Origin of the sequence: Bradyrhizobium sp. 191, assembly GCF_023100985.1 — a bacterium.
GTDB lineage: Bacteria > Pseudomonadota > Alphaproteobacteria > Rhizobiales > Xanthobacteraceae > Bradyrhizobium > Bradyrhizobium diversitatis.
Genome location: NZ_CP064692.1, coordinates 5,964,856 through 6,021,126, shown reverse-complemented (window position 1 = coordinate 6,021,126; position 56,271 = coordinate 5,964,856). Strand labels below are relative to the sequence as shown.

At 61.6% G+C, this 56,271-nt stretch carries 56 protein-coding genes and 1 pseudogene (2 of these 57 cut by a window edge); 24 read left to right on the top strand and 33 right to left on the bottom strand.

The window, feature by feature from the left end; genetic code table 11:
- Positions 1–579: the 3' portion of a TetR/AcrR family transcriptional regulator gene (locus IVB23_RS28100; RefSeq protein ID WP_247800796.1), read on the top strand. It extends 156 nt beyond the left edge of the window; 579 of the gene's 735 nt are visible here — the last part of the coding sequence; its start codon lies beyond the left edge, outside the window; its stop codon occupies positions 577–579.
- Between the two features lie 574 nt (positions 580–1,153).
- On the opposite strand, the gene IVB23_RS28095 is transcribed toward IVB23_RS28100, so the two are convergent.
- The 10 genes from IVB23_RS28095 to IVB23_RS28050 all read right to left on the bottom strand — a co-directional run bounded on the left by IVB23_RS28095 (position 1,154) and on the right by IVB23_RS28050 (position 10,494).
- A complete protein-coding gene (locus IVB23_RS28095; RefSeq protein ID WP_247800795.1) occupies positions 1,154–2,707 on the bottom strand; it encodes a tripartite tricarboxylate transporter permease in 1,554 nt (517 codons plus the stop codon).
- Complete coding sequence (locus tag IVB23_RS28090) at positions 2,708–3,175, bottom strand: tripartite tricarboxylate transporter TctB family protein (RefSeq protein WP_247800794.1); 468 nt, start codon at positions 3,173–3,175, stop codon at positions 2,708–2,710.
- Positions 3,176–3,185: 10 nt separating this feature from the next.
- Positions 3,186–3,719, bottom strand: a complete 534-nt coding sequence (locus IVB23_RS28085; RefSeq protein ID WP_247800793.1) for an XRE family transcriptional regulator — start codon at positions 3,717–3,719, stop codon at positions 3,186–3,188.
- An 89-nt stretch (positions 3,720–3,808) separates the two neighbouring features.
- The gene (locus IVB23_RS28080) at positions 3,809–4,759 is read right to left on the bottom strand and encodes a PDR/VanB family oxidoreductase (RefSeq protein ID WP_247800792.1); all 951 of its coding nucleotides are present in this window, start codon (positions 4,757–4,759) and stop codon (positions 3,809–3,811) included.
- Positions 4,760–5,269: an MOSC domain-containing protein gene (locus tag IVB23_RS28075; protein WP_247800791.1), complete on the bottom strand. Its 510-nt coding sequence runs from the start codon at positions 5,267–5,269 to the stop codon at positions 4,760–4,762.
- Positions 5,270–5,305: 36 nt separating this feature from the next.
- On the bottom strand, positions 5,306–6,949 hold the full coding sequence (locus IVB23_RS28070) for a thiamine pyrophosphate-dependent enzyme (protein ID WP_247800790.1): 1,644 nt from the start codon (positions 6,947–6,949) through the stop codon (positions 5,306–5,308).
- Positions 6,946–7,623: a 3-oxoacid CoA-transferase subunit B gene (locus IVB23_RS28065; protein WP_247800789.1), complete on the bottom strand. Its 678-nt coding sequence runs from the start codon at positions 7,621–7,623 to the stop codon at positions 6,946–6,948. Before IVB23_RS28065 ends, IVB23_RS28070 begins: the two co-directional genes overlap by 4 nt.
- The gene (locus tag IVB23_RS28060) at positions 7,620–8,282 is read right to left on the bottom strand and encodes a 3-oxoacid CoA-transferase subunit A (protein WP_247800788.1); all 663 of its coding nucleotides are present in this window, start codon (positions 8,280–8,282) and stop codon (positions 7,620–7,622) included. The genes IVB23_RS28065 and IVB23_RS28060 overlap by 4 nt, the downstream gene beginning before the upstream one ends.
- A 20-nt stretch (positions 8,283–8,302) precedes the next feature.
- Positions 8,303–9,481, bottom strand: coding sequence for an acyl-CoA dehydrogenase family protein (locus tag IVB23_RS28055; protein WP_247800787.1), 1,179 nt, complete (start codon positions 9,479–9,481; stop codon positions 8,303–8,305).
- Between the two features lie 17 nt (positions 9,482–9,498).
- On the bottom strand, positions 9,499–10,494 hold the full coding sequence (locus IVB23_RS28050; protein ID WP_247800786.1) for a tripartite tricarboxylate transporter substrate binding protein: 996 nt from the start codon (positions 10,492–10,494) through the stop codon (positions 9,499–9,501).
- A gap of 245 nt (positions 10,495–10,739) precedes the next feature.
- On the opposite strand from IVB23_RS28050, the gene IVB23_RS28045 reads away from it, so the two are divergent.
- From IVB23_RS28045 to IVB23_RS28020, 6 genes are all read left to right on the top strand, one after another.
- A complete protein-coding gene (locus IVB23_RS28045) occupies positions 10,740–11,408 on the top strand; it encodes a TetR/AcrR family transcriptional regulator (protein ID WP_247800785.1) in 669 nt (222 codons plus the stop codon).
- Positions 11,409–11,421: 13 nt separating this feature from the next.
- On the top strand, positions 11,422–12,405 hold the full coding sequence (locus IVB23_RS28040; RefSeq protein WP_247800784.1) for an MDR family oxidoreductase: 984 nt from the start codon (positions 11,422–11,424) through the stop codon (positions 12,403–12,405).
- Positions 12,406–12,504: 99 nt separating this feature from the next.
- A complete protein-coding gene (locus tag IVB23_RS28035) occupies positions 12,505–13,713 on the top strand; it encodes a PLP-dependent aspartate aminotransferase family protein (RefSeq protein ID WP_247800783.1) in 1,209 nt (402 codons plus the stop codon).
- 38 nt (positions 13,714–13,751) lie between these two features.
- Positions 13,752–14,243 (top strand): ester cyclase, encoded by a 492-nt coding sequence (locus tag IVB23_RS28030; protein WP_247800782.1) that lies wholly within the window; start codon positions 13,752–13,754, stop codon positions 14,241–14,243.
- 61 nt (positions 14,244–14,304) lie between these two features.
- Entirely contained in the window at positions 14,305–14,934 is a 630-nt protein-coding gene (locus IVB23_RS28025) for an FMN-binding negative transcriptional regulator (RefSeq protein WP_247800781.1), read from the top strand.
- Positions 14,935–14,948: 14 nt separating this feature from the next.
- Positions 14,949–15,575, top strand: a complete 627-nt coding sequence (locus IVB23_RS28020) for a LysE family translocator (protein ID WP_247800780.1) — start codon at positions 14,949–14,951, stop codon at positions 15,573–15,575.
- A 142-nt stretch (positions 15,576–15,717) separates the two neighbouring features.
- On the opposite strand, the gene IVB23_RS28015 is transcribed toward IVB23_RS28020, so the two are convergent.
- The 3 genes and pseudogenes from IVB23_RS28015 to madL all read right to left on the bottom strand — a co-directional run bounded on the left by IVB23_RS28015 (position 15,718) and on the right by madL (position 17,610).
- Positions 15,718–16,413: a GntR family transcriptional regulator gene (locus IVB23_RS28015; RefSeq protein WP_247800779.1), complete on the bottom strand. Its 696-nt coding sequence runs from the start codon at positions 16,411–16,413 to the stop codon at positions 15,718–15,720.
- Positions 16,414–17,178 carry a malonate transporter subunit MadM gene (madM, locus tag IVB23_RS28010; RefSeq protein WP_247800778.1) on the bottom strand — a complete coding sequence of 255 codons (765 nt, stop codon included), beginning with the start codon at positions 17,176–17,178 and terminating at the stop codon, positions 16,414–16,416. It abuts the gene before it with no gap.
- Positions 17,175–17,610: pseudogene (gene madL, locus IVB23_RS28005) on the bottom strand (malonate transporter subunit MadL). The gene madM and the pseudogene madL overlap by 4 nt, the downstream one beginning before the upstream one ends.
- A 193-nt stretch (positions 17,611–17,803) precedes the next feature.
- Here madL and mdcA point away from each other — a divergent pair.
- From mdcA to IVB23_RS27970, 7 genes are read left to right on the top strand one after another with little or no spacing between them, the layout of a single operon-like run.
- Positions 17,804–19,450, top strand: coding sequence for a malonate decarboxylase subunit alpha (gene mdcA / locus IVB23_RS28000; RefSeq protein WP_247800777.1), 1,647 nt, complete (start codon positions 17,804–17,806; stop codon positions 19,448–19,450).
- Positions 19,451–19,460: 10 nt separating this feature from the next.
- Positions 19,461–19,778 carry a malonate decarboxylase acyl carrier protein gene (gene mdcC / locus IVB23_RS27995; protein WP_247800776.1) on the top strand — a complete coding sequence of 106 codons (318 nt, stop codon included), beginning with the start codon at positions 19,461–19,463 and terminating at the stop codon, positions 19,776–19,778.
- Complete coding sequence (locus IVB23_RS27990; protein WP_247800775.1) at positions 19,775–20,689, top strand: biotin-independent malonate decarboxylase subunit beta; 915 nt, start codon at positions 19,775–19,777, stop codon at positions 20,687–20,689. The genes mdcC and IVB23_RS27990 overlap by 4 nt, the downstream gene beginning before the upstream one ends.
- Complete coding sequence (mdcE, locus tag IVB23_RS27985; protein WP_247800774.1) at positions 20,676–21,413, top strand: biotin-independent malonate decarboxylase subunit gamma; 738 nt, start codon at positions 20,676–20,678, stop codon at positions 21,411–21,413. The genes IVB23_RS27990 and mdcE overlap by 14 nt, the downstream gene beginning before the upstream one ends.
- Complete coding sequence (gene mdcG / locus IVB23_RS27980) at positions 21,406–22,053, top strand: malonate decarboxylase holo-[acyl-carrier-protein] synthase (RefSeq protein ID WP_247800773.1); 648 nt, start codon at positions 21,406–21,408, stop codon at positions 22,051–22,053. The genes mdcE and mdcG overlap by 8 nt, the downstream gene beginning before the upstream one ends.
- Complete coding sequence (mdcB, locus tag IVB23_RS27975; protein WP_247800772.1) at positions 22,050–22,904, top strand: triphosphoribosyl-dephospho-CoA synthase MdcB; 855 nt, start codon at positions 22,050–22,052, stop codon at positions 22,902–22,904. The genes mdcG and mdcB overlap by 4 nt, the downstream gene beginning before the upstream one ends.
- Positions 22,898–23,815: an acyltransferase domain-containing protein gene (locus IVB23_RS27970; RefSeq protein WP_247800771.1), complete on the top strand. Its 918-nt coding sequence runs from the start codon at positions 22,898–22,900 to the stop codon at positions 23,813–23,815. The genes mdcB and IVB23_RS27970 overlap by 7 nt, the downstream gene beginning before the upstream one ends.
- 138 nt (positions 23,816–23,953) lie before the next feature.
- On the opposite strand, the gene IVB23_RS27965 is transcribed toward IVB23_RS27970, so the two are convergent.
- The 4 genes from IVB23_RS27965 to IVB23_RS27950 all read right to left on the bottom strand — a co-directional run bounded on the left by IVB23_RS27965 (position 23,954) and on the right by IVB23_RS27950 (position 29,036).
- Positions 23,954–24,244: a nucleoside monophosphate kinase gene (locus IVB23_RS27965; RefSeq protein WP_247800770.1), complete on the bottom strand. Its 291-nt coding sequence runs from the start codon at positions 24,242–24,244 to the stop codon at positions 23,954–23,956.
- Between the two features lie 79 nt (positions 24,245–24,323).
- A complete protein-coding gene (acs, locus tag IVB23_RS27960) occupies positions 24,324–26,300 on the bottom strand; it encodes an acetate--CoA ligase (protein ID WP_247800769.1) in 1,977 nt (658 codons plus the stop codon).
- A gap of 247 nt (positions 26,301–26,547) precedes the next feature.
- Positions 26,548–28,179 carry an MFS transporter gene (locus IVB23_RS27955; RefSeq protein WP_247800768.1) on the bottom strand — a complete coding sequence of 544 codons (1,632 nt, stop codon included), beginning with the start codon at positions 28,177–28,179 and terminating at the stop codon, positions 26,548–26,550.
- A 14-nt stretch (positions 28,180–28,193) separates the two neighbouring features.
- A complete protein-coding gene (locus IVB23_RS27950; RefSeq protein ID WP_247800767.1) occupies positions 28,194–29,036 on the bottom strand; it encodes an alpha/beta fold hydrolase in 843 nt (280 codons plus the stop codon).
- A gap of 220 nt (positions 29,037–29,256) precedes the next feature.
- Here IVB23_RS27950 and IVB23_RS27945 point away from each other — a divergent pair, with 220 nt between their 5' ends.
- Positions 29,257–30,606, top strand: a complete 1,350-nt coding sequence (locus IVB23_RS27945; RefSeq protein ID WP_247800766.1) for a sigma 54-interacting transcriptional regulator — start codon at positions 29,257–29,259, stop codon at positions 30,604–30,606.
- A 296-nt stretch (positions 30,607–30,902) separates the two neighbouring features.
- Here IVB23_RS27945 and IVB23_RS27940 read toward each other — a convergent pair whose 3' ends face one another.
- Both IVB23_RS27940 and IVB23_RS27935 read right to left on the bottom strand, forming a co-directional pair.
- Complete coding sequence (locus IVB23_RS27940; RefSeq protein ID WP_247800765.1) at positions 30,903–31,217, bottom strand: hypothetical protein; 315 nt, start codon at positions 31,215–31,217, stop codon at positions 30,903–30,905.
- A 121-nt stretch (positions 31,218–31,338) separates the two neighbouring features.
- Positions 31,339–33,021: a cache domain-containing protein gene (locus IVB23_RS27935; protein ID WP_247800764.1), complete on the bottom strand. Its 1,683-nt coding sequence runs from the start codon at positions 33,019–33,021 to the stop codon at positions 31,339–31,341.
- 201 nt (positions 33,022–33,222) lie between these two features.
- Here IVB23_RS27935 and IVB23_RS27930 point away from each other — a divergent pair, with 201 nt between their 5' ends.
- The 6 genes from IVB23_RS27930 (at position 33,223) to IVB23_RS27905 (ending at position 38,663) form a co-directional block, all read left to right on the top strand.
- Complete coding sequence (locus IVB23_RS27930; RefSeq protein ID WP_247800763.1) at positions 33,223–34,221, top strand: GTP-binding protein; 999 nt, start codon at positions 33,223–33,225, stop codon at positions 34,219–34,221.
- A 138-nt stretch (positions 34,222–34,359) separates the two neighbouring features.
- A complete protein-coding gene (gene nthB / locus IVB23_RS27925; protein WP_247800762.1) occupies positions 34,360–35,082 on the top strand; it encodes a nitrile hydratase subunit beta in 723 nt (240 codons plus the stop codon).
- A gap of 10 nt (positions 35,083–35,092) precedes the next feature.
- Entirely contained in the window at positions 35,093–35,713 is a 621-nt protein-coding gene (nthA, locus tag IVB23_RS27920) for a nitrile hydratase subunit alpha (protein ID WP_247800761.1), read from the top strand.
- A gap of 7 nt (positions 35,714–35,720) precedes the next feature.
- Positions 35,721–36,017 (top strand): nitrile hydratase accessory protein, encoded by a 297-nt coding sequence (locus tag IVB23_RS27915; protein WP_247800760.1) that lies wholly within the window; start codon positions 35,721–35,723, stop codon positions 36,015–36,017.
- 272 nt (positions 36,018–36,289) lie between these two features.
- Complete coding sequence (locus tag IVB23_RS27910; RefSeq protein WP_247800759.1) at positions 36,290–37,291, top strand: GlxA family transcriptional regulator; 1,002 nt, start codon at positions 36,290–36,292, stop codon at positions 37,289–37,291.
- Between the two features lie 247 nt (positions 37,292–37,538).
- Positions 37,539–38,663: a GlxA family transcriptional regulator gene (locus tag IVB23_RS27905; RefSeq protein ID WP_247800758.1), complete on the top strand. Its 1,125-nt coding sequence runs from the start codon at positions 37,539–37,541 to the stop codon at positions 38,661–38,663.
- Between the two features lie 281 nt (positions 38,664–38,944).
- Here IVB23_RS27905 and IVB23_RS27900 read toward each other — a convergent pair whose 3' ends face one another.
- Positions 38,945–39,241 (bottom strand): hypothetical protein, encoded by a 297-nt coding sequence (locus IVB23_RS27900; protein WP_247800757.1) that lies wholly within the window; start codon positions 39,239–39,241, stop codon positions 38,945–38,947.
- 366 nt (positions 39,242–39,607) lie between these two features.
- On the opposite strand from IVB23_RS27900, the gene IVB23_RS27895 reads away from it, so the two are divergent.
- Complete coding sequence (locus IVB23_RS27895; protein WP_247800756.1) at positions 39,608–40,471, top strand: LysR family transcriptional regulator; 864 nt, start codon at positions 39,608–39,610, stop codon at positions 40,469–40,471.
- Between the two features lie 15 nt (positions 40,472–40,486).
- Here the strand turns inward: IVB23_RS27895 and IVB23_RS27890 are convergent, their stop codons facing one another.
- The 7 genes from IVB23_RS27890 to IVB23_RS27860 all read right to left on the bottom strand — a co-directional run bounded on the left by IVB23_RS27890 (position 40,487) and on the right by IVB23_RS27860 (position 47,900).
- Positions 40,487–41,539 carry a phenylacetaldoxime dehydratase family protein gene (locus IVB23_RS27890; RefSeq protein WP_247800755.1) on the bottom strand — a complete coding sequence of 351 codons (1,053 nt, stop codon included), beginning with the start codon at positions 41,537–41,539 and terminating at the stop codon, positions 40,487–40,489.
- Positions 41,540–41,554: 15 nt separating this feature from the next.
- On the bottom strand, positions 41,555–42,259 hold the full coding sequence (locus IVB23_RS27885) for an ABC transporter ATP-binding protein (RefSeq protein WP_247800754.1): 705 nt from the start codon (positions 42,257–42,259) through the stop codon (positions 41,555–41,557).
- Between the two features lie 29 nt (positions 42,260–42,288).
- On the bottom strand, positions 42,289–43,068 hold the full coding sequence (locus IVB23_RS27880; protein WP_247800753.1) for an ABC transporter ATP-binding protein: 780 nt from the start codon (positions 43,066–43,068) through the stop codon (positions 42,289–42,291).
- On the bottom strand, positions 43,065–44,264 hold the full coding sequence (locus IVB23_RS27875; protein WP_247800752.1) for a branched-chain amino acid ABC transporter permease: 1,200 nt from the start codon (positions 44,262–44,264) through the stop codon (positions 43,065–43,067). The genes IVB23_RS27880 and IVB23_RS27875 overlap by 4 nt, the downstream gene beginning before the upstream one ends.
- Before the next feature lies 1 nt (position 44,265).
- Positions 44,266–45,186, bottom strand: a complete 921-nt coding sequence (locus IVB23_RS27870; RefSeq protein WP_247800751.1) for a branched-chain amino acid ABC transporter permease — start codon at positions 45,184–45,186, stop codon at positions 44,266–44,268.
- 39 nt (positions 45,187–45,225) lie between these two features.
- On the bottom strand, positions 45,226–46,392 hold the full coding sequence (locus IVB23_RS27865; protein ID WP_247800750.1) for a branched-chain amino acid ABC transporter substrate-binding protein: 1,167 nt from the start codon (positions 46,390–46,392) through the stop codon (positions 45,226–45,228).
- A gap of 398 nt (positions 46,393–46,790) precedes the next feature.
- Positions 46,791–47,900, bottom strand: a complete 1,110-nt coding sequence (locus IVB23_RS27860; RefSeq protein ID WP_247800749.1) for an MFS transporter — start codon at positions 47,898–47,900, stop codon at positions 46,791–46,793.
- Here IVB23_RS27860 and IVB23_RS27855 point away from each other — a divergent pair.
- Positions 47,890–48,855, top strand: a complete 966-nt coding sequence (locus IVB23_RS27855; protein WP_247800748.1) for a LysR family transcriptional regulator — start codon at positions 47,890–47,892, stop codon at positions 48,853–48,855. The two genes, IVB23_RS27860 and IVB23_RS27855, sit on opposite strands and share 11 nt — an antisense overlap.
- Here IVB23_RS27855 and IVB23_RS27850 read toward each other — a convergent pair.
- The gene (locus IVB23_RS27850) at positions 48,821–49,708 is read right to left on the bottom strand and encodes a LysR family transcriptional regulator (RefSeq protein WP_247800747.1); all 888 of its coding nucleotides are present in this window, start codon (positions 49,706–49,708) and stop codon (positions 48,821–48,823) included. The two genes, IVB23_RS27855 and IVB23_RS27850, sit on opposite strands and share 35 nt — an antisense overlap.
- Positions 49,709–49,814: 106 nt before the next feature.
- Between IVB23_RS27850 and IVB23_RS27845 the strand changes: the two genes are divergently transcribed.
- The gene (locus tag IVB23_RS27845; RefSeq protein WP_247800746.1) at positions 49,815–51,314 is read left to right on the top strand and encodes a CoA-acylating methylmalonate-semialdehyde dehydrogenase; all 1,500 of its coding nucleotides are present in this window, start codon (positions 49,815–49,817) and stop codon (positions 51,312–51,314) included.
- A 220-nt stretch (positions 51,315–51,534) separates the two neighbouring features.
- Here IVB23_RS27845 and IVB23_RS27840 read toward each other — a convergent pair whose 3' ends face one another.
- From IVB23_RS27840 to IVB23_RS27820, 5 genes are all read right to left on the bottom strand, one after another.
- Complete coding sequence (locus IVB23_RS27840; RefSeq protein WP_247800745.1) at positions 51,535–52,521, bottom strand: pyridoxamine 5'-phosphate oxidase family protein; 987 nt, start codon at positions 52,519–52,521, stop codon at positions 51,535–51,537.
- A 27-nt stretch (positions 52,522–52,548) separates the two neighbouring features.
- A complete protein-coding gene (locus IVB23_RS27835) occupies positions 52,549–53,160 on the bottom strand; it encodes a glutathione S-transferase (protein ID WP_247804978.1) in 612 nt (203 codons plus the stop codon).
- Positions 53,161–53,774: 614 nt separating this feature from the next.
- Positions 53,775–54,851 (bottom strand): carbon-nitrogen hydrolase family protein, encoded by a 1,077-nt coding sequence (locus IVB23_RS27830; protein WP_247800744.1) that lies wholly within the window; start codon positions 54,849–54,851, stop codon positions 53,775–53,777.
- 92 nt (positions 54,852–54,943) lie between these two features.
- On the bottom strand, positions 54,944–55,927 hold the full coding sequence (locus IVB23_RS27825) for a molybdopterin-dependent oxidoreductase (RefSeq protein WP_247800743.1): 984 nt from the start codon (positions 55,925–55,927) through the stop codon (positions 54,944–54,946).
- A gap of 88 nt (positions 55,928–56,015) precedes the next feature.
- Positions 56,016–56,271, bottom strand: the final stretch of a protein-coding gene (locus tag IVB23_RS27820; RefSeq protein ID WP_247804977.1) for a LysR family transcriptional regulator. Its footprint extends 638 nt past the window's final position; the window shows 256 of its 894 coding nt (coding positions 639–894); its start codon lies beyond the right edge, outside the window; the stop codon is at positions 56,016–56,018.

The following is a 56,271-nucleotide window of genomic DNA, read 5'->3' as shown; positions in this document are numbered from 1 at the left end:
CAGCGGATCGCCGACGCGATCGGCTATTCCAAAGGCACCGTCCTGAAATATTTTCCGACTAAGTTGCTGCTTTTGCTCGCCGTGAAGCAGCAAAACCTTGAGGACGTCGCCGAGCGACTCGAGCGCGTGCGCGCGCGTAATTCCGACAGCGAAGCGCGGTTGCGGCGGGTGTTGGAGACATATATCGACTATTGGGTGGACAACCCCGATCACTTCCGCTCACTCTATTCAATGGCGGGAACGGTAGAGGACCGGCGCTTTCCCGACGGAGTCTATTTCGGCCAAACCGCGATCGCTCGGCGTTCATTCGAGATATTTGTGACCTCGGTTGCGGAATTTCTGGCCAGCCACGGTGCTAGGTCGACCCCGGCTCTGGCGCAGCGATTGGCCACAGCACTGCTGTCAGCTGCGCACGGCGTCATCTCGCTGCCACTTGGTACACCGACGATGCAACTACCCGACGTTCGCGCTACCGGCCGGTTGGTGATCGAAAACCTAATCGATTCATTTGCGACAAAACTAGGGGCCGCCCGCAACACTGCGGAATGGCCGAGAGTGTCAATCAACACGTTCCAGTAGGTGGCCCACTCCTCCAGGAGCTCGCGCCGCCTATCAATCGTCTGGATCGCTGGAAGTGGATGAGCTCCGTCAGCTCATTCAGCAATCGCCTGTTGCCTGCAAGGTTGTTCGCCCTGCGCATCTCGTCCATGACTTCGGCAAGTCGCTTTTCGATGAGACCGACAGGGATCGCGAGCCGGCGAGCTTCAGGCAAGCCGGGACCGGCCCGAGCGTCCCGGCCAGAATATCGCTTTGAACGACGTAGACTGGCTGGATCAGGATGGCCGCGAGCGCGGCTCCGAGGATGACTTGGCGATCATTGCTGTCGAGCGTGGGTGTGGCCTTCAATAGCACTTCGGCCGCTGCGATCGGCGGCAAGCTCGCCGGCTAGGCCCGCCTCCTCATCGGCCATCGCCAATATCCGCGCAGCCTAGGCGAGGCAACACTGCAGCGTGCGTTTCTGGCGCGCTGACGCTGCGCCATCGCGCGGGTGGCGCGTTTGTCGAGATACGTCTTATCTTGGAGCTCTTGTTGCCTGGAGCGTCTGTCCTTTTTGCTGGCCCGCGAAGCGACCGGAATTTGAACGAATAAAAGCTCACTCGGCGGGCCGGGCGGTCGCAACGGCGCTCCCCTCCGCGACGTCGAGCGCCGCAAGGACCTTCGGCTTGCGCAAGCGCACGTAGACCTGCGCCGCCAGAAGCGTCAGGCACAGGAACAGAAAGAACGCGCTGATCGGCCGCTCGACGAAAATCATAACGTCACCGCGCGAGACCAGCAGCGAACGACGGAAGTTCTCTTCTAGGCGTGGCCCGAGGACGAAGCCGAGCAGGATCGAGGCCGGGTGGAAATCGAGCAGCAGGAGTAGATAGCCGATCAACCCGACGACGACGGTCTCGCCGACCTGGAACATGTCGTTGTTGGTCGAGTAGACGCCGATCGCGACGAAGAACAGCGCGCTTGGATAGAGATATTTGTAGGGAATCATCAGGAGCTTCACCCAGAGCCCGATCAGCGGGACGTTGAGCAAGACCAGCATGACGTTGCCGATCCAGAAGCTCGCGATCAGGCCCCAGAAGATGTCGGGATGCTCCTTGATCAACTGGGGACCGGGAACGATGCCCTGGATCATCAGGGCGCCCAGGATCAGCGCCATGACAGCGTCGCCGGGAATGCCGAGGCTCATGGTCGGGATGAAGTCGCCCTGTACCGACGAGTGCGTGGACGCCTCCGGACATGCGACGCCTTCGATCATCCCGGTCCCGAACTTCTCAGGTGTCTTCGAAACCTTCTTTTCGGCTGCGTAGGAGATGAAGGAAGCGATCGTCGGTCCCGTTCCTGGAATGAGCGAGCAAAGGCTTCCGATGATGGTGCCGCGCAACATCGCCGGGATCGAGCGGCGAAGTTCGTCACGCGATGGACGTAGATCGCGCAGGCCGACGTTCGAATAGCGCGTGTTCACCTCGGAATATTGATTCACGCTCTTCATGAACTCGGCGATACCAAATAGACCGAGAGCGAGTCCAACGAGTTCGATGCCGTCAAGGAGATTTGGGATGCCGAACGTGAAGCGCTCCGAGCCGGTCTCGACATCCGTTCCCACGATTCCTAGAAACAGGCCGAGCAACGTCATGGCGATGCCCTTGAGAGGCGAGCCTTTTGCCAGTGTCGAACCGGCGAGCAGACCTAGAAGCATCAGCGAGCAAATTTCGGTCGGACCGAACTCCAGCGCGACCTTCACCAGGACCGGAGCCAGGAAGATCATTTCCAGGATGCCCCAAGAAGCGCCGACGAACGACGATAGGACCGTGATGCCGAGCGCCGCGCCGCCGCGGCCCTGCTTCGTCAGCGGAAATCCGTCGAGACACGTCACCGCGTGCGGCGGATGGCACGGTAAGTTGAGCAGGATTGAACAAATCGCGCCGCCGTATTGCGCCCCATAGAACACGCCTGACAGCATCAGGATGGCGCCGACCGGCTTGATGCCGAACGTCAGCGGCAGCAGCACCGAGATCGTGGCGAGCGGACCCATTCCCGGCAGGACGCCCACCATGTTACCGACAAGGACGCCGACGAAACACCACATGAAATTCTGCGGCTCGAAAGCGACGCCGAAGCCGTACCAGAGATCGGAAAGCGCGCTCGCGAACATCTAAAACCCCCAACGGTACAGCGGGAAAGGAACCTTCAGCACGTAGGAAAAGAGGAGGCAGCCTACGACCGCGACGATCGCGGCCAGGACGGCCGAGCCTTTCAGGGTGGCGGTCCTGTCGCCGAGCGCGGAGACGAAGACGCACATGAAGGTGGCCGCGGCCATTCCGAAATAGACGCCGAAGAGAACGAACATCAGAGGACCCGCGAGGATGCAGGCCCAGCCGCGCCATTCCATCGGCGCGGGCAATATTCGCTCTCCCTCTTCGAGTGGCGTCGCCAACCCGGTGATGAAGATCAAAGCTCCGACGAGAACCATCATGACGCCGAGCATCAACGGAAACATGCCCGGTCCCACGTGCGCGAAGGTCCCGAGCGAATATGTTGTCGAGTTGACGCCGATCCCGGCGCCCAGCAGCACCATGAGCAGCCCGGCGTAAAAATCCTTCTTTCGCAGCATGATCGGCATATCGGCACCTCTAATTGGTTTTGGTCGCTATCACGACGAGCGCCGACGCCGGTTCGGAAGACACCTGCGTCACCTTGTGCGGAATCGTGGAGTCGAACTGGACGCAATCGCCCGGATTCAATGTCTCCTTGCGCTTTCCGATGACGAGCTCGATCCGGCCGGTCAGGATGAATAGGATTTCCTCACCTTCGTGATGGCTCATGATGCGACCGCGTTTCGCCGTCTTGGTTGGTCGCACGATAAAGGCGCGCATCGTGCGTTCGGGAGCCAGTCCGGCGACCAGCGACAGGTGCGTGTCAACGTCGCCCGCCTTCCCGTTCTTCGCGCGGACAATCGTGATCTGGTCGTGGTCGTCTGGCTGGCCGTAGAAGCGGTCTAAGGTCGTTCCGAGAGCCTCGGCGATCTTGAGCGCGGAGCCTATCGACGGAGAAGAGAGCCCGCGTTCCAGCTTGGAAAGATAGCTGCGGGTCAGACCGGAATCGGCGGCAAGCTGCTCCAGCGTCATGCCGCTCTGCACGCGGAGGAATTTGAGGTTGAGTGTCATTGCGCTCGGCTCTTTCCGAAGTTATTGCCTGAATCAATCTCGCACCAAACCACCGACAATTCCAACCGTGAAACGGGCCCCCCGCTTGATCACAGATCCAGCACCAGTCTTTGTCCCGCGCAATCGCCCACGCAGACGATGAGCTCATTCTGCCGCTCAGCAGGCGAAAGCACGCGATCGCGATGGATGGGCGGACCCTCGGTCCAGCGCGTGCGGCAGGCGCCACAGATGCCGCCGCCGCAGGACACGGGTACGTCGACGCCGAGCGCGTCCAGAGTTCCGAGGAGACCAACATCTGGCGTGACAGTCGCCAGCTTGTTGCTCGCCGAAAGATAGAGTTCGTAGGGAGGCACGTCGCTTCGGGCGATGACCTTCGGCGGGGTGAACATCTCAATGTGTTTGCGCTTTTCCGGCCAGGCCGATACGGCTTCTTCGAAGGCCTCCAACATCGCTGCGGGTCCGCAGCAGGCCGCCAGACCAGATCCGGAGAATTCCCCGACAATCGCGGCGATGACGGGCTTGGCCTGGGCGGTCGTGTCATAGAGGCGGACACGACCTGCTTCGATCGCCGGCGCGATCATGTCGGTCAGGACCGGTCGTCCGCGGCTGGTCCAGTGCAGCACGTAGTTCGAGCGCCCTCGGCGCTCGAGATGCCGAATTGCGGAGATGAACGGGGTTACGCCGATGCCTCCCGCGAGGAATACGTTCGTTCCCTCCTGGTCCAGTGCGATCCCGCCACGCGGCAGCGAGACCGAAATCGGCTGTCCCACCTCCACGCGGTCGTGCAGGAAGTGCGAGCCGCCGCGGCCTTCGCGTTCGCGCTTCACTGCGATCACGTACGGCCGAGCATCGTCCGGCTCATTGCAGAGCGAATAGGTCCGGACGAGACCCTGGCCCAGGTGAACGTCGATGTGCGCCCCGGGCCTAAACGGTGGCAGTTCCCAATCGTCCTGGTCGACGAGCGTAAAGCGCTTGGTGTCGTTGCCGAGATCCTCGACCTTGGAGACAACGGTGGAGACCGTCTTGATCGCCTTCGCCATCTAGATCGGCCTCACGGCGTCGCCGACGCGCAGCGTGCCCCCCGCGATGATCTTGCAGTTCAGCCCCGAGCGGTTGATCAACGAATCGAAGACGGACTTGCCGAGTATCTCCTCGATGTGCCGGCACGGCGTTGAAAGGCGGGTCGCCTCGACAATCGCTTCTCCGAGCCGGAAGCGACGGCCGACGAGATGATTCAGCGGGACGCCTTCGACGGTCACGTTGCGGCGATGTTCCTCGGGCAGCAACTCGATCTTGTGGTCGCGTCGCAGGGCCTCAAGCGTCTCCATCTCGAACAGGGTGACCTGCCGTCCCTCCTCCGGCTTGTGAGAGTAGAATCCTGTTTCGTGGCCGACGAAATATCGATCGCCCTCGATACCGCGTCCAGCGACGAGCTCGAGCGAGGGAAACGAGCGCATCGGCAAAAAGGCGCGCGGAGTCTTGTGCAAGAAGCGAACGACGCCCTGCCAAGACATCGTGACCTCGGGCTCCTCGATTGCGATCGCGTCCATCGTGTTTTCTCCATGGGCCTTAGTCCCGACCTGGTTTCAGCGTAAGGCGGCGAGCGATTTGTCGAGCGTCTGGCGCACGTCCGATCGCACCTCGATGACGACCGGTCCTTTGGTCGTCATCGCCTCCGCGACCGTCCCCGGGGCACGTTCCGCGTCCTCGATGACGAAGCCCGTCGCGCCGAAGGCGCGCGCCAAAGCGGCAAAGTCGGGATTCGAAAGATCGGTGCCGTACGGACGATCGGGAAAGGCCCGCTCCTGGTGCGACCGGATGGTCCCGTAGGACCGGTTATTGGATACGACGATCGTGAGGTTCGCGCCTCTGGCAACGGCCGTCGCAAGCTCATTGCCCGTCATCAGGAAGCCGCCGTCTCCGCAGAAGGCGACCACTTGCCGCCCCGGAAAGCGAAGGCTGGCAGCGAGCCCGGACGGGACCCCACTGCCCATCGCCCCGCAAGCCGAGCCGAGCAGCCGCGCGGTCGGCTCGAGGCTGAAGATGCGATGGACCCATCCGGCGAAATTGCCGGAGTCCGTCGTGACGATGCCATCGGCCCTGAAGTGCGCGGCGATGGCCGCCACCGCGTGACCGAAGACGTCCGCCGATGGTACGCCAATTTGAGGCCAACCATGCGTGGCTGTCCGTGCCGCGGCAGCCTCGTGAAGCCACTCGGTGCGGCCCCGCGCCGTCGCGGGCGCGGCGAGCATGGCCGATACGAACGCGTGCGATCCGGATACGACGGCTACGTCGGTCCGGACGCGTTTTCCGATCGCGTCGGGATCCGGATAGACGTGGACCAGCGGCTGGCGCGGCTCGGCCTGTCTCGGAAATGCGAAGCCAAGCGAGGACAGATCGCCCAGACGTGTTCCGACGGCAACGACGAGGTCGGCGCGTTCGAGCAGTTTCACATGAGGCTGAGACGTGAAGAACCCGAACTGACCGGCCCACAGCGGGTGAGAGTTCGGGAATTGGTCCTGCATCTTGTTCATGGTGACGACCGGCACGTTCCGTTTCTCGGAAAACGCGACCAGATCTTTGCGGAACGATGCCGTCCGGCATTCGCCGCCGACCAGCAGGATCGGCCGCTCCGCCGCCGTCAATGCCGCCCTCGCCTGTTCGATCGCCGCAGCGCCCGGCTCCGGACGCACAGCTCCGTTGGCTGTGGCCGCAAATCCCTCGGCGGTGTCCTCAAGGAGATCTTCCGGCAGTTCGATGGCGACGGGACCGGGCGTTCCCGCATGGGCCACCGCGAACGCACGGGCCATCATCTCTGAAACGAGATCCGCCGAGTTCAGTCGCACCGACCACTTCAGCACGCCATCGAAAGATCGGCCACAGTCGATCTCCTGCACCGCGTCCCTTGCGAGGTTCGGACGATCGACCTGACCGACTAGCATTACCAGCGGTATCGCCTCCTGCGCGGCCACGTGCAGTCCGAGCGCTGCGTTGAAGGCGCCCGGACCACGGCTCGTCATCACGACGCCCGCGCGGCCGGTGAGCTTGGCGTCGGCTACAGCCGCGAGGCTCGCGCTTCCTTCGTGGCGGCAGGTCACCAGGTCGAAATCGTTTCGATCGCGCAGTGCGTCCAGCAGGGCCAGGAAGCTTTCTCCCGGTACGCCGAAGGCCCTGTCCACCCCGTGCGCGACGAGACACTCCGCGACGAGCTCGGCGACGCGATAGATCATGCGACGCTCCCATCCTGCCTGATGGTCAGGATCTCGCCGGCGAGGCGCAGCGGCGCCTCCGTCCAATCGCGCAGCGCCTCGATCGTGAAGCCGTCGAGCAGTGCTCGGACCGCCAGACCATCCTCGGTCACGTCGATGATGCAGAGGTTGGTGAAGATGCGGGTTACCACTCTGCGCGCCGTGAGCGGATATCCACATCGCTCCACGATGCGGGAGCGGCCATCCTTCGTGGTATGGTCCATCATCACCCAGATCGACTTGGCGCCGACCGCCAGATCGATGGCTCCGCCGATCCCGGGGGGAGACCCGTTGTCGCCGGTCGTCCAGTTGGCGAGGTCGCCGTCCTTGGAGACCTGAAAGGCTCCGAGCACGGCGACGTCGAGATGACCGCCTCGCATCATCGCGAACGAGAGGCTGGAATCGAAGTAAGAACCGCCGGTCCGCAAGGAAATCGGCATCTTTCCGGCGTTGATGAGGTCCCAGTCCTCCTCGCCGGCTGCGGGCTTTGGGCCCACGTTGAGGATGCCGTTTTCGCTGTGAAGGATCACGCCCGAACCGGCCGGCAAGTAATCGGCCACGTGCGTCGGAGCACCGATGCCGAGATTCACAAATCCTTCCTCGGGAAGATGCAAAGCGACCATGCGCGCCAGCGCATCGCGTGAAAGCGGTATCATCGGGAGCTCCTTGCGAAAACGCGATCGACGAAGATGCATGGAGTGACGATGGCTTCCGGATCCAAATCGCCGACGTTGACCACGCAGTCGACTTCCACAGCGACCGTCCGGCCGGCGGTCGCCATGACCGCGCAGTGGTTGCGCGCCGTCTTGTTGTAGGTGACGTTGCCGAGCGTATCGGCGAGATGACCTTTGACGAAAGCGAAATCTGCCCGAAGCGGTAGCTCAAGAATGAATTCGCGGCCGTCGACGACGATCTTCTCCTTGCCGTCCGCGAACACCGTTCCAACGCCCACGGGAGAAAGGAAGCCGCCGAGACCGGCGCCGCCCGCCCGGATGCGCTCCACCAGCGTGCCCTGCGGAACGAGTTCGAGCTCGACCGTGCCGGCACGATATTGTTCGGCGAACTGCTTAGCGCTGCGCGGATAGGAGCAGACGATCTTGCGAACGATCCTGGCTTCGAACCACAGCGACAGATCGTCCTCCGTGGAGCCGGCGTTGTTCGATATCAGCGTCAGGTCGCGGACGCCTCGGTCGAGCACCGCCTTGACCACTCCGAGCGGAAGACCCGCTCCGCCGAACCCGCCCATCATGACGGTGTCGCCGTCCTTGATGCCTTCCACGGCCGCCGCCGCGTCTTCAACCACTACGTTGCGCATCGTTTCGTCCGCCGTGTTTGCTACGGGATTGATTTGGGATAGGTCGCGGACAGGCCGCGGCCGACCCGGTCGAGCAGCATCTCGCTAGTACCGTCGGCGTAGGCCGCCATCCGGACCTCGGCGAAATGCATGTTCAGGCGGTGGGCCGCGCCGGCGCCCGTCGCGCCCAAGATCCGGACGCACTGATCGATGCCCCAAAGCGCGGTGTCGACAGCGAACTTCTTGGCTTGCGCAGCCAGCGCGATCGGGTTTTCCCCGGCCTGTATCTGCTCGGCGGCGCGGAAGACGAGCGCATTGGCGGCCTCGAGCCGGACCGAGACCTCCGCCAGCTCCCAGCGCAGGCCTTGATGTCCGGTCAGCGGCTTTCCAAAGGCCTGCCGGCGTTCGCAGTAGTCCACCGCCTCGCACAGCGCCGCATGCAGCGTCGCGACGCACATGGCGGCCACGTGAACGCGGGCCGCGTTAACCGATGCCATAGACGCCTTGAGCGCGGCGCCCTGCGCTGCGATCAAACACCAATCGGGAATGAAGTGAGCGTTGAAGGCCACTTCGGCCAGACGGAAGGAACGCGCTCCGGGGACGACGATCTCGGTCCGCTTCACCGTCTCGGCCTGGCCGAAAGGCACGTAAAAGCTGGCGATGTCACCCGCCCCCGCAGCGTCTCCGACGCGGGCCAGGACGATGAGACCACCCACCAGCAGGCCGTCGGTCATCCACGCCTTGGTGCCGGTCAGAGCCCAGCCGCCGTCGATTGGAACGGCCGTCGTGGCCAGGGCGGAAACATCGCTGCCTCCTGCCGGCTCGGTCATGGCGGTGGTCAGAAGCAGCTCGCCGCGCAGCGCGGGCTGCAGCAGACGCTCGATCTGGATCGACGTACCGGTCTGTGATAGGCGCGTCGCTCCGCCTTGATGATGGTTCAGGCAGAACGCGGCCGCAAACCCGTGGTGCGCCATTTCCTGCGCGACGCGGACTTTGCACAGGTACGACGCTTCCAGGCCACCGTGAGCACGCTTGGTCTGAAGTCCCAGCATGCCGAGAGCGGCCCACTCGGCGATCCATTTTTCGGGAAACGCCTCGCCCGCCATGTGCGCTGCGAAGACACTCTCCGAAAAGGGGCCGGCGCAGAATGCCCGCACCTTCGCGACATGCTCGCGCTCTTCCGCAGAAAGTTGAGCGTCGTACTGATGATAGAAGTCCATCGAATATCCTCGGCGAGCTACTTCTGAAGCGGCGCTCCGATGTCCTTGGCCCACTGATTCCAGTAGGCCTCTTCTTTTCCGACGTCGGCCGTGAAGGTCTCGACCGTCGAACCGGCTATCGGAGTTGCGCCGATCGTCTCCAACTGCTTCAGGAACTCCGGATCGCTCGAAGCCTTGTCGAGGGCGGCGCCAATCTTGGCGACGACTTCGGCCGGAAGGCCCGGCGGACCCGCGATCCCGAACCATGGGGAGATATCGATAGGCTTGCCGCCCGCCTGTTCGATTGTCGGCAGATCCGGGAAGGCCGGTGACCGCTCGGCCGACGTCACCGCGAGCGCCTTGAGGGTGCCGGCCTTGACCTGCTGGCCGATCGTGGCTTCGGTGAAGAAGCCCACCTGCAGGATGCCCGACATGCAATCGACGATCGGTTGATTGCCGCCCGAATAATTGATGAACGTCATCTTCGTATCATAGGCCATGTCGAACAGCGTGCCGCCGACATGGGACGTCGCCCCGAACGTACCGCCGAAGTTCACCTCTCCCGGGTGTGCCTTCAGATAGGCGACGAGTTCCGGAACGCTGGCCACGGGGAATTTCGGGTTCACGACGAGCAGATTCCGCTGCTTCGCGACCTTGCGAATGTAGGTGAAGCCATTCTGCTGATCGTAGCGCACGGACGCATAGAGTGCCCTGGCGCGAGTATTCGAGGACTCCACCGCGACGAGAAGCGTGTACCCGTCGGGCTTCGCGCGGGAGACGTTTGACGCCGCGATCATTCCGCCGGCACCACCATTGTTCTCGACGATGACGGTCTGATTCAACTCCTTCGAGAGCAGACGGCCGATGACGCGCCCAATGATGTCAGTCGGGCCTCCCGCCGGGAAGCCGACGACCAGCTTGATCGTGGTCGAGGGATAGGCATCGGCCGCATCGACCGGCTCAGCAATGGGGCCAAGGAAAAGAACGGCCGCACCGGCGGCAATCGAAGCGACTTTTCGGAAAGATCGAAACATGCAGCACCTCTCTCGAAGAATGGCCGACCTTCGATCTAAGGACACTTTGTGTCAAGTACGAAACTAACGTGACGTGACGCCGAGCCGCACAATGACTCGGCAAAACTGCGGAAAAAAGCTTCAACATGCAAAGTTTATCGGCAACATGGCGGAAAATGGCGTCCCGGCACACGCCGTCGCTTCGTTTCCACGCTTGCCAAGATTCGGCATTTGTGTTCTAGACGATCGGTCTACTGAGGACACAAATGGCCAGATCTCCAGATGATCGCCGCCACCCGGGCGAAACGGTCCGGCACGACGTCGGGTACGCACCGACGCGCGACGTTCTGATCCGTTGCGGAATGGAAGTGATGACTCAGCAGGGATTTGCCGCCACGGGCCTGGACGCACTGCTGCGCCGCGCCACTGTGCCGAAGGGCTCGTTTTACCATTACTTCGATAGCAAGGCGGAGTATGGCCGCGAAATCATGAAGGCCTACGATTCCTTCTTCCGGCACAAGCTGGACCGCGCCCTGAATGACGAAAGGCTTGCGCCGTTGGCACGCACGCGAGCCTTCGTCGAAGCCGCCAAGGCCGGTATGGCGAAGTACAGCTACACGCGCGGCTGCCTAGTCGGAAACCTCAGCCAAGAGGTCGAAGCGCTGCCCGAGGACTACAGGTCCGCGTTGGACGAGATCGTCAAGGGATGGCAGCGGAAGGTGGCGCATTGCCTGGAACGCGCATACGAGGCCGGCGAGATCGGCAGCGCAGACTGCGATGCCTTGGCTGAGTTTTTCTGGATCGGCTGGGAGGGAGCGGTGATGCGGGCGCGCCTCGTCAAGAATGGCCTCCCGCTCGATACCTTCATCGCCGGCTTCGTCGCCGGCCTGCCGCGTCCGGACGAGCCGAAGGCCAGGTCCAGAAGAACATCGTGAAGAGGAGTTCGAGTTGTTCAAAGCCGTGTTGATCGAGAAGGACGAGCGGGGATATCGCGCCGACGTCGCCGAATTGCCGGACAGCCGCCTCCCCGACGGTAACGTGACCGTCGATGTCGAGTTCAGCACGCTGAACTACAAGGACGGCCTCGCGATAACCGGCAAGGGCCCGATCGTGAGATCCTTCCCGCTGGTGCCCGGGATCGACTTCGCTGGCGTGGTCTCGTCCAGCTCCGACCCGACCTTCGCGCCGGGGGACCGGGTAGTTCTCAACGGCTGGGGTGTCGGCGAACAACATTGGGGCGGCCTGGCGCAGCGAGCAAAGGTCAAGGCCGATTGGTTGATCAAGCTGCCGCCTTCGATGCCTTCCCGCCGCGCGATGATCATCGGTACCGCTGGGTATACCGCGATGCTGTCGGTCGTAGCTCTCGAGAAGTATGGCATCCGTCCCGGCGCGGGCGACGTGCTGGTGACCGGTGCCGGCGGAGGCGTCGGCAGCATCGCGATCATGCTTCTCCACAAGCTCGGTTTCCGCGTCGTGGCTTCGACCGGCCGACCGGACGAGAAGCCCTATCTCAAGAGCCTGGGCGCTGCCGAGATCATCGACCGGTCACAATTGTCGCAGCCCGGCAAGCCGCTGCAGAAGGAACGATGGATCGCCGCGATCGACTCGGTAGGCAGCCATACGCTCGCCAATGTGTGCGCCGGAATCAAAGCGGACGGAGCGGTTGCCGCGTGCGGCATGGCGCAAGGATTGGATTTTCCCGCAAGCGTCGCCCCCTTCATCCTGCGAGGAGTGGCGCTGTTCGGCATCAACAGCGTGACCCGCCCGAAGGCAGAACGCGTCGAAGCCTGGGATCGTCTCGCTTCCTTGCTAACCGAAGCCGATCTGGAGAAGACGGCGGTCGAGATCGGTCTGAACGACGTCGTCGCCGCGGCTGGCGGCCTGATGAGTGGCCAAGTGCGCGGGCGCAAGGTCGTCAACGTCAATAGATGACATCGACCGAAAAGTAGAGCGATGCGACCGTGGCGGTCGCGCCTCGAAGCAAACCCGCAGGCAATGACCGCTCGCGCAAAGATGGGAGATCTCCAAACGATGTCCGCTTCGGAACGAATTGCAACGGATGGACCTGGGTTCGGATTCTCGACGCGAGCGATCCACCATGGGTATGACCCTGCCCATCACTCTCGCGCGGTATCCCATCCCATTCATATGACGTCGACCTTCGCCTTCGACAGCGTCGCCGAATTGGATGCGGTGGCCGCATTGGGGGGCAAACTGTATGGGCGGGAGTTCAATCCGACGACCGCATTGCTGGAAACCCGCTTGGCAAACTTGGAGGGTGCCGAAGACGCCGTCGTACTGGCCTCGGGAATGGCCGCGTTCGGCGCCTTGGTTCTTTCGCTCCTATCCCAAGATGACGAACTCATCGTCCATCGGACCTTGTATTCGAATACGACGACCATGACGGAACAGGGCTTGCCTCGCTTCGGCATAAAGACCATCCCTGTCGATCTCAGTGACCCCGCCAATCTGGATGCTGTTCTCACATCTCGCAGTAGAGCCGTCTACTTTGAGACGCCGGTCAATCCCACAGGGGACGTCCTCGACATCGAAGCCATTGCGAACCGTGCTCGGCGAGCCGGCCTCTTGGTCATCGTCGACGGCACGTTCGCGTCTCCCGCGCTGCAGAGGCCTCTCCAATGGGCGGACATCGTGCTCCACTCCCTTACCAAGTATATCAGCGGGCATGGAGACGTTCTCGGAGGGGCTCTCCTGGGACGGACCGAGCTGATCGAAAAAATACGTGATCGCGGCTTGCGCTACATCACCGGTGCCGTCATGTCGCCGATGGCCTCTTCCCTGATTTTGCGCGGGATCAAGACGCTTCCTCTCCGGATGGAACGCCACGGCTCCAACGCACTTGCGATCGCGCGCATGCTCGACGCCCACTCGGCGGTAGAGTGGGTGAATTATCCATTTCTGCCGTCCCATCCGCGGCATGCTCTCGCAAAGAGACAAATGTCAGCGGGATCTGGAATGCTGTCCTTTGGTCTTCGCGGTGGTTTTGATGCTGCCCGCTGTTTTCTCGACCATCTCAAGCTCATTACGCTTGCCGTCAGTCTCGGAGACGCTGAAACGCTCATCATGCATCCCGCGAGCTTGGTTCATGCCCGGCGCGCTGTTCGTCCCGAAGCACGCCTTCAAAGGGGCGTCGGAGATGACTTGATTCGCCTGTCGGTTGGTTTGGAAGACGAGGCAGATTTGCTCGGCGACCTCGGGCAGTCCCTAAACCGTCTTTAGTTCACCCGCAACGAGTGTTCGTCAAGGAGAGGCCAAACATGATTGCCCCGCCGCCAGGACTCGAGCCCGCCATGGACTTTGCTCGGGTTGCTCTGAGCCCGCAGAAAGAAGTCGTTCGAAAGTTCTACAAGGACATGTGGGACAATGCGGACGTCGCTCTAATCCCCGAAATATTTCAGCCGGGCTTCACCTTCCGGGGCTCCCTCGGTCCTGTCCTCGTCGGTTTCGATCAGTTCGCGGACTACGTCAGATGGGTGACAGACTCCCTGGAAAACTACACATCTGACATCCTCGATCTCCTCGAGGAGGGCAACGCGGTCTCGGGAAAGCTGCGCTTCCACGGCATCCATCGGAAGCCGATGTTCGGCCATGCGCCCACCGGACGCCACGTGTGGTGGTACGGTGCGCCGATCTTCACGTTTCGAGGCGACAAGGTGAGCGATCTGTGGGTCTTGGGCGACATCCACGGACTGATCGGTCGTCTCGCGCCGGATGCGACTAGCAAACCGGAATTCACAACGGACAAGTAGCCCTGCTCCATGAGCGCTCGCGCCGAGCGGACCACCTTTGACCCATTAACGGAGACAAGCCATGTATACGCCTCCCGCATTCAAGGACGAAGACGTCGAGAGTATCCGCGCGACCATCCGCGACGCCCGCCTGGCCAATCTGGTGACGGCGACTGCCGAGGGCCCGCTTGCGACGCCGCTTCCATTGTTTCTCGACGAAAGCGAGGGCGAGCGCGGCGTGATCTACGGGCATCTGGCGAAGGCCAATCCGCAGTGGCAGGTTTCTCCGATCGGAAACGCGGTCACGATCTTCATGGGTCCAGAGGCCTATGTAACGCCTTCCTGGTACGCGACCAAGCAGGAGACCGGCAAGGTCGTGCCGACCTGGAACTACGTCGCCGTGCACGCGTACGGGCCCGTCGAGTTCTTCCAGGATCCAGAGCGCCTGCTCGACGTTGTGACGCGCCTGACGCGGAAGCACGAAGCAGCGCGTGCGAAGCCATGGGCCGTCTCCGACGCTCCCGCGGATTTCATTGCCGCCCAGTTGCGCGGCATCGTCGGGATCCGCATCCCGGTGGTGCGCTTCGAAGGCAAGCGCAAGATGAGCCAGAATCGTCCAATGGCCGATCGCGTCGGCGTCGCGGCGGGCCTAGCCGCCAGCGAGCATCCTGCGGACCGCGCCGCGGCCCCTCTAATTCCCGTGCGTGTCTAGCTTTCAGAGATACGATGTTCGAGCTTCAGACGTTCGCGCTGTTCTTGGCCGCAGCTACGGTCGTGGCGGTCACGCCGGGGCCGGGCATTTTCTACATCGTCGCCCGCACGCTGGCCGGCGGCCGGACGGAGGGATTAGCATCCAGCGTCGGGTTGGGTCTCGGTGGTTTCGTACACGTGCTCGCCGGCGCGATCGGCATCTCGGCCCTGGTGATGGCGAGCGCGGAAGCGTTCACTGCGCTGAAGATCGCCGGCGCCTTCTATCTCATCTGGCTCGGCATCAAGACGTGGAGGGAAGCGCGGGTCCCCGCGCCGACCGAAGTCCAGACGACCGGCGCTGGCCGTGCGCTGCGCGAAGGCATCGTCGTGGAGGCACTGAATCCAAAGACGGCCGCGTTCTTCCTTGCCTTTATTCCGCAGTTCGTCGACACGAGCGTGAACGTGGCTCTGCAGTTCGTTGTGCTCGGCACGATTTCCGTCGCCTTGAACACTTGCGTAGACCTGATCGTGACCCGTTGGGCGGCCAAAGCGAGGGATGGACTCGCCGGGCGACCCACGTTCATCGCGCGGACGAGACAGACCTCTGGAGCCGTGATGTGCGGACTCGGAGCCGCGCTTCTTATCGCGCGTCGCGCAAGCTAGGCTAACGCTTTGTCGCGGTGTCGATCTGACAGTCGTCATCCCATCAGAACAAGAAGAACATCAGGTGCCCGACCCAATCAACCATGGGCCAATGTGGGTAAACTACAGCCAGTGCGCAAGTAGGCTTATCCTGCTGTCACACTCAAGCTTGTCCGCCGGCGCGGTCGTCGATGTAGCGCCGAAGCGCCGCGGCGGCGTTCAACATGTGCGCGCGCATTCTGCGCGAGGCCGTATCGCCATCCCCCTCCGCGATGGCTTGCATAATGGCGTCATGCTCGTCGCGGGACTTGCGGATGCGATCGCCCTGCCGCAATTGCGTGCGGCGGAAGGCGCTGAGACGCGCACGGACCTCCTGCGCCTGCTCGGCCATGAACGCGTTGTGCGTTGCGCTGTAGATGCCTTCGTGGAACAGCCGGTTGAACGCGTCGTACGCATCGACGTCGTTGGCGTCGACCATTGCCAGCGAGCTGTCGTGGAGCTCGATGAGATCGCTGCGCTCCAGCGGCGTCATGCGATAGGTTGCGAGCCTGACACACATCGCCTCCACCTCTGCGCTGGTCTCGAACATGTCCATGATGCGTTCGGGTGTCATCCGTGCCACGACCAGCCCGCGACGGCCCCGCACCTCGACGAGCCCGCTGACGACGAGCTGCCGGAGCGCTTCCCGCACCGGCGTGCGGGAAGCCCCAAAGCGATCGGCAAGCTGCTGCTCTTCCAGCGCAGAACCCGCAACCAGCGCACCGGAAGCAATCTCGTCCGTGAGCGCATTGCGGATGCGATCGGAGAGAAGGCGGCCATCGTCTTCTGCCTCAGTCGCAACTTTGAACAGACCTGCCATTCAGCTCCCTATGATTGCACGCACCGTGAAGTAGAGAATGGACGGTGCGACGAGGCATCCCAACCCGGTATGAAACGTCGCGGTCAATGCGCCGTAAGGCACCAGACGCCGATCGGTTGCCGCAAGCCCTCCTGACACGCCGCTGACCGTCCCCATCAAGCCGCCAAACACCATTGCGCTGCGCGGATTGTTGAGGCCGATCATCTTCGCGACAAAGGGCGTACCGATCATCACGATCACCGCCTTGAATACACCGGTCGCGATCGAGAGCGCAATAACCGGCGATGACGCGCCAATCGCTGCTCCCGTGACCGGACCAACGATGTAGGTGACCGCGCCGGCGCCGATCGTCGTCAGCGATTCGGCATCAGTGTAGCCAAACGCTGCGGCGACGAGAACGCCCAGAATGAACGGAACGACCGTCCCCAATCCGAGCGCGACCGCACCGATCAGTCCGGCCTTGCGCGCATGGACGACGTCGACCTCGAAGGCGGTGGCGACGATGGCAAAATCCCGCAGCATCGCGCCTCCCATCAGTCCGATCCCAGTCAGGGCCGGCAGGTCGGCGAGGCCCTTTTCACCACCGGTGGCGACACCTCCGAAAAACGCGAGCAAGAGCCCCAGCATGATCGCGATGGCCGAGGCGTGGATGCGCCCGAAGGTGAGATATTTCGAGATCGCTCCGGAGATCCACATCAGGATGCCCACGGCGGCGAACGCAGTGATCAGCGAACTGGCGGCGAGAACGTGAGATATCATGGTCATCCGATCCTCCCGGACTTGAAGTGGGGCACATTCGCCTCGATCGCCTCTCGCGCCTCGATCTCGTCCATAGTCTCGACACGGCCGCTGAGTCTACCGATCAAAGCCACCTGGGCGAAACACACCGTGACCGAGCCGATCCCCGCAATGACGACGATCGGACCGCCTTTTGCCGCAGCGACGACGTTCTGCTGCGCGGCCATGGCGACCACGATGGGAATGTAGAAGCTGCCCCAGAACTCGACGCCAATCTTGAGCCCGTGGCTGAGTAAACCGTACCGCACCAGCCAGAGCCGGGCCGCGATCAAGAACATCATCGCAATGCCGACGCCGCCGACATTGGCCTTCACACCGAGGACGACGCCGAGCAGGTCCCCGAGCAGGCCCCCCCAACAACGTGCAGATCGCGAGCAGCGCTACGCCGGAAATGGTCACGGGCGCCTCCCCGCTGCGAGCGGGGCGCGGGCCCCGGAACCAGGACATGTTGTATGCACTAGCATCTTAAAATTCCTCCGGTGTATGCGACTATCTATCGTTCTTGCGACTTAGTATACACTAATTGACATTATAACACAATACGCATACATTAAGCCTCAACGAAGCTCACCTCGCATGCCAAGGAGCCGACATGAGCAATTGGGGTATGCAAAAGGCCGCCCTGGGAGAGCGCCTGGCGGCCGGCCGACAGCACGCGAAGGGAAAGGTCGTCCCGATCCCGAGCCTGCCCGCGTTTTTGAAGGCGGTGATACGGTCAGAGGACCGCGTGTGCCTGGAGGGCGACAATCAAAAACAGGCCGACATCCTCGCCTCGGCGCTGGCCAACCTCGATCCCAAGGATGTGCATGATCTGCACATGGTGCAGTCCGGCGTGGTCCTGCCCTCCCACCTCGACATCTTCGAGAAGGGCATCGCGCGGCGGCTCGACTTCTCCTATTCAGGCCCGCAAGCGGCGCGCATTGCGCGGATGCTATTCGGCCGCAAGATCGAACTCGGGGCCGTGCACACTTATCTCGAGCTGTTCGCCCGCTATTTCATAGACCTCACGCCGAACGTCGCGCTGATCGCGGCAGTGTGCGCCGACAAGGACGGCAATCTTTATACGGGGCCGAACACCGAGGACACGCCGACGGTGGTCGAGGCAACGAGCTACAAGAATGGTCTCGTGGTCGCGCAGGTCACCGAGATCGTGGACAAGGTGCCGCGCGTCGACATCCCCGGCGATCTCGTGCATTTCGTGGTCGAGGCCGGCCGCCCCTTCTACGTCGAGCCGCTGTTCACCCGCGATCCCGCCGCCATCACCGAGACCCAGATCCTGACGGCGATGCTCGCCATCAAAGGCATCTACGCGCCTTACGGCGTGCGCCGGCTCAATCACGGTATCGGCTTCAACACCGCCGCGATCGAGCTGTTGCTGCCGACCTATGGCGAGAAGCTCGGCCTCAAGGGCAAGGTCTGCACGCACTTCGCGCTCAATCCGCATCCGACCCTGATTCCGGCGATCGAATCCGGCTGGGTTGACCAGATCCACTGCTTTGGATCGGAAGTCGGCATGGAGGATTACGTCGCGGCGCGCTCGGATATCTTCTTCACGGGACCCGACGGCTCGCTGCGATCCAACCGCGCCTTCTGCCAGACGGCGGGCCTCTATGCCTGCGACATGTTCATCGGATCGACCCTGCAGATCGATCTCGAAGGCCACAGTTCGACGGTGACGACCAGCCGCATCGCCGGATTCGGCGGCGCGCCCAACATGGGATCCGACCCACGCGGCCGCCGCCACCCGAGCGAACCCTGGCTCAAGGCCGGCGCAGAAGCCGACCCCGATTCCAACGCAGCGCTCCGCCGCGGCCGCAAGCTGGTGGTGCAGATCGGAGAGACCTTTGGAGAACGCAATGCCCCGCTGTTCGTCGAGCGGCTCGATGCGCTCGATCTGGCGCGCGAGCTCAAGCTCGATCTGGCGCCGGTGATGGTCTACTCCGACGACGTGACCCACATTGTCACCGAGGAAGGCATCGCCAACCTCCTGATGTGCCGCAGCAAAGACGAGCGCGAGCAGGCGATCCGCGGCGTTGCCGGATACACCGACATCGGCCGCGCGCGCGACGCGAAGCTGGTCGAGCAGCTCAGGCAACGCGGCGTGGTCCGCCGTCCCGAGGATCTCGGCATCGACCCGCTCGACGCCGACAGGCGCCTTCTGGCAGCCCGCTCGATCAAGGACCTCATGCTGGCCTCCGGCGGTCTCTACCGTCCACCCAGCCGCTTCCGCAACTGGTGAGGAGTTTCGCATGGAAAAGCTCAGCTTCCGACTGACCGCTGCCACATCCGCCGGCGGCACCCGCACACAGGCAATCGTCGGCGTCGTCGCTTCCGGCAATCTCGAGGTGCTGTTGGAACGGACCTCGCCGGCCGACACGTGCACGATCGACATCGCAACCGCCGCCCACGGCTTCGGCGCGGTGTGGGATGCCGTGGTCCGCGACTTCGTCGCCCGACGATCTGCCGGGGGCCTGCGCATTTCCGTCAATGACGGCGGCGCCCGGCCCGACACGGTCGCGCTGCGCCTCGCCCAAGGCATCCGCAAGATCGAGGAACCGGAACGATGACAGCGGTCACTGCCAATGATGTCTCGCTGAGCTGGTACGAGTCGAGCGCGCGGCAGCGCATCGACGCGCTGGTCGATACCGGCAGTTTCTCCGAGTTCATCGGCCCGGAGTTGCGCGAGATCAGCCCGCATCTATCGATCTTCGACCTGCCGGAGCAGTTCGACGATGGCATCGTCATCGGGCGCGGCCGGCTGGATGGCGCGCCGGTGCTCGTTGCCGCGCAGGAAGGACGCTTCATGGGTGGCGCTTTCGGTGAAGTGCACGGTGCGAAACTCACCGGATTGCTGCGCGCGGCTCGCACGCTGAACCAAAACGTGCTGATCCTGTTCGACACCGGCGGCGTGCGGCTCCAGGAGGCCAATGCCGGCGAGCTCGCGATCGCGGAGATCATGCGCGCAGTGGTCGAGGCTCGGCGGACCGGCATCCAAATCGTCGGCCTGATCGGCGGGCGCGCCGGCTGCTATGGCGGCGGCAGCCTGATCGCCGGCACATGCTCGCGCCTGATCGTGTCCGAGCAGGGGCGGATCAGCGTCAGCGGCCCCGAGGTGATCGAGACCAACAAGGGTATCGAGGAATTCGACTCGCGCGACCGCGCGCTGGTCTGGCGCACGATGGGCGGCAAGCACCGCTACCTCATCGGCGGCGCCGATACGTTCGTCGATGACGCCGCGCTGGCGTTTCGCCACGCGGCGATCGATGCGCTCAAGATCACCGGACGATGCGACGCAGCAATTCTTGAGAACGAGCAGACGCGCCTCGAGCGGCGACTGCAGCGCTTTGGCACGGCCGGGGACGCCGTCGAGATCTGGCAGACGCTCGGCGTCGACCAGCCGACCGAGATCCCCGGACTTCCGACCGAGACGTTCCTTCGTGCGGCCAACAACAGGGAAAATGCCGATGACGCTCGATGACATCCTGGCGGGCCTGTTCCCGAACGGCGGCAAGATCGACGTAGCCGACGCGATGATCACGGGACAGGCGATCCTGCCTGACGGAGGTGCGATCCACGTCCTCGGCATCACCCAGGGACAGGCGCTCGGCGTGGACGAAGCAATCATCCTCGCAAGGCGCGTGATCGAGATCGTCAAATCGAAGGATCGGGCGCCGATCTTGTTCCTGGTGGATTCCGCCAGCCAGCGCATGAGTAAGCGCGACGAGCTGCTCGGCCTCAGTGAATATTTGTCTCATCTCGTCAAGGCCCTGCTGCTGGCGGAAGCCGAGGGACACCGCACCGTCGGCCTGCTCTATGGCGGCAGCGCCGCCGGCGCGTTCATTGCGACGGCGTTGGCCACAGGCACGCTGGTGGCACTGCCCGGCGCGCATCCCGCGGTGATGGACCTGCCCTCGATGGCGCGCGTCACCAAGCTGCCGATCGAAATTTTGAAGGCGAAAGCGGAAGCCACACCGGTGTTCGCGCCGGGCCTTGACAACATGGTGCAGACCGGCGGCATCCACGCGGTCTGGGACGAAAATGCGCCTTTGGCGCCGCAGCTTGCGGCCCTGCTGCAACGACCGCACGGACAGGACGATCGCGGCCGGCTCGGTGCCGAACGCGGCGGCCGGCGGAAAGCGGCCGAACTTGCCGAGCGCGTTGCCGTCGCAACCATTTCACATCAAGGAGCGCGACATGGGTGAAGCGCTCGCGCGCCACAGCATGGTCAAGGTCTCGGCAGCCGGATGGACCGCCGTGATGAACCGTCATCCCGAACTCGCCAGCGAGCCGATCGTCGCGGGCTGGGCACACGCTGGCCGTCCTCTCGTCATTCGGCGGCCGGCTTGCAGCGATACCGCTGGCCTCATTCCGCTCGGACTGCCGCTGCCGCCGAGCCACGGCAAACGGCGCATCGCCGTCTCGCTCGCCGCTGCTCATATCGTCGCGTCCGCGCCGCCTCCCTTGCTGGCCGATGTCGCAACCGCAGCGCCTGCGGCCTGGGGCAAGACGATTGACCTGCTCCTCCAGCTTCTGCCGGAGACCCGGACCTTCGGCAGCCTGGCGTGGCAGCATCTCACCGGCCTTCCCTATCTCTCGGAGGGTTCGGACCTCGATCTGCTCTGGCCGTTATCGTCGGCCGAGCAGGCGGAAGCCTTGCCGTCCGAGATCGCGCAGATCGCGAAGCTGGCGCCGATGCGGCTCGACGGCGAGATCGTCGGACCGGCAGGCGGGGTTCAATGGCGCGAACTGATCGGTGCTGACGCGGACGAAATCCTGGTGAAAGGCCCAACCGGGGTCACCAGCACGACGCGAGCCGCCTTTTTCGCGGGATACGTGTCATGAATGTTGCGCTGAGATGGCAGTCGCTGCCGGAGCGCGCGCCTGATCCGGAGCAGTTCGGCCATCTCGCGTCGCTTTGCCTGAAGCTCGAAGTCGAGACCTATCCAAAGCCGGGACTCGTTAGCCACGTCGATAACGGCGCGCATAGCGACATGGACGCCGGGCTATTGTGCCGCAGCGCCGACACCCTGGCGCCGTTCTTCAGCGATTTGGCAGCCGCAGGCGCCGACGGCGCCGGCATGAACCGGTTGCGCGCGATCGGAGTTGCGGCAGAGCGCGCGATGTTGGCTGCGACCTGCGGTGTGAACACGCATCGGGGCGCGATCTTCGGACTGGGTCTGCTTTGCGCCGCGGCCGGATACCGGAACGCCGTGGGCATTCGCAAATCCCTCGGCAGGCTGGTTTCGGAGCGTTGGGGCGAAGACATCCTGTCCGGCCCGGTATCGCTACGCAGCCACGGCGCCGTGGCCGCGCGGCGCTACGGCGCCGCCGGCGCCAGGGGGGAGGCCGCCGACGGTTTTCCATCGGTCTACGACATCGCCCTGCCCGCGCTGCATGCAGCGCGCGAGCTTGCGCCTCATGACGAGGAAGCTGTTCGCGTTCAGACTTGCATGAGCTTGATCACTAGCGTCACCGACACCAACCTCCTGCATCGAGGCGGGGCCGAGGGACTGGGGTTCGCGCAAGCTAGCGCGTCAGCCTTCCTTGCCGCCGGCGGGGTTGGATCGGCGGAATGGCGCAGGCGTGCTGCCGACATTCACCAAGCGTTCGTGACACGCAATCTCAGTCCCGGCGGCTCCGCAGACCTACTGGCGATGACACTATTCGTCGATCGGATAGATCCGGGATGTTAGCACTGCTCTGCGGCGGACAAGGTACGCTCTCGGACAAGAGTTTTGATCTTGTCGCGGACCAGCCCGCCGCGGAGTCAATTTTCGCCGCAGCGACGGCTTGTCTCGGTGAGGATCCGCGGGAATACGTTCGGACGCGCAACCCCGAGCAACTGTCCGAGAATCATGCCAGCCAGATCCTGACCGTCACATCGGCTCTCGCGACCCACGCCTGCATCTCTGACCTGTTGACCGAAGAGACCGCTGTCACCGGGTATAGCGTCGGCGAGATGGCGGCCTGGAGCATCGCAGGAATCTGGACTGCCGATGAAGCGTTGCGGCTCACCAATGTTCGTGCCCGGCTGATGGAAAGCGCAGCCGGGCCCGATGGCCGCCTGGGTTACATCCGCGGGCTCGACCGCGCTACGATCGAACCTCTGCTTGCAAAGCACCGCTGCGAGATCGCGATCAGGAATCCCGACCTTCTTTTCGTGATCGGAGGCGTGGAGCGGGATGTCATCGCGTTCTGCGACGACGCCGCCAGGAAAGGCGCGCGCACGGGCCTTCTCGCCGTCAAAATCGCGTCGCATACGACAAGGCTCGCGCGGGCCTGCAAACCTCTGCAACAGGCACTCGATGCCAGCAGGGACGCGGCCGTCGCAGCCCAGCGCGTCTTACTTGCCGGCGGTGACGGCGAACGCATCTTCTCGGTCGCCGGCGCCACGGAGAAACTGGCGAACCAGATCGCCCACCCCATTGATTGGGCGGCAACCCTGAACGCGCTTACAGAGCTGGGCATCACCGAGGTGCTGGACCTCGGGCCGGGACATGCGCTGACCGAGATGATGCGAGCATCTCAGCCGGACATGCGCTGCTACGCCGCAGACGGCTTTCGCACGCTCGAGGGCCTGCGTAACTGGGTTGCTTCCGAATAGGAGGAGAACCGGACGCGGGCCACGCTTGATCCCGCAGTCGACGGGGCCCGGTTATCTAATAGCCTGGACGAGTGCGATGGTTACGTAGTCTACAGCTCAATGACGCATCGATCGTTCTCAGTATCCCTTGGCCGCATATTACTCAATCAACGGCCTGGCTTGCTTGGCGCAGGAGGTCAGGTGCAGGCTGAGCGCCTCGTGATTATCGTCCGGACGCGCAATCCGGTCGGACATCAGCCTGATCGCCAAGTCTTCCGGCACCAGCTTGCCTTCATCATGATCCGGCACTTGTCGCCCCATTACCGCTTCCTCCGACACCACGGCGCGGCATATCGCTGGTCGACAGTTGCGGGATTGCAAAATCTGCGACAGCTTGAATGCTTGCGTCCCCTTCCCAGCGCCCGGCGGCCCCAAGAGCACGAGTCTCATCTCTTCCGTCCGCCAAGGCGATGTCGGGCACGATGCGACAATTCAATGAGCCCCGCGCCACGAACAGGAATCACATCGATCATTGTGAGGCACTAGACCGCTTGTTCTGCCGGTTCTTGACGAGGTCGTCGACCACGCCGGGATCGGCCAAGGTCGAGGTGTCGCCGAGGCTGCCGGGCTCGTCCTCGGCGATCTTGCGCAGGATGCGGCGCATGATCTTGCCGGAGCGGGTTTTTGGCAGGCCGGGCGAGAACTGGATCTGGTCGGGCGCGGCGATCGGGCCGATCTCCTTGCGCACCCAAGTGACGAGCTCCTTGCGCAGATCGTCGGTCGGCTCGATGCCGGTCATCAGGGTGACATAGGCGTAGATGCCCTGGCCCTTGATATCGTGCGGGTAACCGACCACGGCGGCTTCCGACACCTTCTCGTGTGCGACCAGCGCGCTCTCGACTTCCGCGGTGCCCATGCGATGGCCGGAGACGTTGATGACGTCGTCGACGCGGCCGGTGATCCAGTAATAGCCGTCGGCATCGCGTCGGCAGCCGTCGCCGGTGAAATACTTGCCCTTGTAGGTCGAGAAATAAGTCTGCTCGAAGCGGGCGTGATCGCCATAGACCGTGCGCATCTGGCCCGGCCAGGACCGCGTGAGACACAGATTGCCTGATGTCTCGCCGTCCAGCACCTTGCCGTCGGCATCGACGATCTCAGGCACCACGCCGAAGAACGGCTGCGTCGCCGAGCCCGGCTTCAGCTTGGTCGCGCCCGGCAGCGGCGTGATCAGAATGCCGCCGGTCTCGGTCTGCCACCAGGTGTCGACGATCGGGCAGCGGTCGTCGCCGATGACGCGGTGATACCACTCCCAGGCTTCCGGATTGATCGGCTCGCCGACCGAGCCGAGCAGGCGCAGGCTGGCGCGCGAGGTCTTCTTCACGGGCTCGTCGCCGGCCTGCATCAGCGCGCGGATCGCGGTCGGGGCGGTGTAGAAGATGTTGACCTTGTGCTTGTCGATGACGTTCCAGAATCGCGAACTATCCGGGTAATTCGGCACGCCTTCGAACATCAGCGTGGTCGCGCCGTTGGCGAGCGGTCCGTAGAGAATGTAGCTGTGGCCGGTGACCCAGCCGACGTCGGCGGTGCACCAGTAGATGTCGCCGTCGTGATAGTCGAAGACGTATTGATGCGTCATCGCGGCGAACACGAGATAGCCGGCGGAGGTGTGCAGCACGCCCTTGGGCTGGCCGGTCGAGCCGGAGGTGTAGAGGATGAAAAGCGGGTCCTCGGCGTGCATGTGCTCGACCGGGCATTCCGTCGTCACCATCGAAGCCGCCTCGTGATACCAGAGGTCGCGCGTCGGGTTCATGTCGATCTTGCCGTCGGTGCGCTTGACCACGACGACCCAGTCGACGCCGTCGGCCTTGGCGAGCGCGGCGTCGACATTGGCCTTCAGCGGCACCTTCTTGCCGCCGCGCAGGCCCTCGTCCGCGGTGATGACCACCTTGGACTGGCAGTCGTTGATGCGCTGGGCGACGCTGTCGGGCGAGAAGCCGGCGAACACCACGGAGTGAATTGCGCCGATCCGCGCGCAGGCCAGCATCGCGTAGGCCGCTTCCGGAATCATCGGCAGGTAGATGGTGACGCGGTCGCCCTTCTTGACGTTCCGGGTGCGCATGATGTTGGCCATCCGGCAAACCTCGTCGTGCAGCTCCTTGTAGGTGATGTGCCTGGACTGCGAGGGATCGTCGCCTTCCCAGATGATCGCGGTCTGGTTGGCGCGGCTGTGGAGATGCCGGTCGATGCAATTATGGGCGACGTTGAGGATGCCGTCCTCGAACCATTTGATCGAGATGTTGCCGGGGGCGAAGGAGACGTTCTCGATTTTGGTGGGTGCGTGCATCCAGTCGATGCGCTTGGCCTGCTCGGCCCAGAAGGCGTTCGGGTCCGAGATCGAGCGGGCGTACATGTCCTTGTACTTGACCTGGTCGATCCAGGCGCGCTTGGCCCACTCGGCCGAAACCTGATATACCCTCTCGGCGGCCGCTCTCTTCTCTGCGTCCATCGAACATCCTCCGTTCGTTTCATGCGCACACTCATATCATCTTGAAGGTGCAGCTACGCTCTCGTAATCCGGCAGCGGAAAATGGCTACCGCCTTAAGCCAGTAGCGGCCCATCCCACATTGAACAGCCGAGCCGGTCGTCCCAGCGGATTGCATGCATCTGCTCGACGTCGGAAGCCAAACGTCAGGAAAGAGCGGAGAACCGGCGAGCGCAATAAGACGATCTCGCCAATTCCCAAGGTACACGATCAAGTATTGATGTCTCGACCGCGAGTCTCCGGCAGCAGTATAGCTCCGATAATTGCCGTCGAAGCCGCGAATGCTATCGTGTACCAGAGTCCACCGAAAATATCGCCGGTAGAGATGACGACTGCGGTCGCGACGAATGGCGCAAATCCACCAATCCAGCCATTGCCCAGTTGTAGGGCAACGGAGACGCCGCTGTACCTGATGCGCACCGGGAAAAGTTCGACGAGAAGGGCTCCTAGCGGGCCATAAACCATCGTCGCGAGGAACACCAGCCCGAAGAGTACCGCGACTACCATGGGACCATTGGGTTCGGCCGGCGCCTTCAATCCCGGAAGACCCCTTTCGGTGAGTGCCCTTAGGAGCTTGGCCTCGTCGAAGGGAACAGCCGCTTCATCGCCGATCTGGATAGTGAGAGATGCCGCATCGGCTTTCACGACGTAAGGAACGGCTCGCGTTGTTAGGAACGACTTCGCGCGGGTGCACTCTTTGGCCGCTTGGGGACTGAAGAGTTGACCGAACAACGACTGATTTTCGGTACAGTCGTTTGCGTGGATCACCACAGCGGTTTTCGAGCGGAAATCCGCGAGCGCCGGATTGCCGTAGGTTGCCAGTCCATGGAAGAGAGGGTTGATCAATAAGGCCGACAAGGCACATCCGGCAATGATGATCGGCTTGCGCCCTATCTTGTCGGACAGCCAGCCGAACAACAGAAAGAACGGCGTACCAATAGCCAGCGCGAAGAGCAGATACAAGTTTGCCTGCTCGAGGCTCATCTTCAGCACGGCCGTCATGAAATAGAGGCTGTAGAAATGCCCAGTGTACCAGATCACGGCCTGACCAGCCACGGCGCCGAAAATTGCCACAAGCACCAGACGCAGATTGCGACGATCACCGAACGTATCTGCGATCGGACTCCTCGAGCCTTTGCCCTCAGCCTTCATCTGCTGAAACACCGGTGACTCATGCAGCTTAAGACGAATGTAAAGCGAGAGAACAAGAAGGGCGAGCGATCCCACGAACGGTATACGCCAGCCCCAACTCGAGAAGCTTTCCGCTGACATCGAAGAGCGGCACAGCAGGATCACGATCAGCGAAAGAAATAATCCGAGCGTCGCCGTGATCTGGATCCAGCTCGTGGTGAACCCTCTGCGGTCCGCATCAGAATGCTCCGCAACATAGGTCACTGCGCCGCCGAATTCGCCGCCGACCGCGAGACCTTGCAGCAGGCGAAGGCCGACCAGGATTGTGGGCGCCCACCAACCGAAGGTTTCGAAGGTCGGCAGCAGGCCGACTGCCGCGGTGGCGAGACCCATCACCAGCATTGTGACGAGAAACGTCTTCTTGCGCCCGACGAGATCGCCGAGCCGCCCGAAGACGACGGCACCAAACGGGCGAAGGACGAAGCCCGCCCCGAAAGTCGCCAACGCCGCGAGCAATGCCGCTGTCTCATTTCCCTTTGGGAAGAACAGCGTGCTGAAGAACGCGGCAAGAGAGCCGTAGACGAAGAAGTCATACCACTCGAAGACGGTGCCGAGGGCAGCTGCGAAGATGATACGCTTAGTATCGCGATCAAGACGATGGGAGGCGACATCAGTGCCTGAATGGATGGTATGAACGGATTGAACGGACATTTTGCTCTCCCGCATCAGATGTTTTGGTGGACGAGGGACGTCGCACGGACTGCAACGCGAGGCGGTGGCGGCATCATTCCCTGTCGCACCAAAAATTCTCCCAGCAATTGATTGAACGTATTCGGCTGCTCGAGCATCGGAAAATGCCCGGCCGCTGGAATGTTATAGAGCCTGCTGTTAGGAATGCCCTGCGCAAGGATCTGCGACTCCTTTGGCGGCGTGATGATGTCTTCTTCGCCGACGATGACCAGCGTCGGTACGCGGATATCGCCGAGTTTGGCGCGGCTATCCGACGCGTTAAGTGAGGCAATCGCCTGTCGGGCCACGAAGGCTGGTGTCTGCGCGACCTCCTTCTTGGCGAAGTCGATGAGCGCGCGGCTTGCAGCGGATCCGAAGGACCGTTCGATGACCGTTTGGCTCGCCGTGACAACGCCCAGATCCTCGATAGCTTTGAGCACATTGTCGACATTGACGTCGGATCCCAGTCCGTGTGGTGTGGCTCCGACCAGCACGAGCGCCTTTACCCGCTCAGGGTACGACAGTGCGAAGGTCTGGGCCACGGTGCCACCCATCGAGAGGCCGATGAGGACAGCCGGATCGATGGCGAGGGCGCGATAGACTTCGAGTACGTCTTCGACAAAGGCTTCGATCGTGTAGTTTCGATCTTCCGGACGTGGCGAGCAGCCGTGACCTGGCAGGTTGATGCGGATCATCTGGTGACGGACCGAGAATGCTTCGATCTGCTCGCGCCAGAACTCCGCTGTTGTCGTGAAGCCGTGCACGAACACCAGCGGCGCCCCCTCTCCCGACACTTCAACGATGGTGTCCCCTACTGTGACGGTCCTGGTAGCTGGCATTGCATTCCTCCCGAGATGGTTTCCCGAGCGGAGGGTTCGCAAGGGCCATGCCATTTCGGTTTCATGCCGCACGACAGCGCCTAACCCTATGGCAGAGCGAAGCTAATTATGGTGGTCGGAAAGACCACCGGGGTTTGACGGCAGCGGAAGGTGGAGCTAGTGTCGCAGATAAGTGACATTCGCGTCGCATATGGGTGACACAAGAGCTTGAAACTGCTCCATGGTTCTTTCGCAATGGATCGCCGGATCGTCGGAAGAGGCAGGCTTCCTGAGGCTTGTTCTCGATCACGTTTCGGACTGCCTCGTGGCGGTCGACACGTCAGGCACGATTGTCTTGATCAACCAGCCGTATTGCAGACTTCTCGGAGGGGCGGCGGACGACTTCGTTGGACGACACGTCACGGACGTTGTGGGACCACAGACCAAGCTTCATCTCGTCGCCCGAGGAGAAGGAAGCCATGTTGGCTATCCGTTGAAGGTCCGCGGCCACCAGCTCATCACGCGACAAGTTCCTGTGCTCCAGGACGGCCAGATCATCGGGGCAGTTGGTCTTGCCCTGTTCTCGGATCTCGCGGCCCTGAAGAGAACCTTCCGACGGGCTACGCAGGCCGAGCTGGAGATGCCGCAAGGCAATAAGCCCTGGCGCTCCCGATTCAGTATGAGCGACATCGTTGGCCAAGGCGAGCTTATGGATGCCTACCGCACATCGCTGGACGTCGTCGCTGGACATGATCTTCCAGTCCTGATTTCTGGCGAGACAGGTTCCGGCAAGGAATTGGCGGCGCACACAATTCACGCGCACTCCAGACGATCTGCTGGCCCATTTGTCTGGATAAATTGCGCATCCATTCCCAGCGAACTGATCGAAGCCGAGCTGTTCGGCTATGAGGGCGGCGCGTTTACGGGGGCACGCAGTCGCGGAAAGCTCGGGAAGTTCGAGTTGGCTTCGGGCGGCACACTCTTCCTGGACGAGATCGGCGACATGCCGCTTCCGCTGCAGGGCAGCTTGCTGCGTGTTCTCCAGACCGACGAGATGGTACGCGTAGGCGGCACGACGCCTGTCGTCGTCAACACCCGCATCGTTTGCGCTACCAATCGGCCACTTCAGGAGCTGGCGCGCGCAGGCCGATTCCGACAGGACCTCTACTATCGGCTCGGCGTGCTACCGATCGACGTCCCTCCCCTTCGCAATCGAGCCGACATCGAATTTCTTGCCCGAGAACTGCTGCAGCGGATTGCGGCCCGGTTGGACGCAGCGCCGAGAGATCTGAGCCGGAAAGAAATGAGTTCACTTGTTGGTCACAAATGGCCCGGCAATGTTCGCGAACTGGAGAATATCCTCACCCGATTCATAGTGACCGGGCGCCTGATGACACTCGACACATCTCCAACCTCGCGGCAGGACGCGGATCGCGCGCCGCGCCCCCTCAAGCAGCGCATCCAGTCACAGACTGCCATGGAAATTCAAGCTGCCCTGGAGCAATCCGGCGGCAACAAGCGACGCGCGGCAGAATTGCTGGGCATAAGCCGCGCACACCTCTATCGGCTCATGAGAGAGCAGACCATGTAGCGGCGCCTGAAGCTGGCCTTCGCCTTAAGTCGCCTGTACCCCGCCCATAATCCACTAGGCCTAAGGAAGGCGAGGTGACGGACCGCGTTGGATCGGCTCTTGATCTGGATTTCGAACTTTTAACGCGTGCAATCTTCTTGGCCGTAACGCGCTCGTGCACCACGTCAGTTCGATACCGCTGCGTACCAGCCCGCGATCCCGCGATCGCATCACCTCTACTCGCCCTAAACCGGATCAAGCTCAAGATTCCATCGATTGTCCATTATCGTAGAATTGAAGCGCCGGCGTCGAAACGTCTACGGACCATCGTCAGCTCGCTGGACGACCATTAACTGCACCGGCTCATTTGCAAAAAGGCTTAAATTGCTGAGTAGCCGCCGCAAATATATCGCCTGACGAACGAGCTTGCAGCGCTGATCGACAAGGCGTTGCTTTTCGGCTGTCTCGGGCATCTCTTTACAAGTCGCGACAATGAGCTGTGCGGCACGCTCGATCGTTAGGAGCAATTCGACGATTGCGCCCCCAAAATGGGTTCGAAAATCGTCCAACGAAACCGCGCTATCGAAAGCCATCGGCACACACAACGAAGTGGGCTCTGAACCTTGATCCATTGGTAATCCACATATCGCTGGGCTCGATTGACGCGCCACACCGTCATTGCTCGGTCTTTTGTCTTGATCGACAACTTCGGCTTCGGAACAACAATCAAGCCCGTAGCGCTGCTCTGTGCCTCTATGCGGCTCTGACGCTTGCAACAAAACTGCTCACTTCGTCTTGCAGCAGTCGCAACTTGCTGGTCAAGCGTGCACTCGATCCGAGGACGGTGCCAGCCACCTGTCCGGTTTGAGACGTGGCGGTGTTGACTTCGGAGATATTCTGCGAAACCCGACTGGTGCCGGTAGCGGCGTCTCGGACGCTTTGCGCGATGGCTTGCGTTGCGACGCCCTGCTCCTCCACTGCCGAGGCGATCGAAGACGATATCTCATTGACCTCGGTTATGGTCGCCAGAATGCTCTGAATGTTGCCCACTACTGAGGTCGTCTCGGCTTGGATGGACGAAATCTGCGCGCCGATTTCGTCGGTCGCTTTGGCGGTCTGCGTCGCGAGAGATTTCACTTCGGCGGCAACGACGGCAAAGCCTCTTCCCGCCTCTCCCGCGCGCGCCGCCTCGATCGTGGCGTTCAGCGCCAGCAGGTTGGTTTGCGCGGCAACCTGATTGATCAGCGCAACGACCTCACCGATCTTGGAGGCAGCGGCCGCGAGCCCCTGCACGGTCGCGTTCGCACGCTGCCCGTCGTTGGCTGCCTTGTCGGCAACCTGAGCTGCCTGTGTTACGCGATGGCTGATCTCGTTGATTGAGGCTGATAATTGGCTGGCGGCCGAAGCAACCATTTGTACGTTATCGGAAGCTTCGCGGCACGCTTCTGTGACCGAGTTTGCCCGCACGTTGGCATGATCGGCGCTCACGGACATGCTCTCGGCGGCCTTCTGCATTTCGCTTGCTTCGTCGAAGACCTCTCGCACGACGGTTTCGACGCTTGTCTGGAACTTGCCGGCGAGCTCCACCATCGTTCTACGTTTGTCTTTGTCAGCCCTTTGCTTGAGTTCCTGCTGTTCGCTGTGCATCTTGCGGACGTCGGCCGCGTTCTCCTTGAAGACACGCAAAGCGCGGGCAAGACTACCGACTTCGTCGCGGCGCGTCGTGTATGGCACCTCAAAATCGTCTTCGCCCGAAGCGAGCTTCTCGGTAAGAGAGGATATCGTGATAAGCGACCGCGTTACGCTTCGACTAATGGTCAAGGAAATGGCGAGCATGAGAACAACGACACCGAGGCAAATCCACGCGAACGTCCAGGCTGTCTGTCGAAAGATCAGTTGGACATCGTCGAGATAGATACCGGTGCCGATGATCCAGCCCCACGGCGCGAATCCTTTGACGTAAGACAGTTTGGAGACCGGTTGATCGGAGCCCATTTTGGGCCAGAGGTACCCGTAGAAGCCACCGCCCTGTTTCTGTACGATATCGACAAAGCCCCGAAACAGGTAGTTGCCAGCAGGATCCTTGAAATCTCCGACCGGCTTGCCATCAAGCTCCGGCTTTGCCGGACTCATGACCATGTGCGGGACCATGTCGTTGATCCAGAAGAACTCGATCTTGTCGTAGCGAAGGTCCTTGATTTCCGCGAGCGCGGCAGCCTGGGCCTGCTCCTTGCCAAGCTTTCCCTCGATTTCGAGCTTGTGGTAGTGGGCCAGGATACCGTGTCCGACATCGACCATCTGTTGGATCTTGGCTTGTCGATCCGTCATCATCTGGCTGCGGATGTTATAAAGCGCGATCGGCACCAGAGCGATCATGCCGGCGAGCGCAACAGCGATCACGATAAGGAACTTGGCTCTCAAACCACGAAGGGACATGGGACGCTCACGACCAAAAATATGATCGACAGCCTTGGGCCCGCGCGCTTACCAGACGCTTAAAAACCGTGGCTTCAGCGTAACCAATGCACGATCTTGACGCTGTTTGGCAGGATTTGCACGCTCACGGAAGTTGCGGTGTCCTACTTCGCAAAACTAGCCTCCCCGGCTGGGTAGTAGTGCAAAGAAGCGCAGGGCTCGATGACGACGCCGCAAAAAATTCCGGTCACTGTCCTCACCGGCTTTCTGGGATCGGGCAAGACGACGCTCTTGAACCAGCTCCTTGAAAGCGGCCTGGTGGCCGACTCCGCCGTCATCGTCAACGAGTTTGGGGCCATCAGTATCGATGCCGAACTGGTCGTTGGTGTCGACGAGGAACTTCTGCAGATCAATAACGGCTGCATCTGCTGCACGGTCCGCACGGACCTCGTTTCGACAATCACCAAGCTGCTTTCCGGGCCAAGGCCCATTCGTCGGATCCTGATCGAGACCACGGGCCTGGCCGACCCCGCCCCCGTTATCCAGAGCTTCATTGTCGACGAGGCGCTCTCGGCCGCGACCACGCTCGATGCGGTCGTGACCGTGGTGGACGCCACGCACATCGGTAGATGGCTTGCCGACCAGGGATCTGGGGAGAACATCGCGGCCGAGCAGATTGCCTTTGCCGACATCGCGGTCATCAGCAAGCTGGATCTGGCTGAAGAAGGCGCGCTTGCCAAGACAGAAGCGGTCATCAGGTCCATCAATCCGATCGTCCGGGTTGTGATCCCGATCGAAGGTCGGGTGAATGTCACCTCAATCGTCGACGTCGGGGCCTTTGATTTGAAGAACTGCTTGGCGATCGAGCCGCTACTGCTCTCAGACCTCGAGCACGAGCACGATCAATCCGTGATCAGCGTGGAAGTCCGCGCGGACCGGCCCCTGGACGGACCTCGTTTCTTTCGCTGGTTGAACGCTTTCGTCCAAAAGAACGGCGAAGGCCTCCTGCGCTGTAAAGGCATTCTGTCCCTGGCAAGTGAAGCACGCCGTTGGATATTCCACGGCGTCCACATGACGCTCGAAGGGCGGCCAGGTCGCGCATGGGCCGCCAGCGAGTCTCGGGTCAGCGCAATCGTGTTTATTGGAAGGGATCTCGATGCGGCTCAAATTCGCGCCGAGATTGCCGAACTGACCGAGAAGGACGCAAGTCTCGTCGCCTAACATGGATCATGTAATCGGTCTTGTCCGGTGCTTTTCCATGGTGACCGGAGATTTGGCGCGCTTCATGTGTAGGAATCATCGTCGTTACCGGCCGCTCGCGGGCGGCGTCATGCTCACCCTGAGGGAAAGGACTTCAGCATGAAGTTACAGCATTATCTCGGGGGCCTCGAAGGGCTCGATCCGATCTCGCTCGAAACACGCGTGTTCGTTGAGGCCTGGGAGGAGCGCATCTTCGGCATCCACACGGCGATGATGGCGCTCAGCCCGCAACTCGATCTCGAAATGACGCCGAGTACGTTCAATACCGTGTGGACCTGGGCGGACCTGCGCAAAGGCGCAGAGTCGATGAACCCGTTCGACTACTTCAAATTTCGCTACTATGAGAAGTGGCTCGGCGGCATCTCCGGATATTTCGTCGCGAAGGGATACATCACTCAGGCCGAGCTCGACGCACGCACCCAAGCGTTCCTGTCGTCGTCTTCCGCGATGCCAGCGCGTGGCGACGGCAAAGTCGATGCTCGCGTTCGGAAATATCTGCTGATTGGAGACGATCCGAAACGTGAGCGCGCAGCTCCGCCCCGTTTCGCACCTGGAGACGCCGTCAAAATCGCTGACCCAAAGTCGGTCGAACATACTCGTTTGCCCGGTCATCTCCGGAACAAGTTCGGGATTGTCGATAGCGTCTACCCCGATGCTTACACCTACCTTTGCGACACTGGGCCCGACGGGATCGGCAACGCAATGACGGTCTACTGCGTCAGGTTCGATCCGCAGGATCTTTGGCCGGGCAATACCGAGACGAACTTCACCTTCTACGCCGACCTGTTCGAGGCCTACCTCGAGCCCACGTCCGCCTCCTGAGGAGCCCGAGATGCAACGATTCGCGCATTCGAAGAACCGTGAGGCAGTGAACGCGGCCCGGGCAGGTGCGCTGGAGGCGCTTCTCATCGAGAGGGGCATCATCACCAGCGAGACCGTCGACAAAATCATGGCAATTTTCGCCACCGAGATGGGTCCGTTCAACGGTGCCAAGCTCGTCGCCAAGGCCTGGGTTGATCCCGACTTCAAGGCACTTCTCGCCGAAGACACTATGGCAGCGGTCGAGAAGATGAACTTCGTGACCAAGGGCGCCGGCGCAGAGGGCGAGCATATGCGCGCAGCAGTAAACACACCCGAGGTGCACAATCTGATCATCTGCACACTTTGTTCGTGCTACCCTTGGCCGATTCTTGGTCTGCCGCCCTATTGGTACAAGGACCCATCCTTCCGCGCGCGGGCGGCGCGTGAGCCGCGGAAGGTGCTCAGTGAGTTCGGCCTGACTGTCGGCCCGAACATTGAAATCAAAACCTGGGATAGCAGTGCCCAGATTCGCTGGTTTGTCGTTCCCGAGCGGCCCTCAGGCACGGACGGCTTCAGCGAAGAGCAACTTGCAGCACTCGTCACGCCGGAGTCGATGATGGGCGTTGCGGTCGTCAAGCCGCCGGGCGCCTGAGGCATCAATGCAGACGAATTTCGAGCATTTCGCCGTCGGCAGCATGTTGGGACAATCGGACATGCCGCCGAAGGACAACGGAAACCTCTGCTTCGGAGCGCCTTGGCAGCGTCAGGCTTTCGGCATGGCGCTGGCCCTCTCAAAGCAGGGGGTGTTCGAATGGGAAGACTTTCGTTCGGAGCTGATAGCCACGATCGCAGCTTGGGAAGCCGCCCACGACAAGTCCGATCCGAGTTGGAATTACTACGAGATATGGCTGGCTGTACTGGAGACGATGGTCGAACGGTCCGGTCTTGGTGACTGAAGCGCTGAGGCATCCTGATAAGCGGCTTAGCGCGCGAGCCGAAGGATCGTGCGTATCATGGGCATATCGTGGTCGGACTGGTCCGCGTACGGTTCCTGCCGGCAAGTTCGCGCGTCACCCTCAACATGTTATCAAAGCCGCGCGGCCCGAGCCCAGCCTCAGCAACGGCACGAGTGTCCGAATATCGCGCCAATCTGGCCGAAAGTGACGCCTTCGGATCGGGCAACGGGAATGGAAATTGCATAACAATTGGTCTCAATTGAGGATCGTTGATGCGCATCGCCTTGCTTGCTCCGCCTGGGGTTCAATCTCTCGACGTCGTCGGTCCGGCCGAGGTGTTCTGGGAGGCGGCCAGGCGGCTTGGAGACCCAAACGCCTACATGGTGCAAGTCATCGCCGGATCGGCTGATCCAGTGCGAGGAACCGGCGGACTACGGTTCGTGGCCGACCGTCATATCTTCAACCCCGACGAGCCGATCGACACGCTCCTGTTCGGCGGCGACCCGTCATTTGCGGCGGTCGATCCTGCCATGGTTCAGTGGCTGCGGCGCAGGGCCGGGACGGTCCGGCGCCTTGGCTCTGTCTGCACTGGTGTCTTCCTGCTTGCAGCAGCAGGCCTGCTCGAAGGCAAGCGCGTGACGACGCATTGGGAGTGCGCCACGCGCCTACGGAATGAATATCCGAACCTCGACGTGGATGCCGATCAGATCTTCATCAGGGACGGCAATCTTTGCACCACTGCCGGTGTCACGGCAGGAATGGACCTCGCGCTCGCCCTCGTCGAGGAAGATTACGGACGCGAACTGGCGCTGATCGTCGCGCGCTATATGGTCATGTTCCTGAAGCGGCCGGGGGGCCAGTCGCAATTCAGCGCGCATCTCGCCGCGCAAATGTCGGGCAAGAGCAAGATCCAGCAGGTCCAGCAATACGTGCTAGACAATCTGACCGCCACGCTCTCGGGCGACCATCTGGCCGAACAAGCGGGAATGAGCGTCCGGAACTTCGCGCGCGTGTTCCGCCAGGAGATGAACATGACGCCCGCCGAATTCGTCGACGCGGCAAGGTTGGACGCAGCGCGCCTGCTTCTCGAGGATAGTGCAAAGTCGTTGCAACAAATCGCGATCCGATGCGGCTTCGGCAATGCCGATGGTATGAGACGGGCGTTCATCCGCAACCTGGGCATCGGCCCCGGCGAGTACCGTCTGAGATTTCGTAGCGCGTGGGGTGGCAGGAGCCATACCGCCGCGCCGTCTCCCGCCGGCGGCCGGCCCTAGCGAACAGATGCTTTTCCACTGGTAAACAGAAGGCCATGTCGTAGCGGTAGCAGAGGCGATGCGACTTGCCCTCCGGAACTTACGGGCTCGCGCATGACACTGCCGCGCAGGGGCGGACTTTCGCAACCAATTGGCCGATGTCGACGTGAGTTTGGCCGCCCCCGTGCCCCCAATTCTATTACATCTGGGATGTAGCAACTTGCCTGGCGGAGACCTGGCGAGCCCGCCATCGGGCAGAGGCCGATCTATGGGTGACGAACTCTTTGTCCGCGACACGCCTCGATCGCCGACTATCCGCAGCAGGATCGATGAGGCAGTTCGGACCTCCAGCCCTCGGGCCTTCACAGGTGCTCACGGGGTACCCGAACAAATTGTTCGCGTCGGGATTGTCGTCCTCAACGGCGCCAACGCCATCGACTTCATGGGACCAATCGACGCGTTCAATGAAGCCAGCCGATCATCAACGACGCCAATTTGCTACAAGATCGATCTGATCGCCGTGACCTCGGGCCCCATCGTGGGCTCTTCTGGTGTGCGCATGCTTTCCGACAAGGTCATCGGACCTGAGCTGGATACCTTCTACGATACGATCCTCGTCGCCGGCGGTCACGAACTTCAGGCCGCTGAGGACAATCAGCATCTGATCGATTGGCTCGTCCGAAGCGCGCCATCGGCGCGCCGGATCTGCGCGACCTGCACAGGTACGTCTGTCCTCGCGTCGGCCGGTTTGCTCAACCGCCGACGCGTCGCGACGCATCGCGACTACACCGGGCGGTTCGCGGCGATGTATCCAAAAGTTCACGTCGAGCCGGATCGTCTGTTCGTTCGTGACGGCCCATATTATACCGCAGTCGGCGGAATGGCCGGTGTCGACCTCTGCCTTTATCTCATCGAGAACGACTGTGGACGGCCGACATTTTTCGAAGTTGCAAGGATGCTCGTCGTCTTTCTGCGGCGGCCGGGCAATCAGCCGCAGATCAGCGAATTTCTCAAGGCGCAATCGATCCGAAACAGCCAGATCAGTCATGTCATGGATTGGGCTTTGACGAACCTTGCAGGGGATCTTTCGGTTGACGCGCTTGCCAAGCGCGCCGCCATGAGCCCTCGTAACTTCAGTCGCGCGTTCATGTACGAAATGGCGACGACTCCGGCCCGGTTTGTCGAAAAGGTTAGGGTCGAAGCCGCCCGCATCCTTCTGGAGACAACGGAGCTGTCCATCCAGCGAATTTCCCACCGAGTCGGGTTTGGCAGCCCGGCAAACATGCGCCGCGCGTTCGTTCGCGCGTTCCAGGCGCCGCCGGCGGAATACAGACATAACGCTGATCGTCCCACCGCGCCCGCCGAATACGCGACTGTGTCGGAAGCTGACTGATCCAGTAAGCACAATGGAGCATGGAAGACACGGTACAGCCGTGGAGGTGAGCCATCACGAGAAGCCTGGTTACGCTCTCGCTTATCCATCGCAGCAAACGTTGCCATCTGGCTATGAACCCTGCGGGCACCTGGAGATCGGCGGGCGCTGCCCGGAGCGGCTGCTGCTGGCCTATGTCTTCCTGCGACACGCATTTGAATCGGAATCCACATCGCGGTCAGGACAACCTCGCGCGGAAACTGATGCAGGAGTCGAGGATTTCGCGCAAAGTCAGTAGCGCATCAGAGAGTGCAACAACATCTTTTGGTGTGTTCTATGCATGGTTGCCATTGCCGCGGGAGTGGTCCGCAGATCAATTTGCCGTCGCGGCCCGCGGTCGCGGCATACTCGTAACCCCACGCATCGCATTCGCGGTTAGCGACGGCGCCCCCCGGAGCAAGCCGCATCTGAAGCTTCGCGGCTTTGGAAAAAACGTCCAGGAACACCCGGTAACGCTCAAGCGCCTGCAGGCGCCTCTCACGCAGAAGCTGTTCAAGCTTGCTGCTCTCGATCAGCCGCACCACCACCTCGCTCAGCATCGGAGCTACGAACCAGGCGGAGGCGTGCAGAAGGAGCTCGGTTTGAGCAATGTAGTCCGTCGGGACGTCCAATGTTCCGAGCCGGAAAGCGGGAGCAAGGCACTTCGAGTAGAAGGTTAGCGCAGGGGTCACCTGGACATCAGTGCCAGCAGAACAAGGGCGCAGTGATACGAGTTTAAGCAAGCATCGTTGCGAGCGCTCCGGTCCGCGGCGAAATATTACCAATTCAGATGACGGTCATCTCTTCTCTAGATGATTATGCGCGCCGCATCGTTCGCCAATGCGTCTTCCGCGCGGTCAAAATTATTCGTTAGGATGATGGGACATCATTCGAATTGCTGCTGCTGACTTCAAGAGTGGACTGGCATGGATCTCTCCGATCTCAAAGTGTTCGAGACAGTTGTGCGCGTTGGAAGTATGAGCCGTGCGGCAGCGGAACTAGGTACTGCTCAATCCGCTGTCACGACTCGTATCCGAGTGCTTGAGGGCAAGGTGGGCACTTCACTCTTCGAGCGCCACGCACGAGGCGTAACACCGACCGCGGCAGCTCGCAGGGTGCTCCCCTACGTTGCGAGGCTTTCAAAACTTGCTGCGGATGCCCGAGCTGCGGCATGGGATGATGGTGTGCCGAGGGGCACTCTGCTGATCGGAAGCCTCGAGACGACCATCGCGTTGCGATTGTCTCCGTTTCTGCCAAGATTTGCTAACGCGTGTCCCCACGCCCGGCTCGCAATCACGACCGGAAACACCACACGCTTGTTGAATGACGTCCTCGAGTATCGTCTCGACGGCGCGTTTGTCGCCGGCCCCGTCGATCACCCGGACCTGCATCAACGGCCTTTCTTCCACGAGGAGCTCGTGCTGGTAACGACCCCTTCGGTCCGGACAAAGGACCTGGCTGCCATCGGGCCCTTGAAGATGATCGTCTTTCAGATCGGCTGCTCTTACCGCACCCGTCTGGAGACGATGCTGATGGAAATGGGGATCACTCTGTCCGAGCCGCAAGAGCTTGGTTCTCTCGACGCCATCATCAGTTGCGTCTCAGCCGGCCTTGGCGTCACCTTGATGCCGAGAGGTGTCATTGCAGCTGCCGCCCGGGATGGCAGGGTCGCTGCGCATGCGTTGCCGCCTTCCCGGGCCGCCGTTGAGACGGTGTTCGTCTGGCGAAAGGATGTCTATGTGTCGAGCGCGATGACAGCCCTGTTCGATCTGATCGAATCGCGGCCATAACCCGAGCAGTCCAGCCTAGGACCGCCGCTCGCCTTCGAAGTAGTTCACCAGGCCCGTGCCTGGCGCGCAGTTGACATACTCGAAAAGCTGGTTGTTCTCCGGCAGCACGAAGACTTCATGCCAGGTTCTGAGCTGGTTCTTCGCGCCGAACTTGCGGTAACGGGCCATCGCGGCGCGGAAGATCGCGCCGTGCGACGGATGATGCTCAGCCCAGTTTTCCATGTGGCCAAGCGACAGAAAGTATCCGAGCGCATGAGTCTCGAGCTCGGGTGCGCCGCCGGCATCGCATGTTTGCTGGAATCGAAGCGAGCAGCAGCCCGTTGCCTCAGGACTTTCGCGCAAGAAGTCCATTCCGCGTTCGAGGGGAGCCCGCAGGTCGCGCATGTAATCTTCGGTTTGGTCGGGATCGCAGCGCCCCCAAAAGGCCGCCGACCGAATGACCGTGAGATTCTGGGGCGTAGCGATCCGCCACCGATTGGACCTGGTCTCGCGCGGCGTCGCCGATGGGAGCTCAGCCAGCGCCGACGGCAAGGGATCGACCGCGGCGAGTGGGATCCGGTCGCGCATCGCGCCGTAGTAGCCGCAATACGGTGTCGGGTACAGCGCCACTTCGTTAGAGCGACTCATTCCGGCTGGATAATCGTTCCAATACAGCGTCTCAAGGCGTTCGATCGGAACGGTCAAGCTCTCACGGAAGTAGCCCGTTGCCTCCGAACACCTCGCCGAATCGTTCCACCAATTTGCCACGCGACTATCTTCGAGCCAATCATCACGACGGGTCTGGTCAACCCAATAGCTCGCAACCACATGCGTATAGAGGCCGTTGTGATCGACGAACCACGCATGATCGTGCACGTGCGGGCCGTTCGGCAGGCTGACGGCCTCGGATATCCACGGGATGAAGCCGGACTTGTAGACGGCTTCCGCGTTCGGTCCCTGGATGCCGTGAAATGCAAGGCACAAAGCTCCGCATTTGCGTGGGAAACCGACGGACCAGCGCTGGACCACCGGCTCGAAACCCTTCGGTTTGCGCAGCGGATTGATCCGCTCCAATCCCTGATAATTCATCGCGAGCTCCGTTCCCTAGTGGATTCCAAAATATGCCTTGTGAAGCTCGGAATTCTCTTTCAAGATTTCGGCGCTTCCTTTGGCGACAACGAGTCCTTGTGCCAGCACGTAGCCGTAATCGGCCACGTCGAGGGTTTGACGCACGTTCTGCTCAATCAGCAGAACCGAAAGTCCGGCTGTCTTCAGTTGTCGCACGATTCCGAAAACCTCCGACACAAATAGCGGCGACAAGCCGAGCGAGGGCTCGTCGAAGATCACGAGCTCCGGATCGGCCATCAGCCCTCGCGCGATGGAGAGCATCGACCGCTCGCCGCCGGACAGTGTTCCCGCCAACTGGCTTCGCCGCTCCTTCAGACGCGGGAACACCTCGAACATCTCATCCATCCGCGCCGCAACGCGCCTGTCGTCACGCATGATCAATCCGCCGACCTTGAGGTTCTCAAGGACGCTCATGCGCGGCATCACGCGATTGCCTTCCGGGATCGTTGCGATCCCGAGAGCCGCGATCTTGTGCGTAGGCATATTGGTTGTCGCCACATGTCCAAAGCGTACCTCGCCTTTCCGAACACGGGTCAACCCGAGGATGGCCCGGATCAACGTGCTCTTGCCGGCGCCGTTGGCTCCCAGGATGGCCGTTACCGTACCGGGCCTGACCTCGATGGTCACGTTCTTCAGAACGTCGGCGCGATCGTAGCCGGCGTTGATCGCATTGACCGACAATGTCCGCGCCGCGGTTCGTCGCACGCTGATCATTGACCTCTCCCGAGATAAGCCGCCTGCACTTCGGGGTCGGCTATCAAGCCGTCAAAACTGCCTTCGAAGACTTTCCGCCCGAAATTGAGTGCGATGCAGCGATCGGAGACACGCCGGATGACGTCCATTTCGTGCTCCACCAGGACCACGGCCAGATCCGGCATCTCGGACCTGAATGCGAGGAGATCGTCCATGAGTTCGCGCGTCTCGTCGGGGGTCATACCGGCGGAGGGCTCATCCAGCAACAGCAGGCGCGGCCTGCCGATCAGCGCCCGGCAGATCTCGATCCGCCGACGGTCGATCATCGGGAAAGAGCTCACAGGCTGGAACAGCCGGTCGGCAATCGCGGCGTTGAAGCGGGATGCGATCTCGCGTGCGCGATTGACCGTCTCCCGCAGCTCTCGGCCCCACCGCGCGCGGCGAAACAGATTCGTCAAAAGACCGAGATCGCAACGGCAGAGGGCTCCGACCGCAATATTGTCGAACACGCTCTGATCGAGCATCAGCCTCGATCGCTGAAACGTTCGCGCGACACCGGCACGACCGATCATCTGCGGCGCACAGCCAAACAGGTCGTGGCCATCCAGCCGGATCGATCCCGCGCTCGGGTCGTAAAGTCCGGTGATGACGTTGAAGAATGTCGTCTTCCCCGATCCGTTGGGCCCGACCAGCCCGATCGTCTCGCCGCGGCCGATTTCGACGTCGAAACGGTCGAGCGCGACCAGCCCGCCGAATGTCTTGGTGAGACCGGCACACTGCAACAGAGTGCTGCTCATTTTGGCGCTCCGTCGATGAAGCGCGACAGGTCCCTCACCGGACGAGGCAGGATGCCGCCCGGGCGGAACAGCAAGATAACGAGCACGAGCAAGGCGAACAGCAATAGGCGGAATTCCTGGATCGATTGCAGTTTTTCCGGCACTTCAAGGATGATCAAGGCGGCTATGACCGAGCCCCACAAATTGCCGATTCCGCCCAGCACCACGATTGAGAGCATCAGCAGGGAGTCCCCGAGGCCCGCGCCGTTCGGTGTCACGAACCCATTCATCATCCCGTAGAGCGCTCCAGCCATGCCGATGATGGCATTGCCGAGGACAAAGCCGACGACCTTCCACAGCCGGATCGACAGGCCGAACACCGCCGCGGCGGTCTCATCGCTGCGGACAACGTCCAGGGCGATGCCGACCCACGAGTTTTCCAGGCGACGGACGAGGATGAACACGAGGCCGAACATGCAGACCGAGACCGTTGCATAGGGCAGATAGAACGACACGCTCCATGGACCAATCTGGTTGAGCCGTGCGAAATCCAGCCCCATGATCGAGAAGCTTCCGATCTTCAGGCCCTGGGGGCCGCCGAGGACGTCGTTGACCTCGAGCCAGGTCCGCAGCAGCACGCCGAAGGCGATCGTCACGAGCGCCGCATAGTGCCCGCGCGTGCGCAGCACCGGCAGCAACAGCACGAGGCCTATTGCACCCGTCACAAGCGCGCCGATCAGCGGCGCAAATGCGTGCGGAACGGTGGTGTATGCACTCACTACGGCGGCCGTATATGATCCCGTGACGAAGAAGGCCGCACCTGCGAAGTTGGCGATGCCGGCGAATGCGAGCTGCAAGTTGAGCGCGATGCAGGCAGTCGAGAAGATTGCCACGGTTGCCAGCATCAGAAGCGCGTAGTGATCGGCGTGAAACAGGACAATCAGGATCAACGCACACAGCAATGCCGTTCCATTGGCAACACCTCGATAGTCGCCGCAGGTCGCGGCGATCTCCCGGCCCATCTGCGTTCGATCCGCCACTCCAAACGCCAGAATGAAGGCCGCGAGCAAGGCGAGAACTACGGGCTGGGATTCGGCGTGCATCATCACGCCGCCGCCGGAAAACAGAAGCGCCACCACAGCTGCGACGAGGGCGCGCGGATGACGACGAATCCGCGGGACGGAGAGCGAGGGAGCCGGGCTTGAAAGGCTGCTCATGTCACACCCGGTCGCTGCGCTGTTCTGCAATCATTCCTGTCGGGAACAACCCAATCAGGATGATGATGACGGCAAAGGCCGCCACATCGCGATAAGCGCTCGAGATCGGCATCGCCACCACCACCAGCGTCTGCACGCCGGCGAATAGAAATCCCCCGATGATCGGCCCGATCAGGCTTCCAAGACCGCCCACGACAGCCGAGGCGAATCCGATGATGCCGAGCAGAACGCCCATGTTGAAGTTGATCTCGCGGTAATACAGCCCGAGCATGCAGCCGGCAAAAGCGGCGAGCCCCGATCCCAATGCGAAGGTCCCCAGCACCACGCGCCGCTGGTCGATGCCTGCGAGGCGTGCAACCTCGTCATCTTGGGCCACGGCGCGGATCGAGAGCCCGAACCGGGTGCGGGTCACCAACAGATGCGTTCCCACCACCAGCAGCAGTCCGGCGCACACGATGATCACACTGTCGATACCCACACTGAAGGAACCGGCCTTGATCATGCCGCTCGGCAACAAAGCCGGAAACGGTTTCGGGTTTCCGCCGTTGGGCACGCCAAGCCGGATGGCCTCGCGCAGCACGGTGCCGGCCATCAAGGTCGCGAGCAGCACATTGATGCTGGGGGCGCCGCGCAAGGGGATCACAAGAACCCTCCCGATCACGACGCCCGCGAGCGCCCCGGCGCCGACCGCAGCCGACAAACCGGCGAGCAAGACCAGCGCAGGGGGCAGCGCAAAGAGAGCGCCCGAAAGGCCGGCGGCTCCCAAGGCTGAGAAACTTCCGAGCGTCACGACGTCACCGTGCGAGAACTTGATGACGTCGAGCACCCCAAAGAACAGCGAAAATCCAACGGCGATCATTGAGTAGATCACGCCCAGCATGAGGCCGTTGAATACCTGCTGCGCTACGATTCCGAGGTCCATCAATGTCTCCGCGCGCTAGGGCGACCCATGACGTCTTGGTCAGTTGAGGCGGAGTTTTCGTTTGCCGGCGGAATATTCGCTATCCGACCAGTAGACCCATTTACCATCCTGGGCGACATAGACGTTGGCCCTCAGGATGTTCTGCCTGTGGTCGTCGAAATTGATCTCGCCGACCAGCGACTTGTATCCCTTGGTCGTGTTGAGCAGGTCCTTGACCTTGGCCCGGTCGGGGCCAACCTTCTCGATCGCATCCATGATCAGATTGGCGGCAGAGTAGGCGAAGGGGCCATAGGCGTCCGGGTCCTCGCGAAAGCCCGCCTTGGCGTATGCGTCGAGAAACGCTTGGCCCTGCTCATATTTGCTGATGGGAGCGCCGTTGTGGAAGGAAATCGTTCCTTCCGCTGCGGCACCTGCGCCTTCCAGGAAGCCCGCGTTCATGATGCCGGAGACGCCCGCAAGCTGGGCGGTGACTCCGACCCGATCCATTTGAGCCCGCAATCGCACGCCAAGCGGCGTCAGGCCGCCCACCATGATCAGATCCGGCTTGAGCTCCTTGATCTTGGTGAGTTCAGCCGTGAAGTCCTGCTGATCCGGGCTGACCGGAAAAGTCGCGACGATCTCGCCGCCAGCCAACTTGAGATATTCGCCGAAATATTTGTTCTGTCCCTTGCCGTAGTCGGTGGTGTCGTGAACGACAACGTATTTCAGGAATCCCTGCTTGGTGAGGAACTCCGCTGCGAGCTTGCCTTCATTGATCATCGTCCCATTGACGCGATGAATTTCGTGGTAGTCGTTGCCATAGGTGATCTCGGGCAGGATGGCGCCCCACACCACGACCGGCAATCCGAACCGGGCATAGGTATCAACCGTCGCGATGCCTACGGCCGAGCAATAGTGGGTCACACCGGCAATGATGCTACGATCCGATGCAGCCTTGGTTGCGACCTGGATGCCGATATTCGGCTTGCATTCGTCATCGAAGGTGACGAGCTCGTAAGTATACTTTGCCGCGGGGTCGGCGTTTCGCAATTGCACGGCCAATTGCGTGGAGTTGCGGCCCCCGATGCCGGGAGCTGAATTCCCACCCGACAATGGTCCAATAAACGCAAGCTTTACGGTCTCCTTGGCCAAGACCGGAACTGTTCCGGTCGCTCCTGCGACCAGCGCGCCGCATGTCAGCAGCAACAATTTAGTTATCAGCTTCATTGGAAATGCCCTCCCTCGCTCACAAAACTGTATCCATCCCGGGCAGGCGAGGCAGTGCGAATCTTCGCAAACGGGCGTGCGCAACAGAGCACGAGCAGGTGCACCGGCGTTGGTCGCCTACAATCGAAACAGATTGCTGCTGCTTTGAGCATCGGGCTGCCTTCGACGAAGCAGATGCGGGTCTCAAAAAAACACCCCGTTGCAATCAGCAACGGGGTGACTGCGTCGCAGGACATCTGCGACAAGTCGAGGGAGGAATTGTTCGCAGTCACGACAGCCAGGGGCTCATCGCAGACGTCGAACGAATCCCTCATACCATCTTCGCGGCAAATTCCCGCCGGGTGTTCGTGCAAAGGGTCTTGCACGAACACCTCGATGGCAGTTGGCGGCTTCCCGGCTCATGCGGTCTGGCGGCCGGCTGCCGGTGTCGTGCCGAATTCACTTGAAAGGTCGACTGCGACAGCCTTGGGCAGGCAAAGGATATTGACCGCCGCCGTCATGAGTGCGATCGCGATCGGATAGATCAGGCCGGCGTAGATGTTGCCAGTGTAGCTGACGAGCGAGAGGCTGATCAGCGGAACGAAGCCGCCGAATATCCCAGTGCCGATGTGATAGGGAAGCGACAGCGAGGTATATCGCAGCCGCGCCGGAAAGAGCTCGACGAGAAACGCGGCATTCGGTCCATAGACCAGCGCTACGAAGATGAGTTGCGCCAGGATAAGCGCCGTGACGACCACGTAATTGTGCGCAGCCGTGGCGCTCGCAATCCCCATGTAGATGGGAACGTAGAGCGCGGCGGCGAGCAGCAGTCCGGTGACGATCAGCGGACGCCGTCCGATACGGTCTGACAAGGCCCCGCTCACGACGATCAGCGGCGTGCCGATGGCTAGAGCAACGGCGACGCAGACATTCGCCGTCAGGAAGTCCACCTTGAGAACGCTCTGCAGGAAATACAGTGCGTAGAATTGCCCGGTGTACCACACGCATCCCAGACCCGCCGTCGCGCCGAAGAGAGCATAGAGCGCATAACCCAATCCTTGTCTCGTGCCGAAACTTTCGCGAACCGGCGCGCGCGAGACCGTGCCGGCCTGGCGCATCTGCGCGAAAACAGGCGACTCGCTGAGCTTGAGGCGAAGATAGATCGAAATCACGACGAGAAGTGCAGACAGCAAGAACGGGATACGCCATCCCCAAGCACGGAATGCTTCCTCCCCGAGCGATAGCCGACACGCCAGCACGACCAGAATTGCAACAAAGAAGCCCAAGGTGGCTGTGGTCTGGATGAAGCTAGTGAAGAAGCCTCGACGGTTTGCCGGTGCATGCTCAGCCACATAGATGGCAGCGCCACCGTACTCGCCGCCGATGGCCAAGCCCTGTACCAATCGGAGCACGACCAGCGCGACAGGTGCGGCAAAGCCGATACTTGCATATGTCGGCAAAAGACCGACCGCGGTTGTCGCAATCCCCATTAAAATAAGAGTCAGCAGAAACGTGTGCTTGCGTCCCAATCGGTCGCCGGACAGTACGGATCTGAATTTCTTTTCCGCGGTCGCCTTGGCCGGCGGAATCGGCCCCGCCGCCCACGATCTCCACACCGTCCAATCGAACGTGACCCAGCGAATTCGAGCGCTGGAGAACCAGCTCGGCGTCCAACTTTTTCATCGATCCAAGAAAGGCGTCACGCTCACATCGATGGGCAGCAGGCTGCTCCCCTACGCCAAGCGGATCAGCGATCTGTTGGCCGAGGCGCATTGCGCAGTGAAGGACGAGGCGTGGCCGGGCGGCGAACTGCGCATTGGGTCGATGGAGACGACGGCGGCGTTACGCCTACCACCGTTGCTCACCCATTACGGCATCGCTTATCCCGATGTTGACGTCCAAATCGAGACGGGCCCGACCGCAGCGCTGGTTAACAGCGTATTGGCTCGGAAGCTTGATGGAGCTTTTGTCTCTGCACCGGTCACGCACGGTGAACTGACCTGCACACCGGTCGTGGAGGAGGAGCTGGTGCTGATCACGCCGCCGATGGTGACGTCTCCCCAACACCTCGGCAAATTCCTGGCTTCGGGAAGCGGCCGGAAGGTGATCGTGTTTCGCGCCGGTTGCTCCTATCGACAGCGTCTGTCGGAGTATCTTGCGCATCGTGGTTTCGTCGACCTGCGCTGGATGGAAATGGGAACGCTCGACGGAATCATCGGTTGTGTGGCGGCTTCGGTCGGGCTGTCGTTGGTGCCGCGCGTCGTCGCTGATTCTGCCGAACGACAGGGCTTGATCCACCTGCATTCTTTGCCGAACGGGACCGGCAGGGCCACCACGGTTTTCGTTCATCGCAAGGACGCATTCGTGTCCTCCGCGCTGCGGGCGTTCATGGAATGCGCCGGATCGGGAACAATCCAAACAGCCCCGCCTGAGAAACCGGCAGTGGCGCTCAAGCAGCCTCGAAAGACGACCTCGCCGCCTTGACTGAGGCCACGATGAAGCGATGCACTTCCGCAACGCGCCGCGTTTCGTGCGTATCGGGATGTGACGTCAGCCAGTAATTCCGCACGAAGCGGATGTCGGGAAGCAGACGCCGCAATTCGGGATAGCGCTGGGCCACGTAATCATGAAGGATTCCGACGCCGTGTCCACCGCGAACAGCCTCCATCTGCGCAACGACGCTGCCGCATTCATAGCGTCGCGACATGAGCCGGCCGAGCACCGATGCATAGTCCAATGCCCTGCTGTAGACGAAATCCTCGACCTGGGTGACGAACAGGCGGCCGGCAAGATCGGCCTGCGTCTTGATGGGACCCGCGCGCGCCAGATAAGCATCAGCAGCATAGACACTGAGCGTATAGTCGGTGAGCTTGGACAGGATCAGCTTGCCCTGCTTGGGCCGGTCCAGCGTGATCGCAACGTCAGCCTCGCGCCTTGACAATGAGAACGTGCGCGGAAGTGGCACGAGCTGAATGACAAGGCCCGGGTGCTTCGCGGCCAGCGCGCCCAGCCGATCGGCCAGGAAGTAGTTGCCAAGCCCGTCCGGCGCCCCTACGCGCACCGTTCCGGTGAGGGCCTCGGCGGCGCCTCCAATGCTCGATCCCACTTTGAGGAATTCGCTCTCTGCGCGTTCGGCAGCCGCGACAAGGGCCTCGCCCGCCGCCGTCAGCGTGCAGCCTGAAGTGTGTCGTTCGAGCAGTTTGGCATTCAAGCCACTCTCAAGCGCCGTCAGTTGCCGGGCGACCGTTGCATGGTTCAGCCGTAGGCTTTTCGAGGCCTTCAGAATCTGGCCGGCACGCGCCACCTCCAGGAATATCCGAACGCGCTCCCAATCCATTGACTACACTTTCTGCACAACGGAGCCGCGAATTCGGCCGTTGATGCCGCATTTTTATGCGCTGCATATCTGGCTCGATCAAGCATCAAGTTAGGGAGAGCAGCCAATGCCCGTGACTATTCTGAACTTCATCAATGGCGAGTTAGTGCCGAGCCGGGGCCCTCGCACCGCGCCGGTTTACAATCCCGCGACCGGCGAGCAATCGGCAACGCTCGGACTTGCCACGACGCAAGACGTGCGGTCGGCCGCCGCAGCGGCCCGCAAGGCCTTTCCGGCCTGGGCGAACACACCGCCACTGCGGCGTGCGCGTATTCTCAATCGTTTCCTGCGGATCATGGAGGATCGTATCGATGAACTTGCCCAAGTGATCACCGCCGAACACGGCAAGGTGCTCTCGGACGCGAAGGGCGAGATCCAACGCGGCATGGAGGTGGTGGAGTTCGCGACCGGCGCGCCGCAACTGCTCAAGGGAGAGATCAGCGAGAATGTCGGTACCCGTGTCGACAGCCATTCGCTGCGTCAACCGCTCGGGGTCGTCGCTGGCATCACGCCATTCAATTTCCCGGCGATGGTCCCGATGTGGATGTTCCCGGTTGCGCTGGCCTGCGGCAATACGTTTATCCTCAAGCCGTCAGAGCGCGATCCCTCGGCCTCGCTTGTGCTTGCGCAGTGGCTGAAGGAGGCCGGGCTGCCCGACGGCGTGTTCAACGTCGTGCATGGCGACAAGGAGGCGGTGGACGCCATTCTAACCGATCCGGATATCGTCGCGGTCAGCTTCGTCGGCTCGACGCCGATTGCGCGATACATCTATGAGACGGCGACCAGCCACGGCAAGCGCTGCCAGGCGCTGGGCGGCGCCAAGAACCACATGATCGTGATGCCTGACGCCGACATGGACCAGGCGGTCGACGCTCTCATGGGCGCGGCTTATGGCTCCGCCGGCGAGCGCTGCATGGCAATCTCGGTAGCCGTTCCGATCGGAGACACGACCGCCGACCGTCTGATCGAAAAGCTGGCGCCCAAGGTCCGCGCGCTTAACATTGGTCCCGGCACCGACCCCGATGCCGAGATGGGCCCGCTGGTGACGAAGCAGCACCTCGACAAGGTCCGAGGCTATATTGACGCCGGCGTTGACGAAGGCGCGAAGCTGATTGTGGACGGGCGCGATTTCCATCGCCAGGGCTACGAGAAGGGCTACTTCATCGGCGGCAGCCTGTTTGATGGCGTGACCACGGACATGAAGATCTATCGCGAAGAGATCTTCGGACCGGTGCTCGTGGTAGCTCGGGCCAAGTCCTATGACGATGCGGCCGACATGATCAACCAGCACGAGTTCGGCAACGGCACTGCAATCTTCACCAGGGACGGCGATGCGGCGCGTGAGTTCGCGCATCAGATCCAGGTCGGCATGGTGGGCATCAACGTACCGATCCCGGTGCCGATGGCATTCCATTCGTTCGGCGGATGGAAAGCCTCTCTGTTCGGCGACCATCACATGCATGGCCCCGAGGGCGTTCGCTTCTATACCAAGCTGAAAACGATCACGACCCGTTGGCCGACCGGCATCCGGGCAGGCGCCGAGTTCGTGATGCCGACGATGTCCTGATCTTCTCCAAATGGAAGGCCGTGGCGGCTCCACGGCCTTCTCAACTCGCCAGTTGGCGTGGCCCTAATGGTGAACTCTGGCAATCGCCGCCAGAGAGGTGAATTCGGCCGATCAATCCGTGAATATCGCCCTAGAATCGTCGGACTGGGCTCAGATTGGCCCTGTCGATCTCCATCGGCGGCTCGAGGCTGTCATGCTCGCTCTCCTCAGCTCCATTGGGTCACTGGGAACGCTCACTTCTCGGCCAAGCTCCCGTGGTGAGCGCCCTCGGAGAGTATTCGACCACCTCTCCGATGAGAGGGATCGCCGCAGCCCGCACTCTCCGGCCAGCTGTGACATGAAGCCGCCAGGCGCGCTCGGCACCCTCGAAGCCCTGAATCGATGGATCATTCCAGAGCAACTCGATCGTCCCCTGCAGCACTAGGACATCGCCGATGACAAAGTCGACAAAAAGCAGTCCCGCCCTGGGATTGGACACAAAATTGCCGAGCGTGTTGAAAAAAGAATTACCCGCAAAGTCCGGAACGGTGATCTGGTTTCCCGCCACGTCAATGAAGCCCGGCTTGCCGCCGCGGTGAGAGATATCGCAATCGAACGATGATCCGTCATCTGAAGGCGCACATGAGGCGACGAAGAAGGTCGCCGACTGGCGGATCAGCTCTCGTGCCGCATCGTCCAAGACGTCGAACGCCTCCACCTCGCCGGGACCGACTTGCTCCAGTGGAGCGGATCGTGCCGAGCTGATATGGCGCGTGTGGATGTATTGAGGGCAATTGCCAAAGCTCTGCACGACCGCCATCTCGAAACCTGTCTCGTCGACAGCGATCAGCGTTCCGTTCATGCGGTTTCGCCGGCGATTGGTCAGGTCTATGCCCAGCACGCCCAAGCTGGCGCTCACGGAAAGATTCGTTCCGAGCTGGTCGAAGGTCTTCGGTAACGATTCGATGCGCAGCCGTCCTGGATTCGGCGAAGAGACGAATCCGGGCGGGCCAAACAGGATCGAAGGGACCGGCCAGCCCGTTCGGTCCGACGAGCCGACAAGGAGGTATTCGAGTCCTGCGAAGAACGCGCGGTGCTGATCGGGCATCCACGTGCGGATGGAGGCTTTCCCGCGGTCGCTCACTCTGTCGGCAACGCCGACGCGTCGCTGCACGTCGATCTCGCCCTGATGAAAAGGAGACGAGCTCCGTTCGGAAAGACTGGCCATGACCGCACCTCGAAGAAGGTTTGCTGATCAGCTCGCAGGCGCGCTTGGCATCCGCTGAAAATTCGGAAGAGCTTCCAGTCGCCCCAGCCAGGCGACAATGTTCGAATAGGACGACAGTTCAATGCCTCCCTCGGGAGCGGCCCGCGTGTAGCTGTAGCAGGCGAGATCAGCCACGGTCGGATGCGTTGCTGCGAGAAATTCGTGCTTCGCAAGATGACCATCCATAACGCTGAACAGAGTGTTCGCGATCTCTACCGCTTGCCGGCCATCGACGGGCAATTTGAACACCTTTCCCAGCCGAGCTGTCGCTGGTCCATATGCGAGCTGTCCTGCCGCCACGGACAGCCAACGTTGCACGGCAGCCGCACTCACGGGATCTTCCGGAAGCCACGTCTCGGTATTGTCGTAGCGCTTGGCCAGATAGATCAGGATTGCGTTGGAGTCGGCAACGACGGTGCCGTCATCGTCGATGACAGGTATCTGCCCGAACGGATTCGTCGCCAGATAGGCCGGCGTCTTTCGCTCGGCAGGCGGCGTCGGAATCAACTCGTAGGGGAGCGATAGAAGCCCGAGCAAGAGCTCGACCCGGTGGCTGTGTCCCGACAATTTGCCGCCATAGAGCTTGATCGTAGCTGACATTTCCAACTCGCTTTCGCTATTCAAAGGTTGTCCCGGTCCTTATCATTTTCCATTCGGGCGATAATCGAATGTTCCGTCAATTTACTATTGCGGTTTTCGCAATGATCCAGACGAGCAAATTGACTGGCCGATCGAGGTGTTGAACTGCCGGCCTCCGTTACCCTGTCCAGGGCGTTGCCCTTCTATCCTCTGAACTCCCCGACGTAGCGCTCGCGCAACACGTTCTTCTGAATCTCTCCCCATGGTATTCCGGGGCAGCTCGCTCACGCAGAAATCGCGGTTCGGCAGCTTGTAGGCAGCCAGCCGCCCCTTCAGCACCGCGACAATGTCGGTTTCCCGAGCAGCGCCTCCTGCCGTCGGGACGGCGACCGCGACAGCTCCCTCGCCGAAATCAGGATGCGGCAGTCCGACGAGCGCGCTTTCAAGCACATCTGGATTCAGGTCGATCTCGATTTCGACCTCCTCGGATGAACGTTGTAATCGCCCGAAATGATCACATCCTTCGCGCGACGACCTTCAAGGGGAGCCGATGGCGGAACACTCGACTTCGATCGGTCACTGCCTCCAACAGCTCGCTGAGAAAGCGCTTTATCTCGGCCCCCTTGATAGATCACTCAGTCCGCAACTGCCCGCTCGAGCTCGGCCGCTCTGGGTCTGACCGTCTCGCGCTGCGACGACTGGACCGGCCGTTCGTCCCCCTCGCCTGCCTCCATGTCGATAAAGACGGCCGGCTCGCGCTGCGACCGGTCAATCGTCAGCGAAAACACATCGAAGCGATTGTAGTAGCCGACGACATCGTGAAATTGCTTCGGTTCGACGCACTGCGCGACGTCAATATCGGCATATGCGACACCTTCGCTGTCTGAGAGGACGTCGCTGATAATCTGCCCGGTCGGATCGAGGATCATCGATACAGCATTCGGTGTGCCCTCGATCAGATCTAGCATGGCGGGGTTCGCCTGTCCGAGCGCATCCTTCATACCCACATCCATGCAGGCGGACGAAACGATGTTGAAGCATTTGGCTTCAAACGAATGAGCTCCAGCCCGGATCTCAATGGCCCTGCGTAGGTCATAGCCCCCCTTCTCCTTGGAGGGACGCGTCGGCCAGATCGGCGGGTAGGTCGAAATATGAACTTGCTCGCCCTGCGCCATCAATGAATAGCGGGCAAGTGGATTCGTATTCTCACCACAAATCAGCATGCCAATGCGGCCGATAGGGGTCTGCGCGACGCGCAATCCGCGCGCATCTCCGGCAGCCCAGACCAGCTTCTCGTAAAAGGTCGGAACGAGCTTGCGATGATGATTGAGGATTGATCCATCTTGGCCGATCAAAAGATTGGAGTTCCAGATGCAGCCAAGGCTGGCAACCGTTCCTTCCGTAAAACCGATAGAGACTACGACGTTGTGGCGCTTGGCCGCCATCCTGACCTTCGTCAATTCCGGGCTGTCGAGCCGCAATGCCTGGGCCGACAACGCTCTGAAGAAATCATGAGACATGATCGGCGCCTGCAGCGCCGCCCACACGGGAAAACCGGGAATGAACGATTCCGGGAAAGCAACGAGCGAGGCGCCGTTGCGTGCCGCCTCGGCGATGAGGTCGCAGGCCTTGTCTGCACTTTTGGCCGCGTCGAGGAAAACTGAAGATGTGTGGCACGCGGCAGCTTTGAAGCGTGGCAAATTCGACGGCATTTGAGACGATCCTCTCGGTTTCTGGCACCACAGATTAGTCTTTCGCCGGCGGGTGGCGAATGCGGAAAATCTGCACGAGCGGTTGCGCGTCTTCAGACGACCGCGACCGGTACGCGATAGATCGCGTTGCGCCGGCCGCCAGCCGGCTGACTTTCGCCCGATCGCGAGGTCGCCCGAGACAGGAGACCGCAGCATCCTTCTTTTACAATCCAATCACAGATGAACTTGGTCCAGGATCGTCCCGACACCTTCTCCAACCGGCATTCCTGCCAGCTCCGTCCTTCATCAGCGCTCAGTTCGACCGCCGCGATTCCGTCGTCACCCCAGGCCCATCCCCACACTTGCAAAACCTCGTCACGCCTGAGCTGACTATTTGGCTTTGGCGCCACGATGACCGATTGGGGCGCGATTGCCCACACCGGCTGGGTCGAGCCGTCCGGCGCGAGATCGTTGTACCATGTCGTGGTGAAGACGCCCGGAGCCCGGTCCGAGCGCAATTCGATCTTGCGGAGCCATTTGACGCTGTTCGTGCCGTAGAAGCCCGGGACCACCAACCGCAATGGATAGCCGTGCTCAGGAAGCAACGGCGCTCCGTTCATCTCGTAGGCGAGCAAGACGTCGTCGGATATTCGGGAGAGCGGCAGATCCTTGACGTAATGTCCGCACGCGATGCCTCCGAAATCGCCGGAGTCCGCCCCCTGTAACCAAAGGAAAGTTGCGTTCCTCGCCACGCCCGCCGATCCTAGCACATGATCCAGACGAACGCCCGCCCAGCGCACGTTGCAGACCCGCTGCGTGGGCTTGTCGGGCGCCAGCGGGCTGCCTGCACATTGATGCACCGACACCACCTCGGTCTTTGGAAAGGACTTGAGCTGACCGACGGAGAAGCTCGCGGGCGTCTCGACCAGGCCGGCGATTTCCAGCGTCCAATCGTCCCCATGAGCGACATCAAGAACACCGAGATGGCACAACACGATGCAGCCTTCGACTGGCGTGATGCGGTCGGTCAGCAGATGCGGTTCAGAAGGAATTCGGCCGAAGAAGCCGCGCACCTTGTACGTATAGTGGTCAGCCATCGCAGCGCTCCCTCGCGCCGGCATTCTAGTACATCCCGAGAGGACGCCGAGCGTAAGAAACTCTGCAGATACACTTGCGCGTATTCGATCACTCGAAGTCGTTCAGATACGCCCTGTCCGCCTTGAAGATCTCATGAAGGAACCGCAGCAGCGTACGCACCCTGCCCATATATTCGATATCCTCATGGACAGAAATGTATAGCGATCGCGTGACCACCACATCTTTCATGAGCCATACAAGGCGAGGATCCTTTTTTGCGGAAAAGAAGGGCAGAAGGCCGATGCCACGCCCGACAGCGATCGCATTCTGCTGGGCCGCCATGCTGGTCGATCGAAAGACGACG

Bases quoted from the DNA above. Each gene is read 5' to 3' on its own strand.
- IVB23_RS28095 (WP_247800795.1), bottom strand. From the start codon at position 2,707: ATGTTCGCGAGCGCGCTTTCCGATCTCTGGTACGGCTTCGGCGTCGCT.
- IVB23_RS28090 (WP_247800794.1), bottom strand. From the start codon at position 3,175: ATGCCGATCATGCTGCGAAAGAAGGATTTTTACGCCGGGCTGCTCATG.
- IVB23_RS28085 (WP_247800793.1), bottom strand. From the start codon at position 3,719: ATGACACTCAACCTCAAATTCCTCCGCGTGCAGAGCGGCATGACGCTG.
- IVB23_RS28080 (WP_247800792.1), bottom strand. From the start codon at position 4,759: ATGGCGAAGGCGATCAAGACGGTCTCCACCGTTGTCTCCAAGGTCGAG.
- IVB23_RS28075 (WP_247800791.1), bottom strand. From the start codon at position 5,269: ATGGACGCGATCGCAATCGAGGAGCCCGAGGTCACGATGTCTTGGCAG.
- IVB23_RS28070 (WP_247800790.1), bottom strand. From the start codon at position 6,949: ATGATCTATCGCGTCGCCGAGCTCGTCGCGGAGTGTCTCGTCGCGCAC.
- IVB23_RS28065 (WP_247800789.1), bottom strand. From the start codon at position 7,623: ATGATACCGCTTTCACGCGATGCGCTGGCGCGCATGGTCGCTTTGCAT.
- IVB23_RS28060 (WP_247800788.1), bottom strand. From the start codon at position 8,282: ATGCGCAACGTAGTGGTTGAAGACGCGGCGGCGGCCGTGGAAGGCATC.
- IVB23_RS28055 (WP_247800787.1), bottom strand. From the start codon at position 9,481: ATGGACTTCTATCATCAGTACGACGCTCAACTTTCTGCGGAAGAGCGC.
- IVB23_RS28050 (WP_247800786.1), bottom strand. From the start codon at position 10,494: ATGTTTCGATCTTTCCGAAAAGTCGCTTCGATTGCCGCCGGTGCGGCC.
- IVB23_RS28045 (WP_247800785.1), top strand. From the start codon at position 10,740: ATGGCCAGATCTCCAGATGATCGCCGCCACCCGGGCGAAACGGTCCGG.
- IVB23_RS28035 (WP_247800783.1), top strand. From the start codon at position 12,505: ATGTCCGCTTCGGAACGAATTGCAACGGATGGACCTGGGTTCGGATTC.
- IVB23_RS28030 (WP_247800782.1), top strand. From the start codon at position 13,752: ATGATTGCCCCGCCGCCAGGACTCGAGCCCGCCATGGACTTTGCTCGG.
- IVB23_RS28025 (WP_247800781.1), top strand. From the start codon at position 14,305: ATGTATACGCCTCCCGCATTCAAGGACGAAGACGTCGAGAGTATCCGC.
- IVB23_RS28020 (WP_247800780.1), top strand. From the start codon at position 14,949: ATGTTCGAGCTTCAGACGTTCGCGCTGTTCTTGGCCGCAGCTACGGTC.
- IVB23_RS28015 (WP_247800779.1), bottom strand. From the start codon at position 16,413: ATGGCAGGTCTGTTCAAAGTTGCGACTGAGGCAGAAGACGATGGCCGC.
- madM (WP_247800778.1), bottom strand. From the start codon at position 17,178: ATGACCATGATATCTCACGTTCTCGCCGCCAGTTCGCTGATCACTGCG.
- mdcA (WP_247800777.1), top strand. From the start codon at position 17,804: ATGAGCAATTGGGGTATGCAAAAGGCCGCCCTGGGAGAGCGCCTGGCG.
- mdcC (WP_247800776.1), top strand. From the start codon at position 19,461: ATGGAAAAGCTCAGCTTCCGACTGACCGCTGCCACATCCGCCGGCGGC.
- IVB23_RS27990 (WP_247800775.1), top strand. From the start codon at position 19,775: ATGACAGCGGTCACTGCCAATGATGTCTCGCTGAGCTGGTACGAGTCG.
- mdcE (WP_247800774.1), top strand. From the start codon at position 20,676: ATGACGCTCGATGACATCCTGGCGGGCCTGTTCCCGAACGGCGGCAAG.
- mdcG (WP_247800773.1), top strand. From the start codon at position 21,406: ATGGGTGAAGCGCTCGCGCGCCACAGCATGGTCAAGGTCTCGGCAGCC.
- mdcB (WP_247800772.1), top strand. From the start codon at position 22,050: ATGAATGTTGCGCTGAGATGGCAGTCGCTGCCGGAGCGCGCGCCTGAT.
- IVB23_RS27970 (WP_247800771.1), top strand. From the start codon at position 22,898: ATGTTAGCACTGCTCTGCGGCGGACAAGGTACGCTCTCGGACAAGAGT.
- IVB23_RS27965 (WP_247800770.1), bottom strand. From the start codon at position 24,244: ATGAGACTCGTGCTCTTGGGGCCGCCGGGCGCTGGGAAGGGGACGCAA.
- acs (WP_247800769.1), bottom strand. From the start codon at position 26,300: ATGGACGCAGAGAAGAGAGCGGCCGCCGAGAGGGTATATCAGGTTTCG.
- IVB23_RS27955 (WP_247800768.1), bottom strand. From the start codon at position 28,179: ATGTCCGTTCAATCCGTTCATACCATCCATTCAGGCACTGATGTCGCC.
- IVB23_RS27950 (WP_247800767.1), bottom strand. From the start codon at position 29,036: ATGCCAGCTACCAGGACCGTCACAGTAGGGGACACCATCGTTGAAGTG.
- IVB23_RS27945 (WP_247800766.1), top strand. From the start codon at position 29,257: ATGGTTCTTTCGCAATGGATCGCCGGATCGTCGGAAGAGGCAGGCTTC.
- IVB23_RS27940 (WP_247800765.1), bottom strand. From the start codon at position 31,217: ATGGATCAAGGTTCAGAGCCCACTTCGTTGTGTGTGCCGATGGCTTTC.
- IVB23_RS27935 (WP_247800764.1), bottom strand. From the start codon at position 33,021: ATGTCCCTTCGTGGTTTGAGAGCCAAGTTCCTTATCGTGATCGCTGTT.
- IVB23_RS27930 (WP_247800763.1), top strand. From the start codon at position 33,223: ATGACGACGCCGCAAAAAATTCCGGTCACTGTCCTCACCGGCTTTCTG.
- nthB (WP_247800762.1), top strand. From the start codon at position 34,360: ATGAAGTTACAGCATTATCTCGGGGGCCTCGAAGGGCTCGATCCGATC.
- nthA (WP_247800761.1), top strand. From the start codon at position 35,093: ATGCAACGATTCGCGCATTCGAAGAACCGTGAGGCAGTGAACGCGGCC.
- IVB23_RS27915 (WP_247800760.1), top strand. From the start codon at position 35,721: ATGCAGACGAATTTCGAGCATTTCGCCGTCGGCAGCATGTTGGGACAA.
- IVB23_RS27910 (WP_247800759.1), top strand. From the start codon at position 36,290: ATGCGCATCGCCTTGCTTGCTCCGCCTGGGGTTCAATCTCTCGACGTC.
- IVB23_RS27905 (WP_247800758.1), top strand. From the start codon at position 37,539: ATGGGTGACGAACTCTTTGTCCGCGACACGCCTCGATCGCCGACTATC.
- IVB23_RS27900 (WP_247800757.1), bottom strand. From the start codon at position 39,241: ATGCTGAGCGAGGTGGTGGTGCGGCTGATCGAGAGCAGCAAGCTTGAA.
- IVB23_RS27895 (WP_247800756.1), top strand. From the start codon at position 39,608: ATGGATCTCTCCGATCTCAAAGTGTTCGAGACAGTTGTGCGCGTTGGA.
- IVB23_RS27890 (WP_247800755.1), bottom strand. From the start codon at position 41,539: ATGAATTATCAGGGATTGGAGCGGATCAATCCGCTGCGCAAACCGAAG.
- IVB23_RS27880 (WP_247800753.1), bottom strand. From the start codon at position 43,068: ATGAGCAGCACTCTGTTGCAGTGTGCCGGTCTCACCAAGACATTCGGC.
- IVB23_RS27875 (WP_247800752.1), bottom strand. From the start codon at position 44,264: ATGAGCAGCCTTTCAAGCCCGGCTCCCTCGCTCTCCGTCCCGCGGATT.
- IVB23_RS27870 (WP_247800751.1), bottom strand. From the start codon at position 45,186: ATGGACCTCGGAATCGTAGCGCAGCAGGTATTCAACGGCCTCATGCTG.
- IVB23_RS27865 (WP_247800750.1), bottom strand. From the start codon at position 46,392: ATGAAGCTGATAACTAAATTGTTGCTGCTGACATGCGGCGCGCTGGTC.
- IVB23_RS27850 (WP_247800747.1), bottom strand. From the start codon at position 49,708: ATGGATTGGGAGCGCGTTCGGATATTCCTGGAGGTGGCGCGTGCCGGC.
- IVB23_RS27845 (WP_247800746.1), top strand. From the start codon at position 49,815: ATGCCCGTGACTATTCTGAACTTCATCAATGGCGAGTTAGTGCCGAGC.
- IVB23_RS27840 (WP_247800745.1), bottom strand. From the start codon at position 52,521: ATGGCCAGTCTTTCCGAACGGAGCTCGTCTCCTTTTCATCAGGGCGAG.
- IVB23_RS27835 (WP_247804978.1), bottom strand. From the start codon at position 53,160: ATGTCAGCTACGATCAAGCTCTATGGCGGCAAATTGTCGGGACACAGC.
- IVB23_RS27830 (WP_247800744.1), bottom strand. From the start codon at position 54,851: ATGCCGTCGAATTTGCCACGCTTCAAAGCTGCCGCGTGCCACACATCT.
- IVB23_RS27825 (WP_247800743.1), bottom strand. From the start codon at position 55,927: ATGGCTGACCACTATACGTACAAGGTGCGCGGCTTCTTCGGCCGAATT.